The organism is Chloroflexota bacterium, from assembly GCA_034717495.1.
Classification (GTDB): Bacteria; Chloroflexota; Anaerolineae; order JAAEKA01; family JAAEKA01; genus JAYELL01.
The window spans coordinates 1-48,495 of the sequence record JAYELL010000023.1; the positions used below are offsets into that span (position 1 = coordinate 1).

Here is a 48,495-nt window from a genome sequence, read left to right on the forward strand (position 1 = left end):
CCCCCACCCCGTATTCACGTTGTTTCCCGGCCCGCGCCGGCGCGGCCTTCCAACCTCCTGTTTCATACGTCATACTGAGTCAGAGCCTCGCTACTGGCGATTCCTCTCACTCGACGATCTGACTGACACGGTCAGTCCTGGTAATAGATCATTCTCGGCAGCTCTTTGGCCTGGTCAACCCAGCCTGCCACCGTTTCCGCTGAAGGCAGTGGCGTGACGATGTTCTCTACCGCGTTGACCGCCACCATCCTGGCGTGCAGGTTTTCAGGGTTGCGTGTTGCCAGATCAGGCACCGTGTGGACGCCGGAGGCCAGCAGCAAGGCGGCATGCTTATAGCCAACACCCTTGATCCGCATCAGGTCCAGCTTCTTGACCGCCGTCAGGATCACATCATGGTCGATCCCTGTTGCCTCTTCCAGCTCCAGCCGGCCCTTCGGGGTAGCGCCTCGCTTCAGCAACTCAGAGGGAACGTCAACCTCATCGGCATGCAGCTTGGCAGCATCGGCAGCGCTCAAACCACTGACTGCCACCAATGCGCTCACCGCAGCCGCACTTTCCGGCGCCAAATCGGGCAGCGCCGCAACAGCCTTGCTCGCACCCTCGGTGACGTCGTCCGCCACATTGTCGATCGCCTCATCAGCCGCCGCAGCAGCGTCTTTCATCGCATCCGCCGAGTCGACCAGCACGCTCGCTGTTTCTTCCGGTACATCATAGGCCTCAACGGTGCCGCCGATGCGCACCATTTCCGCCTTGGTCGGTTCGACCTCGAAGTCGTCGGCCATGATGGCCAATGCCGCGCCACCCTGACGAAGATACTCCACCAGCTTCGCCTGGTCCGCGTCGCTCATGCCCACATCCTTGTGGAACAGTGCGCCAATCGCTGCACCGCCGCCCGCACCCAGGATGAGACCTGGTATGAGGCCGATGCCGCCGGTCAACAGACCGAGTGCACCACCAATTACCGTGCCCCACAGTGCGCCACCCTTGGTTTTACGCTGGCCCACTTCCTTGGCCTCAAGCTCACCCGACTTGGGATCGATCGCCATGATGGCAACAGCACCCAGCTTGACATTGTCGTTATGCTTGTCCCAGTCCTTCAGTTCATGTGCCGCTTCTTCGGCTGCAGCGTGGTTTGTGTAGTACCCAATCACCAGTTTGTCGTTGTCGTTAGCCATTTTAGTCTCCTTTTTTGAACTATGGCATGCAATTCGGTTTTCCTCGGGCACCACTTGGGGCGATGCACGAGATCGCTATCATAACACGTCCGGCAGGTTTCTCCAATTTTAAGCAGTGGCCAGACTCGTTTTCTGTGAAAAACCCTGATCTGGACGAGTCAGAACCAGGTTTTTCCAACACATTCCCACGTAGGGGCGACCCATTCCTGACTTCATTCCCTTCCACCAACACACCCCCTGCCTTCACATCGATTCCCGCCGAGTACCCACTCACCGGGAATGGGTCGCCCCTACGCCAGATGATACACCCTTCAGGAAATCTCGCCCCCGCTACGAACCAGATCGGTAGCCAGCTCACTGGCCGTCTCGTGATCGGCGACAATGACCACGGCCGATGTGCCAGGCTCGAGCCCCGCATCGGAGCTTTCCAACGCGTCGCCGGCCTCAAAGGACTCCAACTGCCGGCGTTTGGGAATAGTCCATGTCGACCCAACCAGTGTCGCCGAGCGGCTCGCTGTATTGCGTAATAACCGCCACCCACCCACAAAAAAGCCCAGACTCGCCATGGCCGCAGACAGCATTAGATGGAGGCCGCCGCGCCCCAGATCAAAAGTAAGGCCTACGGTGCCGGTGATGATATCGAAGAGTCCCATGTCCCGCAGATCGCGGACGTGAAGTTCGTTGTCCTCCCCGCGGGTGACCAGGGCCCCCTGGTAGATGGTTTCGTTGCGTTTGCGCAGTGCTTTGTTGACGATATGGATGGCATCCTCGGCATCCTTTTCGTCGGTGAACCTGACAACGATCATTTCAGGTTCGCTGGCCGGTTCCGTTTCCCTTTTCGACTCGGCGATTTCCAGTTCCAGATCTGCGATCACTTCAGCAATGCTGTCTTCCGCCACCGTTTCTTGCGTCTCTTCCTTGCTCATGGTTCTCTCCTAAATATATTCAACGAGTTACTTACTGGAGTTATGCACTTGGGAATATTCGGGTCAAATGACATCCTGAGCTTGTCGAAGGGCGGCATTTGACCCGGTCGCACTCAGTATGCGATCTGCGTAACTCCAGTTGCTTATTGCGGCACAACGATACCCAAAGTTCCCAGCACGCTGATTAACGTCACTGTTGCGCCGCCCCAAATCACGATGGCTGCCCCGACGGCGACAGTCGACAACAGGAGGTAGAGAACGGGCAATATGGCTGTCTTCCAGCCTTTGGTCTCATGGGCGATCGCCGTACCAATCCAGACGCCAATTAAGATCAAGACGGTCACCACCAGGATGACGATGTGGGCCAGAGGCTGGTACAGGGCAAACACCAGCAGCAACGCCGGGCTTTGGGCGAATCCCACCGCTCGCGTGGTCCTGGCAAATGAGCCCTTGCGCGTCAACAGGTACCCCGTACCATACAGGGCCACCATCGAAAACAACAGACCCACTATTCGCGCCGGCACCACTACCAGGTCCCCCACATTGATACCCCGCATGACCAACGCCAGCAAGGTCGTGCCCAGTATGCCCACCAACAATGCTGGGCCCGTCATCAGCGGATCCTTGACAACCCCTTCGAAGGCATCCCGGTCGGGGATCAGGCAGCGGAAAACGTGGTGCAGCCACGTCCCCACCATGCCCAGCCCTTTGGCCAGGTTTTTCGGCTTCCAGTCCTCGGTAGCAACCTCTCCCTCAACCTCAACCGGTTTCGGTGCAGGCACCGGCGCGCCACGGTGTTTGTTCAGAATATGGAACACGTCGATCGAGTTGCGCGTCTCCGTCACCTCCATGTCCGCAGGATGGAAGATGAACGCATCCGTTTGTTCACCGCCCAGCCCACCGTGGCTGCCGATCAACTCTTCCAGCGCGGCCACCGTGCCATCCGGGTATACCGTGCTGATGAGCATCAGGTCCCCTGCATGGGGGAAGTCCATCACCCGTCGTACCTGCCAGGCCCTCGTTTCAACGGTAGACGCCCCATATCCTTCAGATGGCGCGTACATCAGCAGGGGGTCAATCCCTTCCACCTCGCCGGTGTGCAGGTTGCGCATGCCATCATCGCCAATGGCGATCGGCGTGCCGTCGTCCGTGTATCCGCACACCAACCCTATGCCCTCATGTTCGATCAGCGCATCCACCATGCCGGGATAGGCGGCATTCAGTTCCGCCAGCGTGATCTTGCGCGGGAAGAGGTCAAAGTAGACCTGGGCCAGGTTGCCGCTGCCATACGCTGTCACATCGGCAGGCTTGGTCGCGGCCGCCAGCCGCGCCTGCTGTTCCGCCGTAGCCCGGTCGGTAAGCCGTTCTCCCTGCGTGGCCAGCCCTTTGACGGTCCGGCTTTCTTCGCCCGCCTGCCGCGCGTTGGCCAACTCTGCACCGGTGGAGTTCAGCGACATCATGCCTGTGTCCCCACCAAAGGCCGCCGCCACCGTCGTGCCCTCCGGCAACTGCTTTTCGATGAAATCCTTGATCGATATCCCGTAGCGCTGCAGAAAGGTCGGCCCAAAAGACTGCCCGTGATCCGACAGGATGATCAGGTCGTAGTATCCCGGCGCCTTTTCCTTGATGGTATGTCGTATGCGCTGGATTGTCTTGTCGAAGCGGGCCAGGTCGTTGAAGGCGTCGGTCGTCCACGGCCCCGAGTGGTGAGCCACCTCATCGTAGCCGGGCCAGGTCAGGTAGATCGACGGCGAGCCTCTCATGATATCGAAGACCGCAAAGCTGGCACCCAGATCTCGCACAAACACCGATGTGGCCGGCCGCACAAAGGGATAGAAGTGGGCCAGCCTGTTCAAGCGTGGATAGACGTCGTGCCGGCGCTGCTGCCACCCCTCCCACAATTCCACCCCTACCATTCCCAGGTAGCGGGCGATGGTACTCAACAGGAAGGACGGGTCGAGCATCAAGAGGGAAACATCGTCTGCCCGTCGTTTCGCTTCCTCGCCGTCCGGTGGCCTCAGATCGGCCACCGTCATCAGCGATTTGTAGGCGTCGCCGTTCAGCATGTTAGATACACTGGTGCCGCCGCGCATCAGGCCGTTGCCATGGGCGTAGCGGTCGTTCAGTTCCTCGGCATCGCTGCTCGACACTATCAGCTTGCCCTGGGTCTTGTCGTACCAGCGGAAGGCTGGAATGTCGCTGTTGTCACCGAACATGATGCCGGCCTGGCAAGCCGAGGTCTGCGAGGGAAGGCCGCAATCCACCTTGGAGAGCTCATAGCCATCTTCTTCCATCATGGCCGACAAAGTGGGCAATCTGCCTTCGGCAAGGGCCTTTTTGATATGATGATAGCTAAGTCCGTCGATCTCCAACATCATCAGTTTGCGCCCCGGCTCATCCGCCGTCGGAAAGGGCGTTGCCGCCGCCCTCTCTTCCGTGCGCCGGCGATAGTAGGAGTCCTCATCCCCCAGATTGAGTAAAGTGGAAAGGACAGTGTTGATAGCAGCGATAATAATGCTGGCCACAACCATGTTGAAAATGCCGCCCAACTCAAACCCGGGTAATAACCAGGCAGCCAGGGCCAGGGCAACGACGTTCAGCAGAAAACCGACCGCAAAGAGCAGGAAAAAGCCCAGAGGCCGGGAAATATATAACACCACCGGCCGCAGCAGCAGGTTGATCAGGCCGATCAGGATGGCCGCAGCTACCGCATGCAGCCAGCGCGGCCCCAGCGGGGTCGCGACAAACGCCATGGCTGGAAGGATCCAGGCGGTGATCATGAGTGCCGCCGAAGTCACAAGAGTCGTGACGACCAGGCGCACTGTCCAGATGGCGAATCGTTCGATAGTGTTACTCATTCTCTGCTGTTCCTGAAAACCCAAGACCCTCTCGGGTCAGCTGGCGGGGTAACATGGAGGTCATCCCCAAAAACCCATATTGCGCGAACATACTCATTAACAGGACGTCTGTAGCTACAGGTTACTCCGTCCCGACAAACGAACGCGCAAGATGTCACCTGCAATGCTGCCCACCCCGAAATGTCAACAGAGTGGGCAGCGTCGAAATTTCACCGGTACTGGAAAACTACGACTGTTTGTCCGTAGCCTCGCCGTCGTCGGCCTCGTCACCGGTCTCATCATCAACCGCAGCGGCATCCTCAGGGACAGCCACAGCGAGATAACCGTCAGAAACAACTTCGCCTGCAGCGTCGATGCCCACGACACGCTCACCAGCGATCACGTCCCCTTCAGGGTCAGTCAACTCACCGGCCCTGTATTGCGCGATCTCGCCAGAGAGTTCATCGCTCACCGTCATGGTCACCACATTGGCGGTGTAGCCAGCCATGCTATTGATCACACCCTCACTGTAGGTGTCCTCAAGCAGCATCAGCAAAGCTGAACTGTCGGGCGTCAGATTCTCGCCCAGCTCCTCCAGGTCTTTTTTGGGAATAGACCGGCCGAGGTAATGGCCGGCGATACCGCCCAGAGCTGCGCCGCCCAGGGCCCAGACCAGCAAGCCGGCCGGTCCGCCGATCAAGGCCAGCAGACCGCCGGTAATACCACCAACAGCAGCGCCAACGCCGCCGCTGCCTGGCTCATGGATGTGGGTTTTTCCCTTTTTATCCTGTTCGACAACAGCCTCCGCCAGGATCTCATAGCCGGCCAATTCGCCGGAGGACTTGATCTCCTTGAGGGCTTCGCCGGCGGTCTTCTGGCCTATAAAGGTGAAGGCCAGAATCTCATAGATCTCGCTGCCTGCTTCTTTTTGTTTACTCATGGTATCTGTTCCTTTCAATCACATAGGTGGTTTGAACGTGACATGCCTGTTTTGGCGTCTGCCTGGTCGATGTTGAACCAGGCAGGCTATGGGCAGCCGTTATCGTGGGAAAGCGAATCGTATTTTACCCTAAATCGCTTCAGTGAACAATTTTTCCGCCCTGTACGGCAAGATTGCATCTTGCCTGGCATCTTACCTGGACAAAATGCAATCTTATCCTACCTCTTTTGCACTACGACGCCTGCTGCTCTGTACGGCAAGATTGCATCTTGCCCGGCATCTTTCCCGGACAAGATACAATCTTGTCCTACTCAGTCAAGCGCCATCCAGGCCCGGACCTGCATCTCATGATCCACGTAGGGTTCGCCGCTGACGTCGACCACCACCTTGACAATCTCGCCCCCTTCGAACTCGAAGGGCGGCAGATATTCCGGTGAGGTCGGCGATCCGCCGTCCTTCCCGATGTTCAGGCCGTCGCCGGCCAGGGCGAACGATCCCGGCTGGGTCCAGATTTCCGACTCGCCGACAACCTTGTCGTCCATGTACAGCTTCAGCGTGCCGATGGCGCTCTTGGTCACGTCATCCATACCGGTCTTGGTGAACTCGGCTGTATAGACGTGATGTCCCGGCGTGACACCCGCGAATCTCGTATATTGCAGCTTCTCACCCAGCCAGTTGTAGAGGTAGACAAGCTCGCCATCCTTGATGTACAGGGTATGGCCGCCACCGACGCCGCCGTGGGCGAACAAAACGCCTTCGGCATCCTCGGACTCAATCAGCATCTGCGCGGCAATCGTGTAGTTGCGCCCCTTGACAACTACCGCCACCGATTCCGGCACTTCGGCCGTCCCGGGATAGTAGACATAATGCTCGCGCGGTTTGCCTGATTCCGGCCGTTCGCGGTTGAGCTGCTCAGTGGCCGTGCGATCGTCCACCGGGAAACCGTTATACAGGCCGGCATTGTAGAACCACAGTCCGATCAATTCCTGTAATTTTTCAGGGTTCTCAGCGGCCACGTTGGTCGACTGCGAGCGATCCTCGCTCAGGTGGTAAAGCTCCCATTCATCCTTCTCGAAGTGGCCCCAACCAGAGAGCGCCGGGTGCAGCGCCGTAGCCAGCCAACCCTCGTGGTAAATCGAGCGCATGCCCAACATAGAGTAGAACTGCGTCTGTCGTTCCGGCGCATCGGCATCGCTGAAAGTGTCAGCGAAACTATTGCCCTCGATCGGGCTCTGCAAGTGCCCTTTTACGTAGTCCGGCGGCTCGACGCCCAGCATGTCGTAAATCGTGGGCACAACGTCGATAGCATGTAGATATTGGTGGCGCACGCCGCCGGCCTCGATCTGCGCCGGCCAGGACATAAGCATCATATCGCAGACGCCGCCTTCGTAGCCCGCATACCGTTTCCAGTAAGGGAACGGCGTGTCAAAGGCCCAGGCCCAGCCGGTATTGTAATGATTGTATGAGCTAGGGCCGCCGAGTTCGTCGATCTTGGCCAGGTTGGCCTCAACCGTGTCTTCTACGTTGTTGAAGAACTTGTTCTCATTGAAGGAGCCATTAGGTCCGCCTTCGGCGCTGGCGCCGTTGTCGGAGGTCACAAAGATGATCGTGTTCTCGAGTTGCCCGGATTCTTCCAGGTAGTCGATCAGACGGCCCATCTCGAAGTCCGTATAGGAAATGAAACCGGCGTAGACCTCGGCCATACGCGCAAAGAGACGCTTTTCGTCGTCGTCCAGCGAATCCCAGGGCTTCACGTAGTCCAGACTCGGCCAGGGTACGCCTGTCGGGCTGGTTACATCAGGCTCGCCATGCGGGTTGATTTCCGAAAGCTGCACATCATCAGCCAGTAAACCCAATTCCTTCTGCTTGGCCAGGATGTCTTCGCGAATCGCCTCGTAGCCCTCGTCGAACTTGCCTTTGTACTTGTCCGCCCATTCTTTCCACACGTGATGCGGCGCATGCCCGGCGCCGGGGCAGTAGTACATGTACCACGGTTTATCCGGGTTGACCGCCTTGGCATCCATAATGAACTCAATCGATTTATCGGCCAGATCCTTGGAGATATGGTAGCCGTCCTCGGGTCCATAGGGCGCTTCAACGGGATGGTTGTCGCTGATCAAGTCGGGCCAGTACTGGTGCGTCTCGCCGCCCAGGAAACCGTAATAACGCTCGAAACCGCGGCCCAGCGGCCAGCGATGCCTCCACGAGGACATATCGACCTCATCGGCCGGGGTCAGATGCCACTTGCCGACGGCGTAGGTGTTCCAACCGCGCTCACCGAGCACCTCGGAAATGAAGCCGTTCTCAAACGGGATACGACCGGATGCGCCGGGGAAGCCGTCGGCCGTTTCCGTGATGCTGGCCATACCGTTGCTGGTGGCGTTGCGACCGGTCAGCAGGCTCGAACGCGTGGGTGAGCAGAGGGCCGTGGTATGGAAATTCGAATAACGAATGCCCATATCGGCGATGCGCTTCATATTGGGAGTCTCGATCGGCCCGCCATAGAGGTCCATTGCGCCGAAGCCCACGTCGTCCCAGATGATCATCAATACATTCGGCGCGCCTTCGGGCGCGACCGGCTGCAGATAGGGCCCCCAGTCGGGAACAGAGTCGCGGGCATCCAGGTTGATGACGCCCTTATATTCCTTTGCCATGTTATTACTCCTTGTCTTGTTTACAATACCAAGTTTTTTTCTCTCAGGGTCTCCAGGACCGGTTAAGGATTAGAAAACCGTCTTCATCGCCATCTTGGCTTTAGCTGGGACTCTCTCTCTTCGTCTCTTCCGAGTCCTCCTTGAACATTCTGCCGAGTGCCTTCGAATCTTCCGGATCTTCTTCGGCAATAGCCCCGACAAAAGTAGGCATGAAAAGGCTCATGACGCCGTTGACCTCCTCTTCCGTCGCGCCCGTCTCCTTGGCGATCTCCTTGTTCATCTTGTGGCCTTTGTCGCCAAAGATATTGAAGAAATCATCTTCTGATTCCTTTCTGCTCTTCTCTTTCTTGCTCTTCTTCTTCTTCGAATCCTTGAAGAGTAGATCGGTGATCTGGGGATCATCCGCGGCGATAAAAGCCATCATTGGAACCCCAACAGCTAGGATGCTGCCCACTTTCGAATCGGACAGACCCAACACATTGGAAATCGAACTTACCGCCAGGGCCGTTGCCGATGAGACAACAAAACCGGTGGCCGTTTTCTTCATCATTTTTCCCATTATGCCCATTGTGAAACTCTCCTTTTGCCAACTAATGATCTATCAATTCTCAATTTGATCATGCGCATAAACGCGCTGCCAATCCTCTTTCATATCGACAACAGTCCACCCTTTCTCAAGCGCCTCAACCCACGCTACATCCAGGCCGCCGATGTGCGCGCCGCGATCGTAGGCGTATTCGCGCTCGGCGTCGGTGTGGTGCACCAGGCCGCAGAAACGGAGGCCATCTCCCGATGCCGTCCACTGCAGCATCTCGTGGTCGCCGTCGGAATTGCCGAAAGCCAAAACCGGCCGCCGGCCGATATAGCGGTTGATGCCCACCGGCTTGCCGGCCTCGTCGTCGATGTGATTGATCTCCGCCAGGCGCACCAGCACCGGCCCATCCTCGCGCATCTCGTAAACTGTTTCAATACTGGTGCCGATCACCTGCTGCGGCGGGATGCCGTATACGCGTTCCGACCACGGGCGCATGAATTCGATGCCGCCGCCGGATACGATATAGGTTGTAAAGCCATGGTGGCGCAGATAGCGCAGCAGCTCCAGCATCGGCTGAAATACCATGTCTGTAAACAGCTGGCCGGTCACCGGATGGCGCGCTGATGTGGTCCAGACATCCACTATCGCGGCAAACTCTTCCGTGGTCATGCCTACATGTGTGGCAGCGACGATATCGACCATCGCTGATTCACCCAACTCGGCCAGCATCTCCAGATCCTCTTCTAAAACCGCCTGAAAAGGTTGCGTGGTGGCCCACTCGGGATGGTCAGGAGCCATGTCCCTGACACGGTCGATGGCGAATAATAATTGGAAATAAGCTGGCCGTTCCGACCACAAGGTGCCGTCATTGTCAAAACAGGCCAACCGGTCATCAGGCGCCACATAATGCTCGCCATTCTCGGCCGTTACCGCGGCCACAAAATCGATAATGGCCTGCTTCGCAGGCCCGTCGTTCCAGGATGCTAATTCAATCTTCACGAGTATCTCCTATTCCAGAAACCGGGATTTTTATCTAAACATTTACTCGTCTCACCCGCAGCTAACAACCTGGTTTCTAACGATTGCAAACCTGCAAGCCCTGCCATCCGTCAAAGTGGCCGCGACAACGCCCAACTCAACCAGGCCATGAACCATCATTTCCACGGCCAGGGCAGCCAGCAAGACACCAAAGACCGCTTCCGTCCGCCATGCTCTTCAACACGATACTCTTCTTTACCGCTGCTGACTAATCATATGCAGCGACAACAGCAGCAGCACGATGCCGCCGGCGACAAGAACCGAACCCGTCGAAAAGTGCAGCAAAGCCATGAGAAACCAGCCCAGCAAGACCAGGACCAAGCCCCAGACGATAGCCGTGCGCACCGACTTGTTGGCCACGGCTACCTGAGTCGCCTTGTCGAGATCGGCCGTTAATTCTACAAATGGCATCAGGGCGATCTGTAAGTCTACTCCTCACTTCCCGCCGGCAAGCGGTGTTCTTCAGGTTCCTCAACCGCATCTTCATGCTCCTCGCGCATATGGTCCACTTTGGCGAACAGATATATGGCGATACCCGCGGCAGTGATTACCAGGGCAACAGCCGCGCCGTAGTCGAGGATGCTCACGCCCTCGGTCAATTCAAAGCTGGCGGCGACGCCCAGGAAGAGCACGGCCAGCATGACCACAATAACCGCCAGGAGGTTGAATTTCAGCTGTTCGAGGCTGTTGACAGACATCCATTCCGGGATGACATCTTTCAAGCCCGGGTCAACAAATAGTTCTTGCAGGCCGATGGCCGTGATGAAGAGGATCGTGCCGAGCAAGAAGAGATCGATCATTTCGATCAGTTCAACGGAGAGACGGCGCGCCCCCTCTGCATTGAACTGTCCATGCCGGAATGCCTCGATGACAATGAGCACCGTGCTGATCAAGCCAAAGATAAAAACCGCCAGGGTTGCCAGAAGCAACGCAACCACAGCCAGGAAAATTAGGAATCGTGACCAATTGAATACCCTGCGCATCTCGTTCCTTCCTTAAATTCGCCATCCCTGCACGTTTGGAAAAACCCGCTGACTTTCGCAGATCGAATCGGAGAAGTCAGCGGAAATCTGCGCCGAAGGTCTGCGTGATCTGCTCTCTCAATGGCCAACTGCCGCTGTGATTATCTCCAGTTCCACCATGCCCACCACCATCATCTGGATGGCCAGGGCCGCCAACAGCACGCCGAAGACCGCTTCCGTGACCGCCAACTTGGCCGGATCCATGAACTTGGCCACCGAATCGATGTTCCTGAACAGCACCAGGTCGATCAAGCCCACCGACAGCACCAGTACGATCAGGATCACCGCATCCAGGATCGTGCTTATCCCGCTTGAAGCGATCACCAGCACCGCAATACCAACAGGGTTGAGTATATAGGGTACCGCCAGCGGGTAATAGGCCAGATCCATCGGATCGCCTTCGTGAGCTTCAAGATCTTCGGGATCTTCCGCTTTGGCCCCACTGAGCAACATATGCAGGGACATGAGCAGCAACACGATACCACCGGCAATAAGGACCGATCCCGTCGTGAAGTGCAGCAACTTCATAAGGAACCAGCCGAGGGCTACCAGGCCAAGGGACCAGCCAATGGCCGTGCGCACCGATTTGTTGGCCATCGCTTTTTTCGTGTCTGTATCCAGGCCTGCCGTGATATCGATAAAGGGCACCAAAGCGATCTTCGGGCCGATGCCGATCAGCAACAACATGAACACTTCAAAGATGCGATAAAAATCAATTTCAGCTAGTGTCATCTTGGGTATCCTCTCCTTACCAGGGCAATGTACCCTGAAAAACCGCTTTGCTGATTAATCGGTGGTTCCGATCCCTGAGCAACCGTGTCCACCATGTCGCTGGCAGCCTCCGCACTGGGAACCGCTCACTGCGGCTTTTCGACCTGGGTCGCATCAGCCCGAGGTTTGCTATCCTCGTCCGGCCTGTCGACCACGCCTACCACCGAATCGATCACCTCATCTGCTTGCTCACCCTTCTGCTGACGCCAGATGGCCAGACCAATCAGCAAAACACCGGTGCCCAACGCCAGCCAGCCACCGATGGTCGCCGCCGTGGTCACAGCCTCCGGGCCGGCGAACTGGGTGTACAACATCAGCGCACCGATGGCGGTGAAAAACAGGGTTTCGACGATGGCCGTGCGTCGTTGGGCACCCCTCGTGCCAAAGATCATCACGATCCCCAACAAGCCGTAGATCAGGCTGGCCGAACCAAAGATTATCAAGCCGACGGGAATGGTCAGAAGCTTTTGGCCTATATCGTCGGTCACGAAGTAGAGAATGAAGACCACTACACCAGCAAAAATCGCAATCCCGGCCCGGGCACCCGCGGCGCTGTCGATTGATTCTGGCGCCCTGCTGCGCAGCACATCCCACAGTTGCAGCAGGCCCGCCACAACCAGGGCCGCCGTCAGGATCAGCGCCAGCCGTATGTTTGCCTTGCCAGGATCGAGCAATACCAGCAGACCGATACCACCCAGGACGATGCCCTCGAGAAGGACTACCCACCAGGGAAGGCTGGTGCGCCAGGGCGCCAGTCCCTTGCCCTTCTCCAATGCTTCCTGCGTCATGTTCGACATCGGCTTCCTCCTGTTCTGCCTTGTCAGTCAACCGGTTGGAGACAGACCACCGAGATCAGCGGCATCCCGAGGGTGTACACCAGATTCAAGACCCCGGCCAGCGCCGCCTGGTCGGGCAACTCACCGGTGAGGGTGGTTACCGGCGGTTGATCCTCTTGGTCCGTGTGATGAATCTGCATGCCACCCAATTCATCGGCCCAGCTGGGATCCAGCATGCCCTGCAGGTTGATACAATAGACAGCTCGCGTGTTCAGTGAGAGACCACAGCTACGGAAGCTTTGCATTTCAGTTCGTTCTACCGGGAAGTCAATTGCCTTCCCTTTTGGAAAGGCCGATGAGAATAGTGGGACGTGTACCCACGTATGATGGACACGCTGATCTATCGCGCTGATGCTATCAAACGCAGCAGATCAACCCTCCACTACCATAATAGCAAGGGATCGGGAAAATGTAAAGGGGAAAAAATGGAGCAAAAAAGGGTACCGGGAAGGGCGCAACAGGAATGCGCCACCGGTTCAACCCCAGGTCAGGAGAACTCAGTCCAGCTGTTCTCGGGCAAAATGCCCAGAGCCCTCGCCCTTGCGACAGCCTGACGCCGATTCTTCACCCCCAGCTTCCTGTGAACACTGATCGTGTGTTTCTTGACCGTATCAGGCGATATAGCGAGGCGGGCGGCGATCTCCTTATTGGTCAACCGTTGTTCGACCAACAGGAGCACATCGACCTCCCGGTTGGTCAGCAGGCCATCCAGCGCGCGGGCGTGCCCCTGGGATTCAACATCCAGGACCGGGGCAAGGGCAGGTTTCGGGGCTTCCAAAGTAGGTGTATCGAAAGTGTGCAGAATCTGCCGTACATAGTCGCGGGCGAAACCTTCGTCGAGTAACTGTCGCAAATAGGAACGCAAGCCCCGCCCGGCATCCACGAAGACCCGCAGGGCACCACCGGCCTCTCCCAACGACACCGTCTCCCGCAGCGTGATCAAGGCTGCCCCTTTTTCACCGCGGGCAGCATGCAGTAGAGTCTCCATCGCACCGATCTCGAGCAAGCGGCGGGTTGAGTGCCAATCTTCCGCCAACCCACGACAGATGCGCAACGTCTCTTGCGCAGCATCCAGTTGGCCCCGCACAGGATCCGCCAGGGAAGCCTGTATCTCAGTGAGCGCTGGCAGCAGCCAGAGATCCAGTGCCATCTGGGTGACGGGATCGGCAAATGCCCGCGGCATGATCCTCTGATTTCCCTGGCCAATCGCCAATCGCAGCATCAGCGCATCGGCAATCGCCAGGAACCCAACCATACCACGGTCCAACAGAAAGCCCCGCAGGTCCCGGGCAACCGCCAGGGCAGCGGAATCTTGCCTCTGGGCCTGTAGGGTCAACGCCAATCCAGTGTAGCAGTCGATGACTGCTCGACCATGGGCCCCGTAACGGATACCAATGACGCGATTAAAGCAGCACGCCGCGGAGTCCAACTCGTTGCGCTGGTAGTGAGCCCAGCCTAACAGAAAATCGGACCAGCCCAGACTCACCAGTTGCTCACTTTCCTGCGCCACCTGCCAATAGGTGGTCGCCACAGCCTCCAGTGCGGACAAGTTGGTTTCCGAATAATGGACAGCCCCAAGCCCCAGAAGCAGCCTGAACGTCCGTGCATCTGGCCGGCCGAACTGTCGTTGCAACGCCGCCTGCGCGAAGGCCACCGCCGCCTGCGTCTGACCCACCCGCTGCAGGCCATAGATGGTCCAGAACTCCGCCAAACCTCGCAGGTATAAGGCATCAGCGGGTAGGTCCTCCAGCGCCTGGCTGGCCATGGCCACGTTGCGCTCAGGACTCCCCTGCACAAAGCTCATGGCACGGTGGGCAGCGATCGAACCCCGAACAAAGACCTCCTGGTCCGGCGTGTAGTTGGTCGTGCCATCATCGAGACCACGTTCCGCAGCCTCAAGGAGCGGGATCATGGCAGCAACCTTGTATTGAAACTGCTGCAAGCTAGCCTGTGCTACCAGCAACATGGGTCGTTGCAACAACGGCTCCGGTAAGAACTCCAGCCAACGTTGAAGATGACGCCAGTCCTCCTGGTTCAGCGCATCGTTGATGTGTGCTTCGACCAGTTGGGCCGCTCGCTGAGCATCCCCAGCTTCCACGGCATGAATGATCGCCTCGTCCAACAAACCCTCTTTTTCAAACCATTCGCTGGCCCGCAGATGGCAGGCGGCGATCTCAGCCTTCGAGCAGGTCTGCCGCAGACGGTGTCGCATCAGGTCACGAAAAAGGTGGTGATAGCGATACCAGTTCCCCTCATTGTCCAAAGAGACCAAAAAGAGATTGGAGCCCCAGAGCTTTTTGATGAATGCTTCGCCATCTGCCCGTCCTGCTGAATCTTCGTCAACCACCTCGCACAGTGACGGACAAAAACGATTCAGGATCGCGGTGCGAAACATCAACGACCGTTGCGCTTCCGACAGATCCTCCAGCACCTCAGTCAGCAAGTAGTCAGTCACCAGACGATGGCCACTCTCGGAAAAGCGCCGGGCAAAATCCTCCCGGTCCTCGTTCTCACGCAATGAAACGGCTGCCAATTGCAGGCCGACAGGCCATCCTTCGGTCCGCTCTACCACCAGGGTTACAATCTCGTCCGCCAGAGGCCCGCCGATATTCCGCTCAAAAAACTCCCGGGCCTCTCCATACGTGAAGCGCAAATCCAAACCGCGGATCTCGGTGAGTTGCCCCCGTCCCCGAAGCTTGCTCAGTGCAAGCACGGGATCGGAACGGGATACCAGTACCAGATGCACCTGCTCGGGCAACTGCTGCACCAGACGTGTCATAAAGGCCTGCACATCCTCACTCTGCACCACATGGTAGTCATCCAGCACCAGGGTCAGCGAACCAGGAAGCTCCTCCAGATCCCCCAGAAAGATGTCGGCCAGGCGTCTCGCCTCCGGCAATGATGGACCCTGCAACAGCGATCGGGTTGTTGAGACTGCTTCCGGGTAAACCGTCTGCACGGCCGCCGCCAGGTACCCGATGAAGTTCGCCAGGCTGGCGTCGTGTTCGTCCAATGACAGCCACGCGAATCTCCGATCAGCCATCGTCAGCCAGTGTTGCACCAGGGAAGACTTTCCGTAGCCTGCCGGCGCCGACACCAGGGTCAGCCGCCGGTCGACGCCGCGCTCCAGGCGGTCCTGCAAGCGCGAGCGTACGATGAATCCCTCCCGCACACGGGGGGGATTCAGCTTGGTTCGGAGTAGAAAAGGCGAATCGAATTGTCTTGCTGTCATGCCGACAGGACTATATCATGCCCCGTGTAGTTGACGAAATTCAGTTTCCAGCAAAAGAGACCCAGGATTTACAGGGTCAACGCAGAATCGTGAGGTGTTGTCTGTCATTGGGGTCTTCTCCTGGAAACCCACAGGCCCCAGAGAGAGCAAACTCGAATTTCTCTGGGGCCTGAAAGGGCTGTCCCACTATATATTTAAAGGCAGGCGGGAACGCTTTTCGACCTTATTGATCGCCGGCAGCAACAGCAGCCCGATCCTCATACGCTTCCACGGCATCCTCGATCTGGTGCTCCGCGTGGCGTATCCGGAAGGATCCGATGATCGCGCCAATGCCACCCAGCAGGGCGAAGAAACCCAGGAAAAAGGCCAGGAACCCCACTCCCACGAAATCACCAAACAGCAGGAACGCGCCCAGCACGATGCTGATCACGCCCAGGATGCCGGCACCCCAACCCCCACCCATAAAGGCATGGATCAGACTCGAAATCCCCATAAAGATCCCGATCATCGCCAGCAAGAACACTACCACATTGCTGACCACCACTGTGCTGCCCCATGGATGCTGGATCACGATCAGGCCCGCGATGATGCCCAGAACACCTGCAAAGATCTTCCAGGCCCACATGGAGCGATCCCAGATCAGCCTTACCAGGTTGAACACCCCGCTGATGAGCCAGTAGATCCCCAAAACAAACACCAGCGCCGTCATGGTCGAGATCGGCTGGGTGAACAGCCAGATACCGATGATCACCAGCAGGATGCCTTCGATCAACACCAGCCACCATGGCGGCAGTTTCACCTCTCCCCAGAAAGCGTATTGTTCCGGGGTGATTTCCGTTGAACTTGTCATGAACTTTTGCTCCTTCAAAATTGCTCTGATTGACGAACTTGATCGATACCTGATTCTGACCGATGGAAACCTGAGTTGAGAAGACAACACCAACCTTCCTTCACACGGGACTAAGGCAAGGTAGTCAGCCTGCCCTCACCAATAATACAACGTTATGGAGATTCCGCCAAATTGGTGTTAACCTGTTCAAAACGGTAGACGATGCTGCAAAAGTGCGTTATAATGACGACTGTTGATTTTCCCCGTTTCGTTGTTCTGGCGACCCATGAATAAACTTCGCAGGATGTGTCTGGCCGAGCTGATTGACACCTGCCGGCAACAGACGGTTAATTACCTTCGAACCAAGGAGTTTGGGGACGATAGTTACTGCCTTGAACTGTTTCGACGTGCGGTGCAGGATGGCGACGAACGAGCCTGGGCCTTTATCTACACCTTCTACAGCACCGAGGAGTTCTTTGGCAAACACTATGTCCTGAAATGGGTACGCAGCTGGATGCACGGTCGCCATGGACCTGCCATTCGCGCCACCTACACCGAGGGGGAAATGGTTCAAGAGGTATGGCTACGCTTCATGCGCTCCGAAGCCGCCAAAAACTTCCAGTTTGACAGCATGCGCCACCTGATGGCCTTCCTCCGTCGCCTGATCAACAACTTCGCCATGGATGTGGCGCGCCGACGGTTGCCCCAGATCATGGACGTGTACACCCCCGAAGATGGCGACAGCCCACTCGATCTGTTACGTTTGATGCCCGACGATGCCGAACCACTGGATAGGTTGATGTCCAGCCAGGAAGCCATGGATCACCTGCTCCGCGAGCTGCAAGGGGATGTCATCATCGATAACAAGGAGTGGTTGGTCTTCCAGGGCTATTACCTGGATGAGTTGCCCCCGCGCAAACTGTACCAGGACTATCCCGACGACTTCAGCCCGGGAGAGGTGGAAACCATTCGAACGCGGCTGGCACGCCGATTGCGGAAAGCGCCCTTTTTACTGGAGCGCTTTATCCAGGTGTGCGTGCTCAAGGAAGATGAACGCCTTTCGACCACCTTTGAGCAGGTTTTTATCCTGCGGGAACCTGACTGCAGAACGGTGGAGCGATTCCCGACATTGTTCCGGGATGAAAACGATCTCATGGCGGCCAAAGTTCAGGTCGTCCGGGCGCTTCATAACCGGCCGTCGCTTCTCCAGCTTCTCAATATGGACCTCTGATCCTGTTGCACACCCCCTGCATCGCTATCAAGCCAGAACCAAACTCTCGAAAGGTGCTACCTCCTCCCCGGAAAAAGAGTCGACTGGCCAGTTCATGACCCAATGTGGGCGCTTTTTCGTACAACCAGATGGAGGATTTAACGCTCATGACAGAAAGTCATCCGAACGCTGCCCATTTTTCAGAGGATCAGCTGATCGCGTACGCGCTGGGCAACCGGGACCCAGACATGTTAAAGCACATGGAGGGATGCGAGTCCTGCCGGAATACTGTTGCCCACTACCAGTCGATCGTCGACTCCACCCAATCGGTTCTTGGCAACGGCACCGCACCATTGGCAGAAGTCGTTGCCTGCCAGGGAGCAGAACTGGTGCGAGAGGTTTCCTGTGAAATTCTCCATACGCTTCATCATCTGCATGTATCCCTGGGATACCAGGACGGGCAGGTTATAGGACAACTGACGAGCCTGGAAAAAGAATGCACATGCTGGCATCATGGTACGGTACGTTTGTTTGGCCGCGAGGGATTCATTACTTCGACCAGGATAACTGACGACGGCACTTTTATTTTGCCCATCGCCGAGCCGGATGAAAAATACAGCCTGGGACTGGTCCTGGCCGATGACAAGTTCGTCTCATTGAAAATCATTGGCTGAGCAAAAAAGGGCCGCTCCAGGCTGACAGGCAGTTCATTCCACATAGATTTCGACCCGCTCCCCATCCTCTTGATCCTCCACTTCAATCAACTTGCCGGTCGCGCCGGAGTTGATCAGTTCTGAGATCTCTGTCAGATCGATTCCCTCCATTTCAGGGGCAAATCGGGCACCCATCTTCATCCCCACATTGACCAGTCCCATAGGAATGTTGACGTTTACCTTTTCCTTGCCGGTGCGCAGATCGGTGACGCGCACCCGGAACCAGCGGGGCGACGCCGATCGTGTTGTTGTCACCTGTTTGGTGCGTTGCTTCTCGCCGGCGCTCAGTGCTTCCAGCAGCCGCGCCCCATCTTCAGCGGACACTTTGCCTTCCTCAACCATCTTCAAAATCCGTATTCTCTCATCGCTTGTCGTCATCGTCTTTTCTCCTGCTCAGTCGTCGATAGCAAAAACCACCTATTCTCCTCCGAACAGCCGTCCCATGGAGCGTTCGCCCACACCGGAAGTCGCCACCACGCCGCGTTGGGCAAAATCGACCACAAACTCACCATCTGCGTACAACAGCTCGCCATCTGCAAAGATACTGCTATCTTTTCGCAGGTCGCAGACCATGTCCCAGTGGATGGCAGACTGGTTCTCGCCGCCGGTCCCCGGTATGGAGGCGCCCACCGCCATGTGGCAGGTCCCCTTGATCTTTTCGTCGAACAGGGTGTTTCTGGTGAAACGAGTAATGCCGGGATTGGTGCCGATGGCGAACTCTCCCAGCCGCCGCGCTCCCTCGTCTGTATCCAGTATTTTGATCAGGAAATCCTCACCACGGGTGGCCGAGGCCTCGACCACCCGTCCCTTTTCAAACCGCAGGCGAACGTCTTGCACCTCATTGCCCCGATACACCGCAGGATAGGTGAACGCCACCCAGCCTTCCACCGAGTCCTCCACCGGACCGGTGAACACCTCACCATCGGGGAAGTTGGCATGACCGTCGGCGTTCAACCAGACCCGTCCTCCAATGGCCAGTCGAAGATCGATGTTAGGTCCGACAACATGAAGATCCTGCCGCTGCGTCAGATAGGACGCCATCTGGCCTTGCCAGCGTGAAAAGGTTTGCCAGTAGGTCACAGGATCGTCGCGGTCGGCTCCCGGGGCAGCAAAGGCCCTGGCATCCTGCGGCAGTTGGTCAAAGCCGGGCAAACAGGCATCGAACACAAAATCGCTGTATTCGCTCAACGACATCTCTGCGTCCTGGGCGTGGGCATTGGTGGGAAAAAGCGTGCCACACCAGCGGAAGGGGTCTTTGGTATCCCCCATCCGCTCTAATTGTCGTTTACTCACCGGACGCATGGACTGGGCCCGCAGAACCTGCCTTGTCGGGTCAACACTTGTCAGCGCCTTGGTGTTATCCTCAGACATCACAGCGATCATGCAGTCAGCTTCAGTAGCAACGTACTCGATAATTGGAGATATAAACTGCAATTGATCGTCGTTGCCCTCGCGCAACAGAATTTCCGTGGCCTCAGGGAATCGACTCACAAGTTGGGGGAAGGCGCCAGCCCACAGCGCATATCGATACAACTCGATCAAGAGAGGTGATGCACTCACAGGCCCGACGATTGCCACCTGTTCTCCGGGTTGAATGCGGGTGGAGTAGTTGACCAAAACGTCGGCAATCTGTGCGATTCTGGAGGGACTCATCTCATTACCATCCTTACGCTTCTTCTCTGATCTTTCTTGGATTGATCTGCGTCCATCTGCGTCAATCTGCGGTATCAGCGGTAATGTTTTTTTTCTCTCTTCACCGCTGATTTACGCAGACCTCCGGCGCAGATCATCGCTGATCCTCGTTCGGATTGATCTGCGGTCATACTTTGGTGATTCTTCGACGCATCGAGAGATGGTTGCGAACCAACGAAAAGCCGGCGTTTTCCAGAGCCTCGATAGCCTCCAGGTGTTCACCCTGATGTTCCACCCTGACCGGCCAGCGGGGATAGTCGGCCAGAAAGGCCATAGCGAAGTCCACCAGTTTCCCCTCAAGCTCTCCACGACTGGATGGATGCACGGTGAACGCCAGGCTGTGGACACCCTGCCAACGCCGGGCATCGATCAAGAGCCAGGCAATCAGGCCACTATCCCTTTCCACTACCCAACGTCGAACCCGATTCCGGCCAAAAACCTGCCAGAACTTTTCGGCCAGCCGATCTTCGATGGTCTGCAACATCTGGTTCGAACGAACTGGCCGCCACCACTGAGCCGCACCGGTTCGGGACACCGTTTCCAGCTGATAACGTTTCTGCCATTCCTCATGATCGTAAAGACGCATGCCGGGCACCAGCTCGACCGTCGGCATTCCCCGTGGGACCTGGGGCAGCTGTAGGTTCGCTTCCTCGGTCAACGGCTCGAATCCCAGGTCTTCGTAGAGTCCCCGTGCGATTGCATTGTTGGTTCGCACCTGGAGTACAGCCCATTTTCCGTGCCGCTGGGCAATGCGATCCAGGCCAGCTTCTACTAAAATCCGGCCGATACCCCGTCCCCGGTATGCCTCCATGACGGCCACGTTGGCAATCTGCCATCTTTTGCCGTAAGAGTCCGTGCGTTGGACCGTCACGTTGCCAACGACCCGATTCTCCTCGATCCAGACAAAACCGCCCAACACATCTTCCAGGTAGGGGTCCGATCGGGCCATCAGGCCAATCAGCGGGCCGGCGCGGGCCAGGGCACGCAAGTCGCGCAGCGCGATAATCCCGCCAGGCTCCAGCTCACCGCCAAAGGCCTCCTCGATCAGATCTGCTACCTGGCCCAGGTCTCGCCGCGGATTGAGGGGACGAAGCCCTCGAAAGGGGACCTGACCTTCTACGGCCAACTGTGCGCCCATGAAATCGCCATCCAAAGGGGAAAAGTCAGTCACAGATTGGGTGCGGCACGGTTGATGGATAGCCGAACCCCAATCTCCTAAACGTTATGTGGCGTAATGATGGCATACCTGCACTGTTTTGGCAAGTGACGATCTGTTTTTCCAGCAATTCCAAATATGAAGCGATCCATTGGGCACCGCCACCGGGGGATGAATCCCTCGGCTACAAAACGGCGCTGGGTTCACCCGGCTAACTGCGGTTTAGCGACGATTCGTGGCTAAAAAAGCCCGATTCATCGGGCGCTGTTACGTAGCGGGGTGATTTATCGCCCCGTGATGGCGGCAAATGCGCACAAGCTGAGTTGTTGAAGCCACCAAATACCACGTTTTGAGGCATCCGTTGCCATATTTGGAATTGCTGCTGTTTTTCTCAGTTGCCCAGCGCCTCCAGCAGGCGAGCACCTTGCTCGGCATTGATCTTGCCCTCGGCCACCATGTTGAAAATGGCCATTTGCTCAGCGACCCGGTCTTCTCTCCTTTGACAATGCGGATGCTCTATTCCGGCTGCAACAGATCGATCGCTTCCTCCGTTGACATACCGCCCGATGCCAGGTTTTCCAAAATCGCCTGGCGATTGCGGACGTCTCGTTGACGAATATCAGCCGGCGGCTCATCCATGATTTCGAAGCCCAGAGCCTGGATAACGTCGTTCAAACGGTTTCGAACCGTGGGATATGACAGCTTCAACTCCTCTCCTACCCAACTCAACTTGCCCTGACAGCGAATGAACGTTTCCAAAAAACTGAACTGCTCCTGGGTCAGACTGGCAAACCGGCTGAGAGCAAAGGACCCCTCCAAAAACGTATCGCACGATCGGCAATGGAGCCTGGTTACTGCCATGCCTTGCCCACAGACCGGACAGCGACCTGAATATGTATGCATATCTACCTCCAACTCGAACCTCTATTTCCAATATTATAACACTGATTTCAATTTTGTCAATATTTCTTTCAATAAAATTAAGTCTTTGTTGGCTTTTCCATAAATCACAGAGTCAGAAACGAAATAAAAACACCACACCAGCGCAGGCTGGTGTGGTGTCTACCAGGTAATTCAACTCTCGCCGGCTACGGCCTAAGCCTCGCGGAATTCACCCTCGACCACTTCATCATCGTCGCCACCCTCGGGCGGCGGAGGTGAACCACCATCGTCACCACCAGGTGCCGGTTGCTCGCCGGGCTGCTGGTACATCTGGGCGCCGACCTGCTGCCACGCTTCCATCAGTTCATCGCTTGTGCTGCGAATGCGAGCCGTATCTGAACCCTGGAGCGCCGAACGCACCGCAGCGATCTTTCCCTCCAGCTGCTCCTTGGTGCCATCGGGCAGATTGGGCGTATCACTCAGGAACTTCTCGACCTGGAAGATCGCCGTGTCTGCGGTGTTGCGCGCTTCAACTTCATCCTGCCGTCGCTGATCCTCAGCCTTGTGGGCCTCGGCCTCCTTGACCATGCGATCGATCTCGCCTTGAGACAGGCCGCTGGACGCCGTGATGCGAATGCTCTGCTCCCGGCCGGTCGCCTTATCCAGCGCGCTCACGGCCAAAATGCCGTCAGCGTCGATATCGAAGGTAACCTCGATCTGAGGAATACCTCGCGGTGCCGGTGGAATCCCGTCCAGAATGAAATTACCGAGCAGCTTGTTATCGGCGGCCATCGGGCGCTCACCCTGAACAACCTTGATCTCTACGCTGGTCTGGTTACCGGCCGCCGTAGAGAATATCTGGCTCTTTTTGGTGGGAATAGTCGTGTTGCGCTCGATAAGCGGTGTCGCAACCCCGCCAAGGGTCTCGATACCCAGGGTCAGCGGAGTCACGTCCAGCAACAGCACATCCTTCACATCACCACCCAGCACACCCGCCTGGATAGCTGCGCCGATTCCGACTACCTCGTCAGGATTGACGCCCTTATGCAGCTCGCGGCCGAAGTACTGTTTGACAGCCTCCTGAACCGCCGGCATGCGGGTCTGGCCACCGACCAGAATCACCTCTTCGATGTCCGAAGGCGTTAGCCCCGCATCATCCATCGCCTTCTGAACCGTCACAATCGAACGCTCCACCAGGTCAGCGGTCAACTGCTCCAATTTGGCACGGGTCAGGGTCATCTGCAGATGCTTGGGGCCACTGGCGTCTGCCGTGATGAAGGGCAAGTTGATTTCCGTCTGCATAACGGTCGACAGCTCGATCTTGGCCTTTTCAGCCGCTTCCTTGAGTCGCTGCAGAGCCATCCGGTCCTGGCGCAGATCGATGCCCTGCTCCTTCTTGAATTCATCGGCAATCCATTCGATTATCCGCTGATCGAAGTCATCGCCTCCCAGGAAGGTGTCGCCATTGGTGGATTTAACCTCGAACACGCCCTCGCCAACGTCGAGGATGCTGATATCAAAAGTGCCACCACCCAGATCATAGACGGCGATGCGCTTTTCCACATCTTTGTCAAGGCCATAGGCCAGAGCAGATGCTGTCGGCTCGTTGATGATCCGCAACACATCCAGGCCAGCGATGCGACCGGCATCCTTGGTCGCCTGGCGCTGGCTGTCATTGAAGTAGGCAGGTACGGTGATCACTGCCTGGGAAACTGGTTCACCCAGATACTGTTCGGCATCATGTTTGATCTTCTGCAAGATCATCGCAGAGATCTCCGCCGGTGCGTATTCCTTGTCCCCCATGATCACGGCGGCATCCCCGTTGGAGCGCTTGACGATCTTGTAGGGTAAAAGCTCGATGGCCCGCTGTACTTCCGCATCGTCGAATTTGCGACCCATGAGCCGCTTCACCGAATAGATGGTATTATCAGGATTTGTGACCGCCTGGCGCCGCGCAACCTGACCAACCAGGCGTTCGCCCGACTTGGTATTCACCGCCACCACGGAGGGAACCAAGCGCGCTCCCTCGGAGGAGGGAATGACCACGGACTCACCCTGTTCCATGACTGCCACGACTGAATTCGTGGTCCCCAAATCAATACCGATAATTTTTGCCATTGTTTTTGACTCCTTGTCCTAAAAATCCGTTCATACTTGGAAAGAAAATTAGTCTATCGATCTCTTTGCGCAACTACTGCGCTACCTTGACCATGGTGGGCCGTAACACGCGATCACCCAACATGTAACCTTGCTGCAAGACCTCCAGGACCGTATCCGATTCGTTATCGGCGTCGTCGACCATCATCACCGCCTGGTGAAGATTGGGGTCAAAGGGCTGCCCTTCAGCTTCGATTCTTGTAACGCCTTCACGCTCCAGTACCCCCTGAAGTTTGCGCTGAATAAGACCAAATCCATCGGCCCAGGAACTCTCCCGGACCTCTTCCGGCAGTGCTGCGAACGCTCGTTCGAAATCGTCCAGAACAGGAAGGATATTGGTCAGGACGCGCTCGCGGGAAGCCCAAATCTCGTTCTCGGCCCGAATCTCACTTCGGCGTTTGGCGTTGGCGTACTCTGCCGCCGCGCGCAGGTACTTGTCCTCCCATTCGTCGCGAGCCTTGACTGCCTCCTTATACTCGTTGACCAATCCGACAACAGGGTCGGAACTCTCTTCGGGTTCTTGTTCGGCACTCTCCAGCAAATCCTGCCAGGAAGCACCCTGCTCCACATCATCCAAAACATCCGACGCCGTTACCTCGACGACCTCCGGCTCAGATACATCAATCACCTCTCCGTCGACGACACCTGGTTCCTGACTGTCGTCAAGGGAAGGCTCGACTCTTTCCTGATCCTCACTCATTGTTTGCTGTTTTCCCTCTTCTTCTTTATCCATACCAATCCTGTACCAGTTCGCTCATGACACGAGCGACAAAACGGACCAAGGGAATCGCGCGGTTGTAGGGCATTCGAATAGGCCCCAGGATGCCAAGGACGCCGGTTGCCTGACTGGAAATCCCATAGGGAGACAATACCAGGCTGATATCCCGCAGCGGTTCAACAGCACGATCGCCCCCGATCAGAATTTGAACCCCATCCTGCTGGCGAACATCTTCAAAAACAGATGAAAACAGGGGCGGTTGTTCCAGCACAGTAACAAGTTGCTGTGCATCTTCAGTGCTGGCAAACTCGGGTTGCATCAAGATGTACGACAGACCCTCCCGGTAAACATGCTCCGTGCTGGCGCGGCTCTCCCGCTCTATGATGGTCTGAACAACCTCGATGACCCGAAGTCCGAAATCGGAAAGCTCTCCCGACTCCGCTGCGACCTCGGCGCCGGTCTTAGCAGCCAACAGGTGGTTTAGCTGATTCGAAACTCGACTCAACTCTTCCTGGGATACCTCGCCGTCCACACTGAGCATCTGCTGTTTGACTATCCCCTGATGCAACACAAGGACAAGTAGAATCAGCCCCTGGCGAACCTCGACCAGCTCGATGTGCTTGAAGCGGACCTGCGACGCCCGTACAGGCGTCGCCAGTGCCGCCATGTTGGCCGTATGAGCCAATACAGCAGCCGAGAGTTGCGCCCACTGATCCGCCTCCAGTCCCACCTGATGGAACTGATGCTGGATCATCAATTGATCGTCCTCAGAGAGAGAACCATCGGGCAGGAGGTGCTCCACGAAATAGCGATACCCCTCGTCGGTGGGAATACGCCCCGCTGACGTGTGAGGATGAGTCAGGTAACCCCGCTCCTCCAGGGCCTTCATTTCGTTGCGAATCGTTGCCGAACTAACGGTCAACCCATAGCCCTCGACCACCGTCCTGGAACCAACAGGTTGCGCGCTCTCGATATATTCCTGTACAACAATCGCCAGCACCGCCCGCCGGCGGGCATTCAACTCACCCACAATCACTCTTCCCATCCTTTTGTCCATTATCCGAAAAGATATTAGCACTCTCAGTACACGAGTGCTAAATCCCACCATAGAATAATACCACGAACCGAACGGGGTGTCAAAACAAGAAGAGGATCAGGCTATTCAGCAGGCACAGGAGAAAAACAGCGCCCAGCAGTATCGCCACCGACAGTTGCCTGCTTTCCCTGCCAAACAAACCATAGGCGACCAGAGCCATCAAAAGCAGGCTTCCGCACAACAGGTTCAGAAAGGCGTAAGCCTCCCGTGTTAACTCTGATACCATCGAGGATCCCTCGCTAGTAGGCCTGCTGGTCGCTGAACACACGCAGCACCGTGCGCAGCAAGATACGAAAATCGAGCGAGAGCGACCAATTCTCGATATACCAGAGATCGTACTTGGTGCGCTCCGTAATGGAGGTATCACCCCGTAGCCCGTTCACCTGGGCCCACCCGGTGAGACCTGCCTTCTCCCGATGGCGATCCATGTATCGGGGAATGCTCTGACGGAACTGTTCAACGTAAACCGGCCGCTCCGGCCGCGGGCCGACCAGGCTCATTTGGCCCAAAAACACGTTGATCAGTTGCGGCAATTCATCGATGGAAAAACGGCGGATCATTGTACCCAACCGCGTGCGACGAGGATCATCCTCGGTGGTCCAGCCAGGACCACTTGCCTCGGCATCGGTGCGCATCGACCGAAACTTGATCATCGGAAAGGGTCGGGCGTCCAACCCCATCCGTTCCTGAACATAAAACACCGGACCGGGCGATTCCAGCTTGATGAGCAACGCGGTGAACATCAAAACGGGGGAGAGAAGGATCAACCCGACGGTGCTGCCAAAAAAATCTACCGCCCGTTTCAGAGCCAGATGCCAGCCGCGCAATGCAACATCGCGCATGGTCAGCAACGGCAAGCCGGCCAGGTCGCTGATACCCACCTCAGTGGCCATGATCTGAAATACGTCAGGATAGGTGCGAATACTGACTCGCTCCCGCTCACACTGGGAGACGATATGGACCAGTTCCCGATGAGTGGCCTCCGGCAGGCAGATAATCACCTCCTCCACCTCATGCTCTTCGATCACACGGGGCAGATCGGCCGGTGTTCCCAGGACTGGAACACCCAAGACCATGTTGGCATTGCCATTGTTGGCGATCAGACCCACCGGTTGATACCCCAGCTGAGGTGAGTGCAGCATCTTCTGAAGCACCATGCGGGCTACCTCGCCCGTCCCCACCAAAAGAACCCCACTACTTCCGACGCCCCGTCGCATGAGCTGCCGCTGCAGCTGAATGTTCAGCCAACGCCCCAGGCCAATAAAAAACAAACTCAACAGCCAGGCAAAGATGATCATCGGCCGGCGATAATCGATGGTATTCTTGAAAAGGAAGGAAATCACGGCGATGGCAATCAGCGTACCGAGGGTGATATCACGCAAGAGGGTCGTGAACTCCTCGAACTTGGGCTTACCCCGCCGGCGCTGATACAGCTTGTCGAAGAACATGACTGCGATCAGCGTACCCACGAAGATCAGCATCATGGGCACATATTGGGAAAAGTTTCCAACGCTCGGATCGCGCGACAGGTTCAATCGATAGGCCAGGAAAAAGGCCAGGCTGGCCATGAGGATATCAGTAACGAACTGCAACAGTATCAGGATGACTTGCGAGCGCTTCACTGCCGTCACCTCCTCGTTCCTATTCCAGCTACCATGTTTACGTCAGCGCCAGGCTACGGCGAAACTGTGACCAGGCCTGCCCAATCATGGCCATCATGCCGCGCAAACCGATTCCACCTACGATCAACCAGTGGAGCCACCAGGGTGTATCGGCTTCGTAGTGCTTTCGATAAAAGAGGATCATGGCCCGGTAGAACTCATAGCGGGCCTTGCTGCTGGTTTTGCTGGCGGCTTCCTTGACGTGCAGCACAGTTACCTCGGGATTATACCATACGGTCCAGCCCCGCTCCTTGATGCGAAATGCCCAGTCCAGATCCTCGCCATACATGAAAAAATTCTCGTCGAGCAGCCCCGCCTGGCAGATCGCTGCACCGCGCACCATCATGAATGCGCCAACCACTGAATCCACCTCCGTCATCACATCCGGGTCCAGATAAGTCATGTTGTAGCGGCCAAAGCGCTCACTTCCGGGAAATAACTTGCTCAAGCCCAACATCCGATACCCGGCTATCTCAGGAGATGGAAAAGAGCGCCGGCACGCCAGATCCAGGCTTCCGTCCGGTCGCACCAGTTTGGGCCCTGCAACGCCGCAATCGGGCCTGCTGTCCATGAAATCCAGCATGTCCGCCAGTGCCGTCGCCGGGACTTCCGTATCAGGATTCAGGAGAAGGGCGTAGCGCGGGGTTTTTGACTCGTCGCTATCATCCGGGTTGTCGGCGAATCCGTAGTGGCGGAGGCCCAGATTGTTGCCGTAGGAAAAGCCACCGTTGATCGGGCTGGCAATCAACGTGACTTGCGGGAACATCTTCTGCACCATGGCAGCACTGCCGTCGCTGGACGCGTTATCTACCACACAAACATCGTAGGTGAAGCTACCCTGGCTGGCATACACCGTCTCCAGACAGCGCTGCAACAGGTCTCGTGTGTTGTAGTTGAGAATGACAATAGCTAAATCAAGCACAGTTATCAGTCTACCCGTGGCGTGTACCGCTGTCAAGCTATCCCTGGTCCCGCCAGTGAATGTCTTCCCGGTGGCGATTCTGCCACCTCCAATGCAGACCCACAGGATAACCCAGCATCTTCGCCACATCGCCGCTGGCCCGGATGACGGGAATCAGCCATGTAGTCCACAGCCGTCGCTGCCAACTGAGAGCTGCCCACTGGGCGCGCAAACGCTGATATGGTCTCCAGCAGTAGGCCAATCCGCCGGCCAGCAGGCCGAACAGCCAAAGCGAGTTATGAAAGAGGCTCAACAGGATCAAGGCAGGGGCGGCGATCAGGTAGGTACCATAGCGGATGGCGTGGCGCTTGCGCCATAGATCAGCCTTGCCATCCCCCCGCGCATAACGATAATATTGCTTGAAAAAGCTGCGTAAATTGGGGCGAGGGCGGAAATGAGCGACAGCCTCAGGCGCCCACAGGAATCCACCACAGCAATCAATCATCTGGAAATCAAATACCAGGTCCTCGCAGTAGTCCAGCCACTCCGGATAGCCATCGGTACACTCAAAGGCCTCGCGGCTGAACGCGACCGACCGGCTGCTTGGCAGAAAGCTCGAGGGATCGATTTCCTCTTCAAGCGGCAAGGTAGTAGCGCCCAGGGCAAGCTCGAAGTCATTCTCAGGAGCGGGCATGAAGAAGCCAGCCACTGCCAGCCTGCCCGGATCAAGGCCAGCTTGTGCCGCATTTTCGAAGGGCGAGACAATCCGCTCCAGCCACACAGGCTCCAACCAAACGCCCGCATCGACGCTGGCGATGACATCACCGCTGGCACAAGCGACTGCAACGTTGCGGCCCTGGCTGATATTGGCTCCCCCTGCCTCGTGAAGTTGGATCGGCAAACGGTCAGCATAGGCCTTGACCACCGCCTGGGTACCATCCCGGCTGCCGCCGTCGACAATCAACACCTCATGCGGTTGCCGGGTCTGGGCCACCAAACTGTCAAGAAGGTGGTGTATCGACCCTGCCTCGTTAAGAACGGTACAGATGACCGAGACGCGCATAATGTTGTTATTATAGCTGGCGCGTCCTCGCAGGTCAAACATTAAAATTTGGGGGCAAACCGGCTGACTTGTCCGGTGATTGGTGTAGTGCATCGGCACTTTCGGCTCCCCACATGTAGTGGTAGGCGACCTGGAACAGGGCATTTTTGCAGCTTTCAGGCAAGTATTTTGGCGTGACGCCAGCTTGAAAACGTTTGGCGGGCACTTGCTCCTATGGTATAATCTCGCCCACGAATTGTGTGCCGTATTGCGTCAAATGAGCACCCCCACAGGAGTATTCTGTTATGGTCGAAGTCACGATTGATAGCGTTCGTGTGAGCCTGATGTCCCAACACAGGGTGGTGGTTCTCAAGGAACTGGATGGCGGACGATTTCTACCGATCTGGATTGGCCCTTTTGAGGCGGATGCCATTACTATCGAACTTCAGGGGGTGGAAGTTGCCCGTCCTCTTACCCACGATCTTTTAAAATCCCTGGCCACCTTGCTGGGCGCGGAGGTTGTGCGCGTTGAAATCAATGATCTCAACAACGATACTTTCTATGCCCGGATTTATTTGATCTTCGAGGGCAGTGAGATGGAAGTAGATTCGCGGCCCAGCGACGCCATCGCCCTGGCCGTACGGTGCTCTGCGCCTATCCTGGTCGCCGATCATGTCATGGACAGAGCCTCCATCATGCCTGAGGAGGATGTCCGTGAGGAAACAGCGGGGGATACTGAGCCCTCAAGCGAAGAAGAACTGGACGCCTTTCGCGATTTCGTCGAAGGACTCGACCTCAAAGGGCTGGGCGAAGATAACTTTCCACTTTGAATGCCGGCCTGGCGACGGGCCTTTGCGAGACAACCACAGGTTACGGCGAGGTTTCAGGCCTCGCCGTGTTCTTCTTGAATCACCCGGAGAAATCCCTTGGACAATGGTTTCACACCAAGAGACCGCTTCGTGCCCGCCAACCCGGAGGCTGAAGAGGCCGTTCTTGGCTCATTGATGATCGATCCCGATGCGGTTATCAAGGTCGCTTCATTTCTGAAGGCCGATGACTTCTACCAGGAAAAGAACAACTGGATATTCCAGGCCATTCTGGATCTGCACGAGCGACGTGAGCCCGCCGACTTTGTCACGGTCAGCGACGAATTGGAGCGTCGCCGGCAGTTGGATGAGGTGGGCGGACCGAGCTATGTGTTGGACCTGATCAACGCGGTGCCGACCGCCATCCACGTCGAGCACTACGCCCGTATCGTGGAACGGACGTCGGTGCTTCGCAAACTCATCCGGGCCGCTGGCCAGATTGCCCAGTTGGCCTACGAGGAAACCAGCGAAGATGTCCAGGAAATCGTCGATCGGGCCGAACAGGTCGTCTTCGGTATCGCCGAGAACCGCACCCAACGCGATCTGACTCCGGTCCGATCCATCATGGCCGACGTGGTGGATCGCATTGATTTCCTCTACCATCACCGGGGCGAGATCCTCGGGGTGCCGACCGGCTTCAAACTGCTGGATCGAATGCTCGGTGGCCTTCAGAAGAGTGATCTGGTCATCCTCGCGGCCCGGCCAAGCGTGGGCAAAACATCCATGGCCATCTCCATCGCCCAAAATGCTGCCCGCAAGTATGGCAAACGCGTTGCCATCTTCAGTTTGGAAATGTCCAATGAACAACTGGTTCAACGCATGTTGGCAGCCGAGACAGGCATCGACTCCCAGCGCCTTCGCATGGGCAACATCCACGGCGAGGATGAGTGGCACAAGCTAATGGAAGCGGCCGGCGCTCTTTCCGAGGCCCATGTTTTTATCGACGATACGCCTGCCCTGTCAGCCATGGAGCTGCGCACCAAGGCCCGCCGCCTCTACGCGGAACATGACGTTGATTTGATTGTGGTCGACTATCTGCAACTCATGCATGGCGGCACAGGCCGCTCAGAAAACCGGGTCCAGGAGATCAGCGCCATCTCCCGCGGCCTGAAGGGGCTTGCCCGGGAGCTAAACGTGCCCGTGCTGGCCCTCAGCCAGCTTTCCCGCGCCGTTGAAGCCCGCCAGGACAAAAGACCGATCCTGTCGGACCTGCGCGACTCGGGAAGCATCGAGCAGGACGCCGACGTGGTCATGTTCATCTACCGCGAGGAGATGTACATCGAGGATACGGAGCGGCAGAACATCGCCGACGTGATAGTTACCAAGCACCGCAACGGCCCTACCGGCACGATCTCCCTCTTCTTCCGCAAGGAACTGACCCAATTCAAGGACCTGGAGATGCAGCGCGAGGATTTAGAATAGGACTCACCATGGAAGGTTTTGCAGGGTTTCCAGCTGGCAAACAAACCATCGTTCGGGTTCCGGATGTCTTCTTCACGGAGCTCTTGCCGGTCATTGACGACCTGGCCGAACTCAAGGTAAGCCTTCACTGCCTGTGGCTGTTGAATCATAAGCGAGGCGACTTGCGCTATACCCGTCTGGACGAGCTGGCCGCAGACCAACGGTTTATGTCCGGCCTGGAGGACCTGCCGGAAGACGCCATGACAACGCTCAAACGCGGGCTGGAGATGGCGGAGGCGCGGGGCACCCTGTTGCGAGTCAAGGTGACCCCGCCAACGGGTGATGTGGAAGACTGGTATTTCCTCAACAGCGAGCGGGGGCGCAGCGCCGTGGAGCGCATTCGACGGGGCGAACTGCATACCTTTGCCGAGCCGCTGCCGGACGACATCAGCCTGCAGACGCAACGCCCGCACATCTTCGTGTTATACGAACAGAACATCGGCGTCATCCAACCTATGCTGGCTGACGAACTGCGAGAGGCCGAACGAACCTATCCCCGAAACTGGATCGACGAAGCCTTCGGGGAAGCGGTCGCGCTTAACAAACGAAGTTGGCGCTACATCCAGCGTATTCTGGAACGTTGGGCCGCCGAAGGAAAAGATGATGGAATCGATAGGCGAGACGCTCAAGGGAATGACAGTTACGAATCCCTCAAACGACGCTACGTCCCAGAAGGATATGAGGACATCGTTGAACACTGACGCCCAGGTACCGCCCGAGCCCGGCAAAAGCTGCCCCATCTGCGGCGGACTGGGATTTATCGTCCAGGATCTTCCGGTCAGCGATCCCAACTTCGGTCGAGCGATCCCCTGCCAGTGCCGCCAGTCTGAAATGGCCCGCCGTAAACAGGCCAGATTGACCCAGGTCAGCAGCCTTGATCAGCTCAGCCACATGACCTTCGACACCTTCTATCCGAAAGGGGTCGGACTATCTGAAGATCAGATTCTCAATCTGCACAAGGCCTTCAGCATTTCCCGGGAATTTGCTGCCAAGCCAGAAGGGTGGCTGCTGCTCACCGGTTCGTATGGATGTGGCAAGACACATCTTGCCGTCGCGATTGCTCACGAGGTAATCGCACGAGGCCAGCCGGCGCTCTTCGTCGTTGTGCCTGACCTGCTCGATCACCTGCGAGCCACCTTTGGACCCCAATCGGAAACCAGCTTCGATGAACGATTCGAGGCCGTCCGCGATACGCCCCTTCTGATAATGGATGATTTCGGCGCCCAAAGTGCCACACCCTGGGCCAAAGAAAAACTCTTCCAGATCCTCAACTATCGCTATACGGCTCAGCTCCCGACCGTCATCACAACCAATATGAAACCGCCCGAGATCGAGCCACGGTTGCGATCGCGGTTAGCCGACCCCGATCTGACCATGACGGTCACTATCCTGGCGCCTGATTTCAGGTCCAGCGGTACATCGAACGCACACGGACTCAGCACATTGACGCTGCATGTCGGCCAGACCTTTGAGAATTTCGAACTGAGACGCTCCGAACTCCCCAAAGAAGAATCTGATAGCCTTACCTTCGCTCGAGATTCTGCCAGGGCCTACGCGGGCGATCCCCGGGGCTGGTTGGTATTGACAGGTATCTACGGCTGCGGTAAGACACACCTGGCCGCTGCTATCGCCAACTTCCGCATCGAAGGACATCACGAACACCCCATGTTCGTTGTCGTACCAGACTTGCTGGACCACCTTCGGGCGGCTTTCAGCCCCAGTGGCGGCGCTCCGCTGGACGTGCGATTTGAGGAAGTGCGGCGCACGGACCTTCTGATTCTGGACGACCTGGGCACCGAGAGTGCCACCCCGTGGGCCAGAGAAAAACTCTTCCAAATCCTCAACTACCGCTACGAGGCGCGGCTTCCCACTGTGATTACGAGCAGTAAATCGGTCGACAAGATGGACGAACGTCTTGCCAGCCGTATGCTCGACACCAACCGTTGCCGGGTCCTCTCGATCCTGGCGCCCAACTATCGGGGCAGCAAGGGTCAACGCAAGCGAGGCCTGTTCGGCTAGAGGTCGTAATCCTGCCCTTTTTTCCCGACTCGTGAACTATGGTATAATTGCGATCGTGTTATAGGTCGACGGCAGATGAAATTGTGCCTGCCGACAAAAGGTCTGTATCAAGTTCCCCTGTGTTGGCCAGGGACTGACAGGCGCCCGCAGGTGCATCAATCGTTGCGCCGTTGCTACCGGCCGGGTGCCCCGAGATGGTCCACCAGCACCAGGGGTTATTTCTTGACAGCCAATCAAGGATGCAGATCAAATTCACCTTCTGAGGTATGACCATTATGCGTCGCAATGCAATTCTTTTGACAGCCATAGCGGCCCTGATCCTGGTGCTGATGCAGGCCTGCGCCCTGGGCGATCTCGTCGCAAACGAGCCGGCACCCATTCCGACACCAAGCCGCACACCTCACCCGACGTTTACGCCGACTCCACCGGAGACTCCGACACCTATCGTTGCTCCCACCAATACGCCTTCCCCGGTGCCATTGCCAACGAACACCCCGGCGGAAGCGCCACCGACAGAGGCGCCGGCGGAACCACCTGCTGCCGCACAGCCAACGGATACGCCCGCGCCCGAAACAGCGCAGGTGATCATCGACAACCCTACCCTGAATGTTCGCCAGGGTCCCGGCACCAACTACCGGATCATCGGGCGCGCCAACAATGGGGAGCGCTATGACATCAAGGGCAAAAACTCGTCGGGCAGTTGGTGGCAGATCAATTTCAACGGTCAGGATGGCTGGGTCTCCGGATCCTATGTTCGCACCGAGGGTGACACAGGCGGGGTTCAGGTCGCGTCCAACATACCTGCGCCGCCGCCACCACCTACGGCGATACCACGCCCAACGCAGCCACCCGCACCAACCGCGCCACCAAAACCGAAGTTTCCCTATTCCTACGAAACGGGCAGCATGATCAGCAACCCCAACTGTGGCTCCGTTTACATGGAGGGCAAAGTAGTCGACGGAGGCGGCAACGGCATCAATGGTATTGCGGTGATGCTGGAATTCTTCGGCAATCGGGTCTACCGCATCACCGGTGTTGGCAAGAACCCCGGCGAGTTCGGGTTCACGCCCCTTTCCCGGGAGATGTACGAGAGTCCCGTTCCATTCAACGTGACCGTTGTACAGGGCGACGGCAACCCTGCACCCCTGTCCGATAGCGCGTTCATCGACTTCCGAAACTGCAACGCGGCCGGGCAGTTCACCAATATCAGGTTCCGCAAGAACTAAACCACTGCAACGAGGCGAGTCTTGTCACGGCAGAAAAAAAAGCCATCCCTCGCCGGCATTGTCATCAGCGCTGCTGGCCTGCTCCTTGTGGGCGGGCTGGCAGTTTTTGCATTGCTGGGTACCCCCGCCCTTGCTCATGCGCCACCAGGCCAATGGCTGTTCAACCTCACCGGCGAAGAAGCCCCCTTGTCCCAGATCAAGGGGCTCAGTGACCTGGTGGCCGACGCCATGCGGCCGCGTCTGGAGACCGAGGACATGGTCCCCGTGGCCCACGCTGGCGTCAACCCTTTTGGGGTCAACGTATTCCTGGAGCAAGAGGTTGATCCTGCCAAACGAGAGCAGGCTGTGCGCATGGCCCAGGAGGCTGGATTCCACTGGCTCCGCCAGGAATTCCCCTGGGAAGACATCGAAATCCATGGCAAAGGTGATTTTGAGGACCGCCGCAACGAACCCGTTCGATCGGCCTGGGAGAAGTATGATCACATCGTCGATCTGGCCGAAGCATACGACATGGAGTTGATTGCCCGCCTCAGTAATCCCCCGGCATGGAGTCGCTCGGCAGGCAACGACGGCGGCACCTACGCGCCACCAGACGACCTGGCAGATTACGGCGATTTTGTGGCTGCAGTCGTCGATCGCTACCAGGGACGCGTGCGCTATTATCAGCTCTGGAACGAACCCAACATCTACCCTGAATGGGGTGACTCTGCCATCGACCCAGAGGGCTTCACAGAACTCCTGAAGACAGGAGCAACCCGGGCACGGGCCATTGATCCGGAGGTGGTGATCATCTCTGGTGCTCTTGCCAGCACTATCGACCTGGACGGAATCCACGTGCCGGCGCGCAATTTCAACGACCTCACCTTTCTGCAGCGCATGTATGACGCTGGGGCAGCCCCATACTTCGATGTACTTGCCATGCAGGGCTACGGACTCTGGTCCGGGCCCACCGATCAGCGAACACAGCCTCGCGTAATCAACTTCGGCCGTCCACAGCTGGTGCGGGATGTCATGGTGAAAAACGGTGATGCGCAAAAGCCGATCTGGATCAGCGAGATGAATTGGAACGCGGTGCCCAATGACATTCCAGATAAGCGTTACGGTCAGGTCACCGAAGAACAACAGGCCCGCTATCTGCCGCTGGCCTACGATCGCATCCAGACGGAATGGCCCTGGGTTGGCGTGGCGAACACCTGGTATTTGAAGCGCCCCACCGATCAATGGGAACAAAACGGCCAGCCTGAAGCCTATTTCCGCCTGCTGACTCCCGGATTCGATCCCCTGCCGGTCTACGATAGCATGATGGACTTTACGGACGATTTGCGCCCGGCCCTGCATCAAGGGTATCATCAGGAGGACCACTGGGCGATCAACTACACCGGCAACTGGGATACCATCGCCGACGACCAGGCAGTATTGAGTCAACTGCGGCAGACCAGCGATCCTGCGGCAGGCCTGTCATTCCGGTTCGTGGGCAGTGATCTGGAACTGGTGGCACCCAGAGGCCCGGGCATGGGACGGTGGATCGTGGAAGTTGATGGCCGCGAGCGCGCTCGCATCAACCTGGATTCCAGTAGCCCGCGCCCAGCGCTATCCGCAACGGTGGCTCGCAGTCTGTCCAGCATATCGGCACACCAGGTGACGATTCGACCCGAACTGGACGAATCGGGACAACTTGTCGGTCCGGTTGCCCTGGACGGAATCGTCGTCCGGCGCCGAAACATGGCATTTGTCAATGGCCTCTATTGCCTGGTAACCCTCCTCTTTTTGGCAGTGCTCGGGCTGCTAGGTTACTTCTGGCTCGCCAGCCGGCACAATATTCCGCAACAGGCCGGTTGGCAAGAATGAGTGATCCGAATCCCTGGCAGGCAAGCGTTGCCTGAAAAATCATGACCGAAACGACCTCCCGGAGACGCAGCCAATTCGATAGATGGATCCTGTGGCTGATCTTGCTGCTGGCGACCGCGTTGCGATTCTTGCGGATCGGTAACCAAAGCCTCTGGGCTGACGAGGGCAATAGCGTCGCGCTGGCATTGCGTTCCATCAGCGAGATCTCCGCCAACGCAGCAGCGGATATCCATCCACCCCTTTATTATTGGTTTCTCCACTTCTGGGTGCGTATATTTGGCACCAGTGAGATTGCTGTTCGCTCCCTCTCTGCCGTATGGGGTATCTTTCTTGTCTGGTTGGTTTACCAGATCGGCAGCCGGCTCCACGATAGACGCACTGGGTTGATCGCGGCCTTTCTGGCGGCGATCAATCCCTTCTTGATCTATTACAGCCAGGAAGCCCGCATGTATTCGATGCTGGCAGCTCTGGCAGCCCTGCTATTTTATGGTCTTGTCCGCTTCATTCTGCACGAGTCGATTGTCCTGCCGGCCGACGGCACCGGAAAGACAATCTCCTTCTCGGCTCCGGCGACGGCAGTGATCCTGGTGGCATCGATCGCGGGACTCTATACCCACTACACGTTCCCGATCCTGATCCTCACAGCCACTTTGCTCTACCTGTTGTGGGTATACGACTCCCGACGCAGGGGATTCGTATCGATCCGTCTGCTTCAGTGGGGACTCCTGTTGATCGTGATGGGCTTCTTCTACCTTCCCTGGCTTGGAACGGCGATCGACCGGCTGACCAGCTGGCCGCGGTCGGGCCAGGATATCGCCTGGACCGAGGCGTTGAGCGAGATGACGCGCCTGTTGGCGCTGGGTCCGGTGGCTCAGGGTGATACCAACAGCGTCTGGATGGTCATTTTCATATTGCTTTTCATCCTGGGCCTTTTTCCCTGGGCACGTCCCGGGCGGCGACGCTCCCATTGGCTCAGTTGGCTGCTGCCCTTCGCATGGCTGGCAACCCCGGTCTTTTTGATACTGCTGGCCGATCTCTACAAACCAGCCTTCTTCAAGTTCCTGATCGTTTCAGTGGCGCCCTTTGTCCTGCTGATGGGCCGGGGCATCACCGGATTTGAGGCTTCCCTCAAGCGAAATCCCTGGGGACGACGGTCGACCACGGCCGCAGCCATTTCGGACAAGCGGGCTGGCAAGAGCGGCAATCAACAGGCTGAGGTCGCCGCCAAATCGTCCGCGGGAAAATGGATTTCACTCATCTGGGTTGTGGTAACGCTAATCCTTGTGATAATCCCCACAGCCATGACTTTGCAGGTCTACTACTTCGATCAGGACGTTTCACGGGACGACTATCGCGCCATAGCCTCGTATATTGAAGCGGTTTCTCAGCCCGACGACGCCGTTATCCTCAATGCACCCGGACAGCAGGAAGTGTTCGACTACTATTATGGCGGTGATATCCCGGTCTACGGCCTGCCGGAACAGCGTCCTGTCGACAAAGCTGCTGCCGTTGCCCAGCTCGAACAATTGGCCGGGCAACACCGCCAGCTTTTTGCGCTCTTTTGGGCTACCGATGAAAGTGATCCCGATAGCATTGTGGAAGGCTGGTTAGACACGCACGCCTATAAATCAGCTGAAACCTGGCAGGGCAATGTACGTTTCGTGATCTACGCCACCCAACAGGCCACAGACGACTGGCCGGAACAGAGTTCAGGCGCAAGCCTCGGCGATCAAATTCGCTTGAACAGCTACGCCTTGTCCTCCCAGAATATCACTTCAGGCGAGGTCCTGCAGCTGCAACTGGCCTGGCAGGCCCTGAGCCAAGCAGATGCCGACTATACGGTGTTTGTGCAACTCCTGGATGCGCGGAACCAGGTGGCCGTTCAACGGGACGCACCGCCGATCAGCGGTGGCGCTCCGACTGGCAGATGGCAGACGGGCGAGGTCGTAATTGACAACCATGGGTTGTTCATCTCTCCCGGTACTGCACCTGGAGACTATCTTCTCATCACCGGCATGTACAATCCGCAAACAGGCGAGCGACTCATCAGTGGTGCCGCCGATTACATCGATCTTGGCACTGTCCGGGTGGAGCGTCCTGATACGCCACCCGCGCCGGCGGCTTTGGGCATGGACACCGATCGCTCATTCAAGTTCGATGAAGTCACCATGCTGGGTTTCGACCACTACAAGCGGGGCTTTCGGCACGCCCCGGATACGCCGTTGCATCCCAACGATCTGCTTCACTTCACCTTTTTCTGGCAGGCCGATGTCCAACCGACCGCGGCCTGGTGGTTCACGGTTCGCCTGATACAGGGCACTGACAAGGAAGTGGCTGCAGTCAGCGGACCGCTGGTCAGCAAGGAATACCCGACGCTGAACTGGGAAGAGGGCGAGATCGTCCGCGGTGAACACGATTTATTTCTGCCCGACTACCTCACATCTGATCGCTACCAACTTCAACTCTTCCTCCATACCGGCAACCCGGAAGCCATCGCGGACAGAGTGAATCTGGGCCAGATTACAATTAGCGAACCATAAGTCCCACTCTCAAGGAAATACTTCGCAATGATTCTGGAAAGTCTTTCTGTAGGCATGCTACAGGTGAACTGCTACATACTTGGTTGCGAGCAGACCAACCAGGGTGTTATTATCGATCCTGGTGGAAATGCGTCTGGCATCCTGAACCTGGTGAACCAGTTGGGATTGTCCATCGTTTCGATCCCCAATACCCACGCTCATTTCGACCACATTTTGGCTGTCGACGAGGTAAAGGCCGCTACCGGCGCCCCCTTCTGGCTCCACAGGGACGACCAGCCAGTGCTCAAGGGGGGTCGCGAAATGGTCAAACTCTGGATGGGTTACGACCCCGGCCCAATGCCTGAGGTCGACAGTTTCATCTCGGCCGGCGATACGCTTCACGTTGGAGAAGAGGAATTGGAAGTCAGGCTGGCGCCCGGCCACTCGCCCGGTTCAGTGATCTTCATCCATCACGACAGCCGGCGGGTCATCGGCGGAGACGTACTCTTTGCAGGGGGCGTAGGACGCTTCGATTTCCCCGGAAGTGACGGTCCGACCCTGCTGCGGTCGATCCATGAACAGTTATTGACCCTGCCGGACGACTACGCGGTCTTCCCGGGCCATGGACCGGCGACCACGATAGGGCGCGAACGACAGGCGAATCCCTATCTGCAGCCCGGAATGGCAACTCTTTTTGAGAGTTGAACAATGACCATCGCTACATCTATCGAACTACCGCGACAGATCTATGACGGGATCGTGGCCCATGCCCGCGAGGGCGCCCCACAGGAGATATGTGGCATCCTCAGTGGCATCGATGGACGCGCCACTGAGCTGGTGCGGGCGCAAAATGAAGCTGAGAATCCTGTCATGGATTACTGGGTGGACGGGCAGACCCTTCTGCGACAGTTCGACTTCGAGGATCAGGGAGAGGCAATGATCGCCATCTATCACTCCCACCCTGTCGACGAGGCTTATCCTTCAGCGACGGACGCGCGCAATGCCTACTATCCTGACGCCACCTATCTGATCTGCTCACTGCTTCAACCCGATCAACCGACCCTTCGCGCCTACCGGCTGCTATCGAAGGAGCTCGACCAACGGCCGGCAGAGTTGCTTGCCGTGCGAGGAAACCCAGATTTCCTGGCCCATCATCACAGGGACGACACCAACGATACCTATGATCTGCTGGTCAGAGAATCCGACGGCAGGGAGCGTTGGCAGCGGGTCGAGATCATCGAACAGGATGTTGTTGTCCGAGATTAACCCGCGCAGCCGCGCACCCTCAGATGTGCCAAAGTATGAAATCCTACTTGACAGATCAAGTTTCCTTCTGTACACTTCCGGTATAAGATACAAGACCTTTCTGGAGTCAGAACCAGTGATCGCATCGTCCTGTCAGTATTTCGCACAACCTTGTTCCTGTCTATAGCGGGAGCGCCGGCAATGTTTGCCGGATGCTCTCGCCTGCCGACACGCGTGCGATGAGACTGCAAGATAATGCGCCCAACAATCAAAAAAGACCCACTGCGAGGTGGTGACAAAGAGTAGCCCTCACTTCTTTTGCCTGCCTCGGTGGTAAGAACAACGAGATTGAGCTCATCGCACGGTTGTAGACCGGTGATGGGCGTTTTTGTTTCCAGCCGTAACAGAACTCATCTGAGCTATCGATCAAAGAAAGGAATTCCAAGCCAATGTCAACCGTACGCATTCCCACACCGTTGCGCCACCTTACAGGCGGTCAATCCAAGGTAAACGCCTCAGGCAACACCGTCAGTGCAGTAATCGAAAACCTGGAGTCAACCTATCCTGGCATGGGTGAAAAGCTTTTGGACGAAAACGGAGAAATCAAACGGTTCATCAATGTATTTGTCGACGGCAATGAGATCCGCACCATCGACGGCGCCGACACGCCGGTGGGCGATCACGACGAAATCACCATTGTGCCTGCCATGGCCGGCGGCAGTTTCCAGGAGCCCCATTAATGCCTCGACTCAATCGTGACCAGCTTCTCGCTCTTGCCAGGAGCGAGATCACTGAAACTACGATCCGTGAGCTGGATGAACGCCTGCAAAACGGCCAGACACCACTGATTATCGACATCCGGGAACGGGATGAATTTGAGCAAGGACACCTGCCCGGAGCGATCTTTGTGCCGCGCGGTTTTCTTGAGCTACGAATAGAACAATTCGCCTTCGACCGGGAAACGCCCATCGTGCTTTACTGCGCTGGCGGGGTTCGATCGGCCCTGGCAGCTCGTAACCTGAGGGAAATGGGATACACCGACACAGAGTCTCTTGTCGGCGGTTACAGTGGCTGGAAAAACAGCGGATTGTCCGTCCAGATGCCGCGCCTGCTCACGGGCGACCAGAAACAGCGCTACAGTCGCCACGTCCTGCTGCCCGAGGTTGGGCAGCAAGGGCAGCTAAAGCTGTTGGATGCCAGGGTTCTGCTGGTTGGCGCTGGCGGCCTCGGTTCTCCAGCAGCGCTTTACCTGGCAGCAGCCGGCGTTGGCACGCTGGGAATCATCGATTTTGACGTGGTGGACTTGAGCAATCTCCAGCGCCAGATATTGCACGGCGAGAGTTGGCTCGGCCAACCAAAGGTGGAATCGGCGATCGCCCGTCTCAACGATCTGAACCCTGATGTCCAGGTGGTTCCCTATCAGGAACCCATCACCAGCGCCAATGCCCTGGGCATCATCAAGGACTACGACATCGTGCTCAACGGCTCGGACAACTTCCCTACCCGTTATCTGGTCAACGACGCCTGTCACTTCCTGCGCAAACCGCTGGTGGATGCCAGTATTTTCATGTTCGAAGGCCAGGTTACAGTCTACCATCCCGGATCACCGGAAGAGGGCATCGAACAGGGTCCCTGCTATCGCTGCCTCTACCCAGACCCACCGCCACCCGGTGAGGTGCCGAGCTGCGCCGAAGCCGGCGTGCTTGGCGTGCTGCCCGGTATCGTGGGATCGATTCAGGCAGTGGAAGCAATCAAGCTGATTCTGGGCAAGGGTGAGTCCCTGATTGGCCGCCTGCTGTTGTTCGATGCCATGGATATGAGCTTCCATACTCTCAATGTGCGTCGTGACTCGGAGTGCCCGGTTTGCGGGTCCAATCCAACGATCACGGCGTTGATTGACTACGAGCAGTTCTGTGGCCTGCCACCCACAACTGTCGCCAGCAACGGCCATTAACCCGAGGAATATCCGACAGGATCACAGTAGAGAATCGCACATGACCCTAGCCAATATATTCACGAACAGCCGGGACCTGGTCTGGTCGGTGGCACCAGAAACTGCCGGCCATGGCCATTCACTGCTTGCCCAGGTAGGCAATACCCCACTATTGAACCTTAGCCACCTGCTAATACGCCCTGGCGTCCATCTCTATGCCAAGGCGGAGTGGTTTAATCCGGGTGGATCGGTCAAGGACCGGGCGGCGTTGCGAATGATCGAGGATGGAGAACTCAGCGGAGACCTGACCCGGCGCAAAGTGATCATCGACGCCACCAGCGGCAACACCGGCATTGGCTATGCCATGATCGGTGCTGCAAAAGGTTACGATGTGCATCTTGTCATGCCCGCCAATGTGACCGCGGAACGCAAATCGCTGGCGAGCGCCTATGGTGCGACAATCATCGAGAGCGATCCGCTGGAGGGGGCTGACGGAGCGATTCACCTGGTGCGCGAGATCGTGGCCGCGACCCCTGAACGCTATTACTATCCTGACCAATACAACAACCCCGGAAATTGGCAGGTCCACTTCGACGCCACGGGGCCTGAGATCATCCGTCAAACCGGGGGCAGGATCACCCACTTTGTTGCCGGCCTGGGGACAACCGGCACCTTCATGGGCGTCGGACGGCGACTGAAACAGTTCAGGCCCTCCATCCAGTTGGTTGCACTCCAGCCCGCCGATGAACTTCAGGTCATCGAGGGTTTAAAACACATGGAAACCTCGATTGTTCCGGGCATCTATGATCCGAATCTGGCCGACCAATTCCTGCCGATCGAAGCAGATCAAGCCTGGATAACAGCACGGCGTCTGGCTCGAGAAGAAGGCTTGTTCGTCGGTTTTAGTGCAGGTGCAGCCCTGTATGGCGCGCTTCAGGTCGCCAACCAGATGGAGAATGGAGTAGTCGTGACCCTGCTTCCCGACGGTGGCGCCAAATATGTTAGCCTGGGATTATTCGAATAGGCTCTGGCCAGTCTGTGCGAAGCCCACCATAAAGGCGCCGACCGTGCCAGCCTGCATTTTCATCGTTGCCGGTGTGCCAACGACCAGGTTGACTTATCTCAAGCTCCCCTCCCAGTTTGGGAGCCCTTCGCTGTCGCTCTGGGGGCTGCGCACGGGGCCGGGGGGTGGGTTAGGTGATTGATGTCATCAAAAGAACACTTTCCCTGGACGCGCGCTCAGTGGTATAATGCTGACGATCGGGCCAATTCGTCATCCAGATTAACCACAAATCAAGTGCAGAGCGCATTCGATGGCAGAAACGAAGATAGACCCCAAGCTCGCCGCCGAACTCAAGTCTCAACCTGATGCCCAGTTTGATCTGTTGGTAACCGTGCAGCACGCCGACGATCAAACCGAAAAACACCTCACATCCCAGGGCATCGTGGTGCGCCGTCGATTGAGATTGGTACCCACGGTAGCAATCACCTGCAGCGGCGATCAGGCACAAGAACTGCTTGGCTACTCCTGGGTAGAACAGATTGAGCGGGACCAGCCGGTTCACACCATGTAAACCTATTCTGCGGCCATGCCCGCGGTTTTTCATCCATTGGCGCATGACAGCCTACAACACTCCACCTATCCGCCAAGGAGGCATTTATGAGCGACTCGCTGCTTTCCATGCTGGCAGCTGCTTCACCTGACAAACCTGTTCCCGTCATCATTCGATATAAGAATCTGGACGCGATGGCCAGAGCCAATGCCGATCACGCAGGTCAGGCAGCCGACATCGAGCTGGGGTATCAATACAGCTTGCTGCCAGCGCAGAGGGCCTCCGGCACACCGGAAAAGATAGCCGCGCTGGCCGAGAGCCCCCACATTGCAACCATCTGGCCCGATCTGCCGGTACATACCATGCTGGACGTTTCCGTGCCCCTCATCAGGACGCCTGAGCTATGGAACCTTGGGGTGGACGGAAGCGGGGTGCGCGTGGCGGTCGTCGACACCGGCATTGACCCCGATCATCCCGATCTGCAGGGCCGCATTGCCGCCGTCAAGGACTTCACCAAAGCCGATGGGGATGCCAGAGATGGCAATGGCCACGGCACCCACGTAGCAGGCACAATCGCGGGCAGTGGCGAAGCATCGGACGGCACCTACAAGGGCGTGGCACCGCAGGCCGAGTTGCTTGTGGCCAAAGTGCTCAGAGACAATGGCAGCGGCATGACCAGCGATGTCATGGCCGGGGTGGAATGGGCGGTCTTCGAAGACGCCCAGGTGATCAATCTCTCGTTGGGCTCCTCGATTAACTGCGATGGCTCTGATGCCCTGTCGACCCTCTGCGACGAAGCTGTGGCCCAGGGGGTTGTCGTCTGTGCGGCGGCTGGAAACGCGGGCCCCTTCCCCGGCACGGTCGGGTCCCCAGGCTGCGCTCGGCGGGTAATCACGATTGGCGCCACCGATGACGACGATCAGATTACAGGCTTTTCCTCGCGCGGGCCTACACGCGATGGGCGCATCAAGCCAGATATTTGCTTTCCTGGCAATGCGATCGTGGCCGCACGAGCCGAGGGAACCTCGATGGGTGAACCAGTAAATGCATATTATACCACCGGTTCAGGCACCAGCATGGCGACCCCTCATGCCGCAGGCGCTGCTGCCCTGTTGCTTCAAGCCTTTCCCGATCTGACTCCGGACGAGGTCAAAAGACAATTGATGCAGTCGGCCGTTGACCTGGGCCTCGACGCCAATACGCAGGGCAGTGGTCGAGGCGATCTCCTGGCAGCATACCTGGTGCAGGGACCACCTCTTCCAATCCCGACGGATCCACCGTCACCCCCGGAACCGGGCGGTTGTCTGGGGTTTGGCAGCACCAGTTCTGCCGCGTCACGCACATCTGCCGATGGCGGCCGGGTTCCGATGGAATTTTGGGTAATCCTGGCTGTTTTGCTGATGCTCTGCGCCTGTGTGACATTCGTTGCTGCGGCCCTGGTTGCCATTGGCCTGACCTACTGACGACGGACGGCTTCCAGAAGACCGCAGACGATGGACCGCGGACGGCGGTCAGTGGTCGGAGCGTTTGGACCACGAAGGCGCGAAGGTTCACAAAGGATACGAAGCGCGAAGAGCACGAAGGAAGTTGACACCGGTCCGTGGTCAGCGGTCGGTAGTCAGCGGTCCTCGGTCAGCGGTCCTCGGTCGTCAGACCCGGACCTGCTATCGCAGTCCGCGGAAGAGATCTTGTTCCAGGTTGTCCGGCGGACCCACGGTGGACTGGGCAAGGATAAATGCCTCCTGGCGAAACCAGGGGTCGGCAATCACTTCCTCGGGGGACTCGGAGTAGCGGCTGGTGTGCCCGAGCTGGGTGGCGTGGCAGAGGATGCCCTGCCTTTTTACGTCGGCATATAGGCCGACATCGATAATCGTGCTGATTTCGGTCGCAGGCAGGGAGGCGAAGTAAAAGGGTACGCCGTCCATCATAACGGCAGCCCGTTGTCCATTCTTGCTGCGCGCCGTCACAGCCTCGTCGATCATGGTGCGGTAATAGAGCTTTTTAACCTGGTGAGCAAGACCGGCGCTGCCATCGGTTGGCCAGTCGGGATCGGCGGCAAGCTCGACGGCGATGCTCGCCCAGCGATGCACAACTACATGGTCGTAATGGCCGTAGATCCCATCCTGACCGAAAGTAATGACCACGTCCGGCCTTAACTCACGAATGAGACGAACCAGTTTCGCAACCGCCTGTCCCTGATTCACAATGGCAAGTTGCCCATCCACGTAGTCGAGGAAACGGGGCGGGTGCACACCATAGGTCTGGCATGCGCAGCGCAGTTCTCTCTCCCGCACTGCGGGCAGATTGGAAGGGCTCGCCACTTCGGGATCGGCGATCTGACCTGCTTCACCGCGCGTTGCCGTTACAACGTAAACATCGCAGCCCTCCGCAGCATATTTTGCCAGGGTACCACCTGTGCCAAAAGCCTCATCATCGGGATGGGCGAAGATCGCCATCAAGGTCAGCTTTTTCTCAAACATTCTCGTCGCTCTCGGCCATAATCTGGCGCGCATGTTCCAGCAAAATTTCGGCGCGCTGCTCCGAAACGCCTTTGACTTCAAAATAGCGCTGCAGAAGCTCCATCGGAGTTAGCGTTTCAACCGAGACAGCGCCAAGTCGCCGGCGCTCACTCTGCTCCACATCCTTGCTGATCCCTGCGATGTAGTAGGCATCCTTCAGGGCAGCAAGTATCTCTCGCTCCTGTAACAAAGCTTCCTGCTCCGCTCGCAACCGCAAGACAACCCGAACAACGGCATCGCTAAGATCACGCCTTGCGATGGCCTGAACCACGGCCTCGGTGGGGTCACCCAATTCTTCCCGGACATCCTGCCGGATCGTGATGAAGGGGCGGGCCAGGACCTTATAGTGGGTGTGAAACTGCCAGTGCGTGTCCCCTTTTTGCACCGTTGCCACCACCCAACCCTTGGCTTCTTTTTCCTCCCCGAAGTCGATTCTTTCGATGCTGCCGCTGTAGACGACCGGTGGATAGCTATCACCGTTGAGACTTTGGTGCTTGTGAATATGTCCCAAGGCAACATAGTCCCAGGCAGGATTGGCCAGCTCACTGCGCGGCACAGCCACATCGCGACCGATCATGATGTTGCGCTCGGAGCCCAGGCTGGCATTTTGCACACTGAAATGCCCGGTCAGCACGGCAGGTACCTTGGGATGCTGGGCAGCCTCGATAGCCAGGGCGCGGATGTTGTCGACCATGATACTGCGCAAGTGCTTGTCGATCTCGGCAATGGACTTGCCCCGCTGATCCTCCCGCGCTAACAACCTGCTTTTTAAGGGATAAGGTACAGTTGCCACCTGCAGCTGTTGACCGCGACGGCAGGTGACCTGCCACAACTGCTCCCGATCGCCCACAAACATATTGGGCACATCCAGAGTGTTGAAGATAGAGATGCTGCTGGCCCGCTGGGCCACGGCAGGCAGGTCGTGGTTGCCAACCAGAAGCACCACCGGAATCCCACCATCGGCCAGCTTTTTCATGCGGCGGGCGAACTCCCGCTGGTAGGTGGGGTTGGGATCGCGGGTTTTGTAAGCATCACCCGCGAAGATAACCACGTCGATCTCGTGGTCCAGGGCGTAGTCCACGGCATCGCTAAGCCGGCGCAGGAAATCCATCACGCGGCCATTGATCCCCGTCTGCGGGTCCAGGCGCCCATAGTTCTCCATACCGATATGGATATCGGCAATGTGCAGCAATCGAATGGCAGGGTGTGTCATAGCGGCATGATAGCACGATCAGGTTTTCCTGCAAAGAAAGCGAACAATCACCTTCCAGGAAGCTCATAGT

General features: G+C 57.3%; 43 protein-coding genes. 16 read left to right on the top strand and 27 right to left on the bottom strand.

All coding sequences use genetic code 11. The annotated features are described in order from the left end of the window. Positions 1–131: 131 nt before the first annotated feature. The 14 genes from U9R25_04600 to U9R25_04665 form a co-directional block, all read right to left on the bottom strand. Complete coding sequence (locus U9R25_04600) at positions 132–1,175, bottom strand: DUF4332 domain-containing protein (protein ID MEA3335166.1); 1,044 nt, start codon at positions 1,173–1,175, stop codon at positions 132–134. Positions 1,176–1,486: 311 nt separating this feature from the next. Continuing rightward, positions 1,487–2,101: a hypothetical protein gene (locus tag U9R25_04605; protein ID MEA3335167.1), complete on the bottom strand. Its 615-nt coding sequence runs from the start codon at positions 2,099–2,101 to the stop codon at positions 1,487–1,489. A gap of 143 nt (positions 2,102–2,244) precedes the next feature. Continuing rightward, positions 2,245–4,959 carry an alkaline phosphatase family protein gene (locus U9R25_04610; GenBank protein MEA3335168.1) on the bottom strand — a complete coding sequence of 905 codons (2,715 nt, stop codon included), beginning with the start codon at positions 4,957–4,959 and terminating at the stop codon, positions 2,245–2,247. Between the two features lie 226 nt (positions 4,960–5,185). Then, complete coding sequence (locus U9R25_04615; protein ID MEA3335169.1) at positions 5,186–5,878, bottom strand: DUF1269 domain-containing protein; 693 nt, start codon at positions 5,876–5,878, stop codon at positions 5,186–5,188. 311 nt (positions 5,879–6,189) lie between these two features. Beyond that, positions 6,190–8,532, bottom strand: a complete 2,343-nt coding sequence (locus U9R25_04620; protein MEA3335170.1) for an arylsulfatase — start codon at positions 8,530–8,532, stop codon at positions 6,190–6,192. A 100-nt stretch (positions 8,533–8,632) separates the two neighbouring features. Continuing rightward, the gene (locus U9R25_04625) at positions 8,633–9,100 is read right to left on the bottom strand and encodes a DUF937 domain-containing protein (protein MEA3335171.1); all 468 of its coding nucleotides are present in this window, start codon (positions 9,098–9,100) and stop codon (positions 8,633–8,635) included. Between the two features lie 33 nt (positions 9,101–9,133). Continuing rightward, the gene (locus U9R25_04630; protein ID MEA3335172.1) at positions 9,134–10,066 is read right to left on the bottom strand and encodes an HAD family hydrolase; all 933 of its coding nucleotides are present in this window, start codon (positions 10,064–10,066) and stop codon (positions 9,134–9,136) included. Between the two features lie 234 nt (positions 10,067–10,300). Next, positions 10,301–10,516, bottom strand: a complete 216-nt coding sequence (locus tag U9R25_04635; protein MEA3335173.1) for a MarC family protein — start codon at positions 10,514–10,516, stop codon at positions 10,301–10,303. Between the two features lie 17 nt (positions 10,517–10,533). Further along, a complete protein-coding gene (locus tag U9R25_04640) occupies positions 10,534–11,088 on the bottom strand; it encodes a YqhA family protein (GenBank protein ID MEA3335174.1) in 555 nt (184 codons plus the stop codon). A 117-nt stretch (positions 11,089–11,205) separates the two neighbouring features. Further along, positions 11,206–11,859, bottom strand: coding sequence for a MarC family protein (locus tag U9R25_04645; GenBank protein MEA3335175.1), 654 nt, complete (start codon positions 11,857–11,859; stop codon positions 11,206–11,208). Positions 11,860–11,984: 125 nt separating this feature from the next. Further along, on the bottom strand, positions 11,985–12,695 hold the full coding sequence (locus U9R25_04650; protein MEA3335176.1) for a hypothetical protein: 711 nt from the start codon (positions 12,693–12,695) through the stop codon (positions 11,985–11,987). A 23-nt stretch (positions 12,696–12,718) separates the two neighbouring features. After that, positions 12,719–12,979, bottom strand: coding sequence for a hypothetical protein (locus U9R25_04655; GenBank protein MEA3335177.1), 261 nt, complete (start codon positions 12,977–12,979; stop codon positions 12,719–12,721). Between the two features lie 242 nt (positions 12,980–13,221). Continuing rightward, positions 13,222–15,966 (bottom strand): LuxR C-terminal-related transcriptional regulator, encoded by a 2,745-nt coding sequence (locus U9R25_04660; protein ID MEA3335178.1) that lies wholly within the window; start codon positions 15,964–15,966, stop codon positions 13,222–13,224. Between the two features lie 223 nt (positions 15,967–16,189). Continuing rightward, positions 16,190–16,816, bottom strand: coding sequence for a DUF308 domain-containing protein (locus U9R25_04665; GenBank protein ID MEA3335179.1), 627 nt, complete (start codon positions 16,814–16,816; stop codon positions 16,190–16,192). A gap of 265 nt (positions 16,817–17,081) precedes the next feature. On the opposite strand from U9R25_04665, the gene U9R25_04670 reads away from it, so the two are divergent. Then, positions 17,082–18,026 carry a hypothetical protein gene (locus tag U9R25_04670; GenBank protein MEA3335180.1) on the top strand — a complete coding sequence of 315 codons (945 nt, stop codon included), beginning with the start codon at positions 17,082–17,084 and terminating at the stop codon, positions 18,024–18,026. 146 nt (positions 18,027–18,172) lie between these two features. Next, the gene (locus U9R25_04675; GenBank protein MEA3335181.1) at positions 18,173–18,679 is read left to right on the top strand and encodes a hypothetical protein; all 507 of its coding nucleotides are present in this window, start codon (positions 18,173–18,175) and stop codon (positions 18,677–18,679) included. Between the two features lie 33 nt (positions 18,680–18,712). Here the strand turns inward: U9R25_04675 and U9R25_04680 are convergent, their stop codons facing one another. The 11 genes from U9R25_04680 to U9R25_04730 all read right to left on the bottom strand — a co-directional run bounded on the left by U9R25_04680 (position 18,713) and on the right by U9R25_04730 (position 30,086). Further along, the gene (locus U9R25_04680; GenBank protein ID MEA3335182.1) at positions 18,713–19,096 is read right to left on the bottom strand and encodes a hypothetical protein; all 384 of its coding nucleotides are present in this window, start codon (positions 19,094–19,096) and stop codon (positions 18,713–18,715) included. Positions 19,097–19,135: 39 nt separating this feature from the next. Next, positions 19,136–20,371 (bottom strand): aminopeptidase, encoded by a 1,236-nt coding sequence (locus tag U9R25_04685; protein MEA3335183.1) that lies wholly within the window; start codon positions 20,369–20,371, stop codon positions 19,136–19,138. A gap of 166 nt (positions 20,372–20,537) precedes the next feature. After that, positions 20,538–21,548 (bottom strand): GNAT family N-acetyltransferase, encoded by a 1,011-nt coding sequence (locus tag U9R25_04690; GenBank protein ID MEA3335184.1) that lies wholly within the window; start codon positions 21,546–21,548, stop codon positions 20,538–20,540. Between the two features lie 534 nt (positions 21,549–22,082). Then, entirely contained in the window at positions 22,083–22,469 is a 387-nt protein-coding gene (locus tag U9R25_04695) for a DUF2089 domain-containing protein (protein MEA3335185.1), read from the bottom strand. Positions 22,470–22,661: 192 nt separating this feature from the next. After that, positions 22,662–24,566: a molecular chaperone DnaK gene (dnaK, locus tag U9R25_04700; GenBank protein ID MEA3335186.1), complete on the bottom strand. Its 1,905-nt coding sequence runs from the start codon at positions 24,564–24,566 to the stop codon at positions 22,662–22,664. A gap of 73 nt (positions 24,567–24,639) precedes the next feature. Further along, a complete protein-coding gene (gene grpE, locus U9R25_04705; protein MEA3335187.1) occupies positions 24,640–25,338 on the bottom strand; it encodes a nucleotide exchange factor GrpE in 699 nt (232 codons plus the stop codon). Further along, positions 25,331–26,368 (bottom strand): heat-inducible transcriptional repressor HrcA, encoded by a 1,038-nt coding sequence (gene hrcA, locus U9R25_04710; protein MEA3335188.1) that lies wholly within the window; start codon positions 26,366–26,368, stop codon positions 25,331–25,333. Before hrcA ends, grpE begins: the two co-directional genes overlap by 8 nt. Before the next feature lie 91 nt (positions 26,369–26,459). After that, the gene (locus U9R25_04715; protein ID MEA3335189.1) at positions 26,460–26,645 is read right to left on the bottom strand and encodes a hypothetical protein; all 186 of its coding nucleotides are present in this window, start codon (positions 26,643–26,645) and stop codon (positions 26,460–26,462) included. Between the two features lie 13 nt (positions 26,646–26,658). Continuing rightward, positions 26,659–28,041, bottom strand: a complete 1,383-nt coding sequence (locus U9R25_04720; protein ID MEA3335190.1) for an undecaprenyl-phosphate glucose phosphotransferase — start codon at positions 28,039–28,041, stop codon at positions 26,659–26,661. Between the two features lie 37 nt (positions 28,042–28,078). Further along, positions 28,079–29,038, bottom strand: a complete 960-nt coding sequence (locus tag U9R25_04725; GenBank protein ID MEA3335191.1) for a glycosyltransferase family 2 protein — start codon at positions 29,036–29,038, stop codon at positions 28,079–28,081. A gap of 1 nt (position 29,039) precedes the next feature. Continuing rightward, positions 29,040–30,086 (bottom strand): glycosyltransferase, encoded by a 1,047-nt coding sequence (locus tag U9R25_04730; protein ID MEA3335192.1) that lies wholly within the window; start codon positions 30,084–30,086, stop codon positions 29,040–29,042. Positions 30,087–30,328: 242 nt separating this feature from the next. Here U9R25_04730 and U9R25_04735 point away from each other — a divergent pair, with 242 nt between their 5' ends. The 14 genes from U9R25_04735 to U9R25_04800 all read left to right on the top strand — a co-directional run bounded on the left by U9R25_04735 (position 30,329) and on the right by U9R25_04800 (position 46,156). Continuing rightward, entirely contained in the window at positions 30,329–30,853 is a 525-nt protein-coding gene (locus U9R25_04735; protein MEA3335193.1) for a bifunctional nuclease family protein, read from the top strand. Between the two features lie 96 nt (positions 30,854–30,949). Further along, positions 30,950–32,311 carry a replicative DNA helicase gene (gene dnaB, locus U9R25_04740; protein MEA3335194.1) on the top strand — a complete coding sequence of 454 codons (1,362 nt, stop codon included), beginning with the start codon at positions 30,950–30,952 and terminating at the stop codon, positions 32,309–32,311. An 8-nt stretch (positions 32,312–32,319) separates the two neighbouring features. Further along, entirely contained in the window at positions 32,320–33,051 is a 732-nt protein-coding gene (locus tag U9R25_04745) for a DnaD domain protein (protein MEA3335195.1), read from the top strand. Continuing rightward, entirely contained in the window at positions 33,041–34,369 is a 1,329-nt protein-coding gene (locus U9R25_04750; GenBank protein MEA3335196.1) for an ATP-binding protein, read from the top strand. Before U9R25_04745 ends, U9R25_04750 begins: the two co-directional genes overlap by 11 nt. A 275-nt stretch (positions 34,370–34,644) precedes the next feature. Further along, the gene (locus U9R25_04755; GenBank protein MEA3335197.1) at positions 34,645–35,595 is read left to right on the top strand and encodes an SH3 domain-containing protein; all 951 of its coding nucleotides are present in this window, start codon (positions 34,645–34,647) and stop codon (positions 35,593–35,595) included. A gap of 21 nt (positions 35,596–35,616) precedes the next feature. Next, positions 35,617–37,443 carry a cellulase family glycosylhydrolase gene (locus U9R25_04760; protein MEA3335198.1) on the top strand — a complete coding sequence of 609 codons (1,827 nt, stop codon included), beginning with the start codon at positions 35,617–35,619 and terminating at the stop codon, positions 37,441–37,443. A gap of 41 nt (positions 37,444–37,484) precedes the next feature. Continuing rightward, positions 37,485–39,983: a glycosyltransferase family 39 protein gene (locus U9R25_04765; protein MEA3335199.1), complete on the top strand. Its 2,499-nt coding sequence runs from the start codon at positions 37,485–37,487 to the stop codon at positions 39,981–39,983. Positions 39,984–40,010: 27 nt separating this feature from the next. Continuing rightward, positions 40,011–40,667, top strand: a complete 657-nt coding sequence (locus U9R25_04770) for an MBL fold metallo-hydrolase (GenBank protein MEA3335200.1) — start codon at positions 40,011–40,013, stop codon at positions 40,665–40,667. 3 nt (positions 40,668–40,670) lie between these two features. Continuing rightward, the gene (locus U9R25_04775; protein MEA3335201.1) at positions 40,671–41,228 is read left to right on the top strand and encodes a M67 family metallopeptidase; all 558 of its coding nucleotides are present in this window, start codon (positions 40,671–40,673) and stop codon (positions 41,226–41,228) included. A 428-nt stretch (positions 41,229–41,656) separates the two neighbouring features. Beyond that, entirely contained in the window at positions 41,657–41,947 is a 291-nt protein-coding gene (locus U9R25_04780; protein MEA3335202.1) for a ubiquitin-like small modifier protein 1, read from the top strand. Further along, on the top strand, positions 41,947–43,161 hold the full coding sequence (moeB, locus tag U9R25_04785) for a molybdopterin-synthase adenylyltransferase MoeB (GenBank protein ID MEA3335203.1): 1,215 nt from the start codon (positions 41,947–41,949) through the stop codon (positions 43,159–43,161). Before U9R25_04780 ends, moeB begins: the two co-directional genes overlap by 1 nt. Positions 43,162–43,201: 40 nt before the next feature. Then, entirely contained in the window at positions 43,202–44,164 is a 963-nt protein-coding gene (locus U9R25_04790; GenBank protein ID MEA3335204.1) for a cysteine synthase family protein, read from the top strand. Between the two features lie 289 nt (positions 44,165–44,453). Next, complete coding sequence (locus U9R25_04795) at positions 44,454–44,714, top strand: hypothetical protein (protein ID MEA3335205.1); 261 nt, start codon at positions 44,454–44,456, stop codon at positions 44,712–44,714. A gap of 86 nt (positions 44,715–44,800) precedes the next feature. Continuing rightward, positions 44,801–46,156, top strand: coding sequence for a S8 family peptidase (locus tag U9R25_04800; GenBank protein MEA3335206.1), 1,356 nt, complete (start codon positions 44,801–44,803; stop codon positions 46,154–46,156). Between the two features lie 201 nt (positions 46,157–46,357). On the opposite strand, the gene U9R25_04805 is transcribed toward U9R25_04800, so the two are convergent. Continuing rightward, positions 46,358–47,173 carry a PIG-L family deacetylase gene (locus U9R25_04805; GenBank protein MEA3335207.1) on the bottom strand — a complete coding sequence of 272 codons (816 nt, stop codon included), beginning with the start codon at positions 47,171–47,173 and terminating at the stop codon, positions 46,358–46,360. Continuing rightward, positions 47,166–48,425 carry an exonuclease SbcCD subunit D gene (locus U9R25_04810; GenBank protein MEA3335208.1) on the bottom strand — a complete coding sequence of 420 codons (1,260 nt, stop codon included), beginning with the start codon at positions 48,423–48,425 and terminating at the stop codon, positions 47,166–47,168. The genes U9R25_04805 and U9R25_04810 overlap by 8 nt, the downstream gene beginning before the upstream one ends. Between the last annotated feature and the right edge of the window lie 70 nt (positions 48,426–48,495).

Excerpts from the sequence above, each read along its gene's own strand:
- U9R25_04600 (MEA3335166.1), bottom strand. The coding sequence starts at position 1,175 with ATGGCTAACGACAACGACAAACTGGTGATTGGGTACTACACAAACCAC.
- U9R25_04605 (MEA3335167.1), bottom strand. The coding sequence starts at position 2,101 with ATGAGCAAGGAAGAGACGCAAGAAACGGTGGCGGAAGACAGCATTGCT.
- U9R25_04610 (MEA3335168.1), bottom strand. The coding sequence starts at position 4,959 with ATGAGTAACACTATCGAACGATTCGCCATCTGGACAGTGCGCCTGGTC.
- U9R25_04615 (MEA3335169.1), bottom strand. The coding sequence starts at position 5,878 with ATGAGTAAACAAAAAGAAGCAGGCAGCGAGATCTATGAGATTCTGGCC.
- U9R25_04620 (MEA3335170.1), bottom strand. The coding sequence starts at position 8,532 with ATGGCAAAGGAATATAAGGGCGTCATCAACCTGGATGCCCGCGACTCT.
- U9R25_04625 (MEA3335171.1), bottom strand. The coding sequence starts at position 9,100 with ATGGGCATAATGGGAAAAATGATGAAGAAAACGGCCACCGGTTTTGTT.
- U9R25_04635 (MEA3335173.1), bottom strand. The coding sequence starts at position 10,516 with ATGCCATTTGTAGAATTAACGGCCGATCTCGACAAGGCGACTCAGGTA.
- U9R25_04640 (MEA3335174.1), bottom strand. The coding sequence starts at position 11,088 with ATGCGCAGGGTATTCAATTGGTCACGATTCCTAATTTTCCTGGCTGTG.
- U9R25_04645 (MEA3335175.1), bottom strand. The coding sequence starts at position 11,859 with ATGACACTAGCTGAAATTGATTTTTATCGCATCTTTGAAGTGTTCATG.
- U9R25_04650 (MEA3335176.1), bottom strand. The coding sequence starts at position 12,695 with ATGTCGAACATGACGCAGGAAGCATTGGAGAAGGGCAAGGGACTGGCG.
- U9R25_04655 (MEA3335177.1), bottom strand. The coding sequence starts at position 12,979 with ATGCAAAGCTTCCGTAGCTGTGGTCTCTCACTGAACACGCGAGCTGTC.
- U9R25_04660 (MEA3335178.1), bottom strand. The coding sequence starts at position 15,966 with ATGACAGCAAGACAATTCGATTCGCCTTTTCTACTCCGAACCAAGCTG.
- U9R25_04665 (MEA3335179.1), bottom strand. The coding sequence starts at position 16,816 with ATGACAAGTTCAACGGAAATCACCCCGGAACAATACGCTTTCTGGGGA.
- U9R25_04670 (MEA3335180.1), top strand. The coding sequence starts at position 17,082 with ATGAATAAACTTCGCAGGATGTGTCTGGCCGAGCTGATTGACACCTGC.
- U9R25_04675 (MEA3335181.1), top strand. The coding sequence starts at position 18,173 with ATGACAGAAAGTCATCCGAACGCTGCCCATTTTTCAGAGGATCAGCTG.
- U9R25_04680 (MEA3335182.1), bottom strand. The coding sequence starts at position 19,096 with ATGACGACAAGCGATGAGAGAATACGGATTTTGAAGATGGTTGAGGAA.
- U9R25_04685 (MEA3335183.1), bottom strand. The coding sequence starts at position 20,371 with ATGAGTCCCTCCAGAATCGCACAGATTGCCGACGTTTTGGTCAACTAC.
- U9R25_04690 (MEA3335184.1), bottom strand. The coding sequence starts at position 21,548 with ATGGGCGCACAGTTGGCCGTAGAAGGTCAGGTCCCCTTTCGAGGGCTT.
- U9R25_04695 (MEA3335185.1), bottom strand. The coding sequence starts at position 22,469 with ATGCATACATATTCAGGTCGCTGTCCGGTCTGTGGGCAAGGCATGGCA.
- dnaK (MEA3335186.1), bottom strand. The coding sequence starts at position 24,566 with ATGGCAAAAATTATCGGTATTGATTTGGGGACCACGAATTCAGTCGTG.
- grpE (MEA3335187.1), bottom strand. The coding sequence starts at position 25,338 with ATGGATAAAGAAGAAGAGGGAAAACAGCAAACAATGAGTGAGGATCAG.
- hrcA (MEA3335188.1), bottom strand. The coding sequence starts at position 26,368 with ATGGGAAGAGTGATTGTGGGTGAGTTGAATGCCCGCCGGCGGGCGGTG.
- U9R25_04715 (MEA3335189.1), bottom strand. The coding sequence starts at position 26,645 with ATGGTATCAGAGTTAACACGGGAGGCTTACGCCTTTCTGAACCTGTTG.
- U9R25_04730 (MEA3335192.1), bottom strand. The coding sequence starts at position 30,086 with ATGTTTGACCTGCGAGGACGCGCCAGCTATAATAACAACATTATGCGC.
- U9R25_04735 (MEA3335193.1), top strand. The coding sequence starts at position 30,329 with ATGGTCGAAGTCACGATTGATAGCGTTCGTGTGAGCCTGATGTCCCAA.
- U9R25_04745 (MEA3335195.1), top strand. The coding sequence starts at position 32,320 with ATGGAAGGTTTTGCAGGGTTTCCAGCTGGCAAACAAACCATCGTTCGG.
- U9R25_04755 (MEA3335197.1), top strand. The coding sequence starts at position 34,645 with ATGCGTCGCAATGCAATTCTTTTGACAGCCATAGCGGCCCTGATCCTG.
- U9R25_04765 (MEA3335199.1), top strand. The coding sequence starts at position 37,485 with ATGACCGAAACGACCTCCCGGAGACGCAGCCAATTCGATAGATGGATC.
- U9R25_04770 (MEA3335200.1), top strand. The coding sequence starts at position 40,011 with ATGATTCTGGAAAGTCTTTCTGTAGGCATGCTACAGGTGAACTGCTAC.
- U9R25_04775 (MEA3335201.1), top strand. The coding sequence starts at position 40,671 with ATGACCATCGCTACATCTATCGAACTACCGCGACAGATCTATGACGGG.
- U9R25_04780 (MEA3335202.1), top strand. The coding sequence starts at position 41,657 with ATGTCAACCGTACGCATTCCCACACCGTTGCGCCACCTTACAGGCGGT.
- moeB (MEA3335203.1), top strand. The coding sequence starts at position 41,947 with ATGCCTCGACTCAATCGTGACCAGCTTCTCGCTCTTGCCAGGAGCGAG.
- U9R25_04790 (MEA3335204.1), top strand. The coding sequence starts at position 43,202 with ATGACCCTAGCCAATATATTCACGAACAGCCGGGACCTGGTCTGGTCG.
- U9R25_04795 (MEA3335205.1), top strand. The coding sequence starts at position 44,454 with ATGGCAGAAACGAAGATAGACCCCAAGCTCGCCGCCGAACTCAAGTCT.
- U9R25_04800 (MEA3335206.1), top strand. The coding sequence starts at position 44,801 with ATGAGCGACTCGCTGCTTTCCATGCTGGCAGCTGCTTCACCTGACAAA.
- U9R25_04805 (MEA3335207.1), bottom strand. The coding sequence starts at position 47,173 with ATGTTTGAGAAAAAGCTGACCTTGATGGCGATCTTCGCCCATCCCGAT.
- U9R25_04810 (MEA3335208.1), bottom strand. The coding sequence starts at position 48,425 with ATGACACACCCTGCCATTCGATTGCTGCACATTGCCGATATCCATATC.